Genomic DNA, 50,083 nt, shown 5'->3' on the forward strand with positions numbered 1-50,083 from the left:
AGGCGGATCATCGAGGCATGGCGGACGGACTACAACACCGTGCGTCCGCACAGCAGCCTCGGCGGCATGGCACCCGCCGAGTTCACCAACCGCCCTCGCCAGGGGCTTGAAGACACCGAAGCTAACTTATCAGCGGCCTGAAAATGGGGAGCACGTCACCCTGTCCTCGTGGCGCTCTCATGTAGAACCTAGCCCGTAATGCATCCCTCCGCTTGCTTGCAGATAATGCACCATCAATCACCGGGGCCGCGCTTCTGGCGCCGCATTCCAGCGGCCGAATGTCTGGACTGGGAAGGTCGAAGTAATAGCGTAGCGCATGCCGCGGCGAGCTGCGGTTCATCTCGACGATCGCGCGACGATGCGCTTCGCTCGGCGCGCTTACCCGTGGGCAGCGGCAGACCGGATGTCGAGATGGTGCTTTGCGATATCGATTTTGATGACGTGCGGGTGCAATGTTGTGGTGCCTGCCCCTGTGGTGAGAGGTCTGGTGTCACAGCCTCGTGCAACTGTTCAGCTATGTACCGACGCGGGCTGGGAAACCGAACCGAGCTGGCATCACGCTGCTAGGCGGCTAACAGTCTCCCGCCCGCCATCCTCAGCGAACATCTGCGACAGACGACGGGAAATTGCCCGGCGACTAGAAAGCGAGTGCCTGCAGCGGGTGCCTCGAGAACAAGTCCGAGCGACGTCAGCGCAGGAGAGGGGGCAAGCTTACCGTACCCCCTCCGTCACGGCCTCGCCGTGCCCCTTGCCGTACAGCAATTAACCGGTCCCCGCGCCTTGATGCGCCGCGCCCAATCCAGCCGCTAGAGTCACAAGCCCACATCACGCCGCGCCCCGGTCACCGCCAGCCGGCATCCATCCAGTAATTGTGCGCCGTGCACATCTTCGCATCGTCCGACGCGAGGAACAGCACCAGCGCCGCGATGTCGACCGGCTCGATCCGGCCGTCGAGGCATTGCGCCGCGACGATCTCGGCTTCGCCCTCGGGCGTGTACCATTTCTCCTGGCGCGGCGTCTTGACGTTGCCGGGCACCACCGTGTTGACGCGGATGTTGTCGCGGCCGAGGTCGCGCGCCATGCTGCGGGTCATCCCCTCGATCGCCGCCTTGGCGGTCTGGTAGAGGATCAGGTCCTCCAGCCCCAGATGCCAGCTGATCGATCCGAAGTTGATGATCGCGCCGCCGCCCGCCGCCTTCATCGCCGGGATCACCGCCTGCGCCGCGAAGAACTGGTGGCGCAGGTTGACGTTCATCCGCTCGTCCCAATAGGCCGGCGTCACCTCCGCGATCGTGTGGCGATCGTCGTTGGCGGCATTGTTGACCAGCACGTCGACCCCGCCCAGCTCCGCCTGCAACGCGGCGAACACCGTGGCGAGCGCGTCCAGATCGGTGAGGTCGAGGCGGCGGAACACCGGCCGGTGCTCGGCATCGCCCAGCCGCTCGACCAGCGCGTGGCTGTCCGCCTCGGCGACGTCGACGAAGGCGACCCTGGCGCCTTGGCGCGCGAACGCCTCGACCAGCCCTGCGCCGATCCCCGAACCGCCGCCGCTGATGATCACCCGCTTGCCGCGCAGCGAGGGATAGCGGGCGCGCTGGTCGTTCGTATCCACTGTCGTCTCCGTCGTGAGGGTCATGCGAGCAGGCCGCGGCCGGCGAGGTTGCGGATCAGCGCGGTCAGGCCGAAGCGCCACGCCGGCGCCGCCTTGGAGGTGCTGACGGTGTTGACCAGCCGCCCCAGCCGCGGCGTGGCGATCGCAACCGTGTCGCCGACCTTGTGGGTAAAGCCCTGGCCGGGCACGTCGCGGTCCTGCGTCGGCGCGAACAGCGTGCCGAGGAACAGCACGAGACCGTCGGGATAGTGATGCTCGCTCAGCGCCTGGCGCAGCAACTCCTCGGGATCGCGGCTGATCTGGTTCATCGAGCTGGCGCCGTCGAGCGTATAGCCGTCGGTGCCCTCGATGCGCAGCGTGATCTCCGCCTGACGCACGTCGTCCATCGTGAAGTCGGCGTCGAACAGCCGCACGAACGCGCCCAGCGAGCAGGAGGCATTATTGTCCTTCGCCTTGCCGAGCAGCAGCGCCGAGCGGCCCTCAAAATCGCGCAGGTTGACGTCATTGCCGAGCGTCGCACCGACCGCGCGGCCATCGGGGCCGGCGAGCAGCACCACCTCGGGCTCGGGGTTGTTCCAGGTCGAGTCCGATCGGATGCCGACATCGGCGCCCCAGCCCACTGTCGCCAGCACCGGCGCCTTGGTGAAAATCTCGGCATCGGGGCCGATCGCGACTTCGAGATATTGCGACCACAGGCCCTCGTCGATCAGCGCCTGCTTGAGCGCCGCCGCCTCGGGCGAGCCCGGCACCACCGCGCGCATGCTGCCGCCGATCCGGCCTTCCAGCCGCGCGCGTACGTCCGCTGCGGCGCCGGCATCGCCGCGCGCGCGCTCCTCGATGACGCGCTCCATCGCCGACACGGCGAAGGTGACGCCCGCCGCCTTGACGCATTGCAGGTCGATCGGGCTCAGCAGCCGCGGCAGGCCGTCGACCGACAGGCCGATTTGGTCGAGCGCGCCGATCTCTTCGCCCTGGCTGTGATCGCAGGTGCCGCCGGCGACCAGCTCGGCGACGGTGGGGGCGACGCGCGCCATGTCATAGGCGATGCCGCCGACGACGAGCACCGGGCTCGGCCCCGCGCCCAGATCGATGCGGCCGAGCCAGCGCGCCTCGCGCCAGTCGCTGCCGAGCGCGTCGGCGGGGTCGAAGGGTATCGGCATCAGGCTCTTCTCCGGATCGGACGCGCCCGTCGATCGATGCTCGGTCGGCAGGCGCGGCGGTGGCGCTGGCTCCGACGGCACGACGACCGGCCCGGCATGTGCAAGGCATCCGCGATGCGCTTGCCGTGCCGCGGCGTCCGCCGTCGTCCATCTCTCCCAGCTCGTTATCGCTACCATTAGCTTGCACAATGCGCGCCGCAAGCCGAAAGAGTGACCGGAATCACGCACCCGCCGGCCGCGCGGGGGCGCGCTGGCCGTGCGCGGGTTGCGCCGGAGGGCTTGCGCTGCTAGGGGCGGCGCTCACACGGCGCGGACCCTTGTCTGCGGCCGCATTCGCTATTGACCGGAGTGTTTCAGTTCCATGCAGATCGTCGTCCGCGACAATAATGTCGACCAGGCCCTTCGCGCGCTTAAGAAGAAGCTGCAGCGCGAGGGCGTGTACCGGGAGATGAAGCTGCGTCGTCACTTCGAAAAGCCGTCGGAGAAGCGCGCGCGCGAGCGTGCCGCCGCGGTCCGTCGCTCCCGCAAGCTCGAGCGCAAGCGCGCCGAGCGTGATGGTGCGCGCTAAGCCATTCTGATCGCTGCAAAGATACTGTCCTCCGGGCGGATCTTTGCGCGAAGTTAGAGACGTTAACCGGTGACGGCCGGCCCGGCACCACAACCTTAGGTGCCCCAGATGTCGACCGTCACCGCCGTTCCGCTGCGCCCCGTCAAGCGGAGCTATATCGTCTATCTCTGGGTGGGCGTCGTCCTCGCCTGTATCGCGGCCTTCCTGCTGGCGCGGCAGGGCGACGACTTCCTCACCCGCAACGCCCGCGCCGCCGGCGTGATGACGACGCCCTCGGGGCTGCAGTACAAGGTGTTGCAGCCCGGCGCCCCCGGCGCTCCGAAGCCGACCAACAGCGACGTCGCGCTCATCAATTACGAAGGCAAGCTGCTCAACGGCACCACCTTCGACAAGTCGCCGCAGCCGGTGCCGATGCCGGTCACCGGCGTCGTCCCCGGCTTCTCGGAAGCGCTCAAGCTGATGCCGAAGGGCGCCAGGTACCGCGTCTGGATCAAGCCGTCGCTTGCTTATGGTGCCGAGGCGAAGGGGCCGATTCCCGCCAATTCGGTCCTCGTCTTCGACATCGAGCTGATCGACTTCCTGCCTGAATCGGTGGTCCGCCAGATGCAGGCGCAGGCGCAAGCCCAGGGTGGGGGCCTCCCCGGGGGCATGCCGCGCGGTGCGATGCCGCCGATGCCGGGCGCCCCCGGCGGTCGCTGATCGCTCCGATCCGACGAATACGAGCCGGCGCTGGACCATCCAGCGCCGGCTTTTTCATGTCCGCGATCGATCTGCGCCGGGCAAAAAAATAGCGGCCCGAAGGCCGCTATTCCTTAGCCGAGGCTAACGGTCAGCTTAGTTGCTGTCCGAGTTGTCGTCGCTGTCGGCGACGACGACGATACCGGCGACAACGGCGGCAGCCGCGAGCACCGCGATGATGATCCCGCCGCCGGCGAGCTCGTTCTTCTTCGCCGAGGTCGAACCGGTGCGCACCGACTTCGACACCGACAGGCTGGCAGCGGGGTTCGCCGGAGCGGCAACCGCCGGAGCAACGGCCATGGTGGCGGCCGCAGCGGCCATGACATACTTACCGAAACGCATGATAAAACTCCCTCTTGTGCTCGTCACCCGCACGCATGGCAGAAGTATATAAACGGGACAACAATTTAACCCGACGAAATCGGAAAGTCCGATAGCGTTGCGGCGATGCAACATGTCGCGTCGGCAGGTCAGCCGTCGCGGCGCGCCTGCACCGTCCAGCGTATCGTGCCTTCCAGACCGAGTGCGGTCAGCACACCCGTCTCGTAAGCTCCGGTATCCACTCCGATTCGATGGACCTGCTCGTCGAGGCCGTCGCTGATCGTATGGCCGTGGACGACCATCTTCTCGAGCGGGCGGTCATGGTCGAGGAAGGGATTGCGGATCCAGCGCAGGTCGGCGCCGCGCTGCGCGGCCAGTTCGGTGCCCGGCCGCACGCCGGCATGGACGAACGCATAGTCGCCGATCGTCACCATATCCTCGAATCGCTCGAGGAACGCCTGATGCGCCGCCGGGACGTGTGCCCGCATCGCCGCATGCAGTTCCTCGTAGTCCATCCGGTCGTATTCGGCGGCATCGACGCCATAGCTCATGATCGTCTCGCGCCCACCGATCCGGCAGAACATGCGCAACGCCTTGGGCTCGCCCTTGAGCGCTTCGAGAAAAACCTCCTCGTGGTTGCCGAGCAGGAAGCGGGTCTCGGGCCGTTCGTCGGCAAGGACGCGCAGCCGCTCGATCACCGCTGCCGAGGCCGGGCCGCGATCGACCAGATCGCCGAGGAAGATGATCGTGGTGCGCGCCGGCCCGCGGGCATGGTCGTCCGCCTCGATCATGGCGAGCAGTTGGTCGACGAGATCGGCGCAGCCATGCACGTCGCCGACCGCATAGACGCGCTCGCCCTCTGGAATGGCGGTCGGCGGCGTTGCCGTGGAACGGCCTACCTTGAGCAGCTTTTTGAGCATGGAATCCTGTCGATCGTGCCGAATGGCAGGTATAACCACGCGAGTCTGGCTGCAACAGCCTGAACCCCGCGTGAAAGCGGTTAGCCGACCAGCCTTAGCACATCCTGCCCCAGTGACGCGACCGGTGGTTGATCCGGCCAGATGCCCCGCGTGTCGAGCACCGCCTTGTCGCGGCGTTCCTCGATCGGGACCGAGCGGAACACGTCATGGTCGACCAGCACGATCATGATCGGGCAGCGTTCGATCGCGCGGTCGATGTCGATCAGCGTCGCGCCGGTGCCATCGAAGGCGTCGGGCAGCGTGCTGGCATAGGGCTCGACGATGCGCACCCGCTCGCCGAACCGACGGGCGAGCGCCTGCGCCACCTTGAGCGCCGGGCTTTCGCGGAAGTCGTCGATGTTCGCCTTGAACGCCAGGCCCAGGCAGGCGACCGGCGCGCCCGGACGCGCCTCGATCAGCGCCGCGGCCTGCGCGACGACGTGATCGGTCTTGCCGTCGTTGACCAGCCGTGCGGTACGGATCAGCGGCGTGTTGGCGGGATCGGCATGGACCAGGAACCAGGGGTCGACCGCGATGCAATGGCCGCCGACGCCGGGGCCGGGTTGCAGGATGTTGACGCGCGGATGGCGGTTGGCGAGGCGGATCACCTCCCATACGTCGACGCCCATCGTGTCGGCGATCAGGCTGAGCTCGTTGGCGAAGGCGATATTGACGTCGCGGAACGCATTCTCGGTCAGCTTGGTCATTTCCGCCGCACGCGCGGTGGTGGTGACGCAGGCGCCGCGGACGAAGCGGCGGTAGAAGGTCAACGCCTTGCGCGCGCAGCGCGGCGTGATGCCGCCGATGACGCGGTCGTTGTCGATCAGCTCAACGAGGATGCGGCCGGGCAGCACGCGTTCCGGGCAATAGGCGATGGCGATGTCGGTCGCCTCGCCCGCCCGGCCGGGAACGCGCAGGTCGGGGCGCAGCTCGGCGAGCAGGTCGCGCACCCGCTCGGTGGTGCCGACCGGCGAGGTCGATTCGAGGATGATCGTGTCGCCCGCCTTGAGCACCGTTGCGATCGTGGTCGCCGCCTGCAGCACATAGGCGATGTCGGGGGCGTGATCGTCGCCGAACGGGGTGGGCACAGCGATGACGAAAACGTCCGCCGCCTCGATCTGTGTCGCCGCGCGCAGCGAGCCGCGCGCGACCACGCCCGAAACGAGGCCGTCGAGATCGACCTCCTCGATATGCACGCGCCCCGAATTGACCGTCTCGACCACCGAAGCGGTGACGTCGACGCCGAGAACCTTCGCCCCCGTCCGTGCGATCACCGCTGCGGTCGGCAGGCCGATATAGCCGAGGCCGAGGACGACGACCTTGAGTTCAGAGTCCGACATCATCGGCGATGATCCTTGCGATCCGGGTGCTGGCCTGGCCGTCGCCGAACGGATTGTGGGCGCGCGCCATGGCGGAATAGGCAGCTTTGTCATCGAGAAGCGTGAAGACTTCGGAAACGATGCGCGCTTCGTCGGTGCCGATCAACCGCGCAGTCCCGGCGGCGACCCCCTCCGGACGCTCGGTGGTGTCGCGCATCACCAGCACCGGCTTGCCGAGCGCCGGCGCCTCTTCCTGCACCCCGCCCGAGTCGGTCAGCGCGAGGTCGCACAGTTCGAGCGCCCGGATGAAATGCGGATAATCCAGCGGCGCGATCCGCGCGACATTGTCGGGTGTGCCGAGCCACTGATCCATCACCGCGCCGACATTGGGGTTTGGATGCATGGGAAAGATCACCGCGACATCGTCGCGCGCCGCGATTCGTGCGATCGCCCGCGCGATCGCCGCCATGCCGTCGCCGAAATTCTCGCGGCGATGGGTGGTGACGAGGACGATCCGCCGCCCGGCGAACCGCGCCGCCAGCGGATCAAGGTCGGCGGCGAGCGTCGGTGTCGCGGCGATCCGTCCGCGCGTCCAGTGCAGCGCGTCGATCACCGTATTGCCGGTGACATGGACGCCCGCGGTCACGTTCTCGCGTGCCAGCGCCGCAGCGGCGGTATCCGTCGGTGCGAAATGGAGGGCTGCGATCGGCGCGACGATCCGCCGGTTCACCTCTTCGGGCCAGGGCTGGTAGATGTCGCCCGAGCGCAGCCCCGCCTCGACGTGCGCGACAGGGATCTTGCGATAATAAGCGGCGAGCGCGCCGACCATCGCGGTCGCGGTGTCGCCCTGGACGATGACGCGATCCGGCCGCACCCGGTCCATCACCTCGCCCAGCCCGATCAGCAGCCGCGCGGTCAACCGGTCGAGCGACTGGCCCGGTTCCATCAGGTCGAGGTCGATGTCGGGCGTCAGCCCGGCGATGGCGAGCACCTGATCGAGCAGCCCGCGATGCTGCGCGGTGACGCAGGTCACCGTTTCCATGCCGCCCGCCGCCTGCAACGCGCGGACGACGGGGAACAGCTTGATCGCCTCGGGACGGGTGCCGAAGATGGTCAGGACGATGGGGCGGCGGGCGCTGGTCATGCCGGCTAACTAGCCGCCGTCGCTTAATTTCGGGCTAAGCCGCAGGTCGGGCAGCCCGGGTCCTTGGGCAGCGTCAGCGTGCGGAAGCGTAGGCCCAGCGTATCGGCGAGCAGCAGCTTGCCGGCGCTGTCGTCGCCGAAGGGGTGGATCGCGCGCAGCACTTCGAGCGCGGCGAGGCTGCCGATCGCCCCGGCCATCGGCCCGAGCACGCCATCCTCCGCGCAACTGACGCCCGGCCGATCGGGATCGTTGCCGACGAAGCAGCGATAGCAGGGCTTGTCCGCCTCCCAGCCGCGGAACACGCTCAATTGCCCGTCGAATTGCCCGATCGCCGCCGACACGAGCGGCACCCGTGCGGCATAGGCCGCATCGGCGACGACGAGCCGCGTCGCGAAATTGTCGCAGCCGTCGAGCACCACGTCCGCGCCCGCGAGCAGCGCGGCGACGTTGTCGGCATCGACCCGCATCGCCCGGGCCTCGGCGACGACGTGCGGGTTGAGCCGCTGCGCCGCCGCGGCCGCGGTCACCGCCTTGCCGGCGCCGATGTCGGCGGTCGTGTAGATCGTCTGGCGTTGCAGGTTGGACAGATCGACGTGATCGTCGTCGACGATCGTCAGCCGCCCGATGCCGGCGGCAGCGAGGTAGGGAATCGCCGGCGATCCGATTCCGCCTGCGCCGATCACCACGACATGCGCGGCGGCGAAGCGCTGCTGGCCGTCGCCGCCGACCTCCTTCAGCACGATGTGCCTCGCGTAGCGGGTCAGTTCCTCGTCGGAGAGCGTCACGCCGGCCAGGAGAAGGTGAGGCTGGTCCGATACCAGGTGTCGCTGTCGATCGCGCCGGATGCGATATTGCCGCGCGCCATGCTGGAGACGAGGCCGGCGGCATATTGCTCGACCGAAGGGCAGGCGATGGCGCGCGGCACCACCCGCTTGGGCTGGCCGCCGGGGCCGACCAGCACCGCAAGATCGACCTTGAGCACATAGCCCTGCGGTGACTGGGTCGCGGCATTGCACCGCCCAGCCTTCACCTCGGCGCGGACGAAGCTCGACAGATTGGCACCATCATCGGGATCGCGGCTGTAGGGCAATGGACGCAGCATGCTCCAGTCCTGCGGCGGCATCGGCATGGGCGACGCGCCGGCAAGCTGGGCTGCCAGTAGGATTGCTGTGATCATCGGCCGGTCGATCCGAACCCTCCGCTTCCACGGTCGGTATCGTCGAGCGTCTCGACGATAGCCAGCGTCGCGCGCTGAACCGGGGCGGGGACGAGTTGAGCGATCCGGTCGCCGCGCGCGATCGGGAAGGGCGCATCGCCGAGGTTGACGAGGATCACCTTCACCTCGCCGCGATAGTCCGAGTCGATCGTGCCGGGCGTGTTGAGGCAGGTGACGCCATGCTTGAGCGCCAGCCCCGAGCGCGGACGCACCTGCACCTCATAGCCGTCGGGGATCGCGATCGCGAAGCCGGTCGCCACCGCGGCGCGCGCGCCCGGTGCCAGCGTCAGCGCCTCGGCCGCCACGACGTCCATGCCCGCCGCGCCGGCGGTCGCATAGGCGGGCGGCGGCAGGCCCTCGCCATGCGGCAGGCGGCGGAGTTGGATGGCGATCGTGTGGCTCATGGCGCAGGGCTAGCGGGCTTGCGCGAACAGATCAAGAACCGGCCAGTTCGATGGCGATCCGCTGCGCCAGCCGCCGCGCGACCTCCTCCTTGGGCAGCCGTTCCCAATGTTCGACGCCGTCGGCGGTGGCGAGATGCACGGTGTTGGCCTCGCCGCCGAACACGTCGCCCGACACGTCGTTGGCGACGATCCAGTCGGCGTTCTTGCGCAGCCGCTTGGCGACGGCATGTTCGACCACCCGCTCGGTTTCGGCGGCAAAGCCGACCACCAGCCGCGGCCGCCGCGGCCCGTGCGCGAGCGTGGCGAGGATATCCTCGTTCTCGGCGAGCACCAGCGCCGGCGGCGTCTCGCCCTTCTTCACCTTCTGCGGCGCGGCGGCGACCCGCCAGTCGGCGACCGCGGCGACCATCACCGCGGCATCGACGGGCAGCGCCCGCTGGACGGTGGCCGCCATCTCGGCGGCGGTGACCACGTCGAGCCGTTGCACCCCCACCGGCGTCGCCAGCGCCACCGGCCCGGCGACCAGCGTCACCTCCGCGCCGAGCGCGGCGAGCGCCTCCGCGATCGCGAAACCCTGCCGCCCCGACGAGCGGTTGGCGATATAGCGGACGGGGTCGATCGGTTCGTGCGTCGGTCCGGCAGTGACCAGCACGTGCCGTCCCGCCAGCGGGCGTTCGCGCGGCGTCAGCATATGATCGACCGCGGCGGCGATCGCCTCCGGCTCGGGCAGCCGGCCGGGGCCGAACTCGCCGCATGCCATCGCGCCCTCGTCGGGCGCCAGGATGGTGATGCCGTCGGCGCGGAGCTGCGCGACGTTGCGGACGGTCGCCGCATGCTGCCACATCCGCACGTTCATCGCCGGCGCGGCGAGCACCGGCGTGTCGGTGGCGAGCAGCAGCGTCGTCGCCAGGTCGTCGGCCATGCCCCCCGCCATCCGCGCCAGCAGGTCGGCGGTCGCGGGCGCGATGACGATCAGGTCCGCCTGGCGGCTGAGCTGGATATGCCCCATCTCCGCCTCGTCCTTGAGGTCCCACAGGCTCGTATACACCTGGTCCTCGCTGAGCGCGGCGAGCGTCATCGGCGTGACGAAATGGCTCGCGCCCTCGGTCATCACGCAGCGCACTGCATAGCCGCGGCGGCGTAGCAGCCGGATCAGCTCGCACGCCTTGTAGGCGGCGATGCCGCCGCCGACGATCAGCAGGATACGGGTCATCGTACGATCCTCTTCACCGTGATCCGCCGCCGGTCGCGCACCGCCGCGATCAGGTCGCGCAGGCCATCGGGCACGAAGGCGAGGCCGATCAGCAGCAACGGCGCCACCAGCAGCCCCCAATAGAAAGTATCGACGCGCCCGAACACGCTCAGCACCGCGGCATAGGCGACGAGCACGACCAGCACGCGCAGGCCCAGCATGTCGCGCCACGCCGCCCAGCCGAACAGCGCCAGTCCGACCAGCGGGGCGGCGAGCCACAGCGGCACGATCATCAGCGCGGTCGACAGCGTCATCGTCCGCACGAAGAAACCGAAGCCGAGTCGCCCCGACCAACCCGGCGACACCGGATCGAGCGGCCCGACGACCGCGGACACCGCATGCGCATGCGCCGCCAGCACGAGCGCGAGGATCGCACCGGCGACGATCCATGCCGCGCCTTCTCGCCGTGCGCCGTCCGCGAACGCCAGCACCGCCATCACCAGGAGGTACAGCCCCGCCGTCTCGCGGATCAGCGCCGCCGACAGGCCGAAGGCGACGGACGGCAGCCACTGCCCCGGCCGGTGCAGCCCGAGCGACAGCGCGATCAGCAGCCCCGCCCAAATTTCGTGGAAGGCGAGGAGCTCGCGCTGGACGAAGGCCATCAGCCCGGCGGCGAGCAGCGCCGTCGCGACGATCCGCGGCGGCGTGCGGGCGAAGGCGGGCGCCAGCCGCTTGTACCAGGCGAGCGCCACCGCCGCGCCGAGCAGATACAGCAGCAGCACGACGATCGCATGCGGCACTGCCGCCTGCACCATCGCCAGCGTCGGCAGGCGGAAGGTGACGAAGGGTTTGAGCGGATAATTGCCCGCGCGCATCGCATCCGCCGCGGTCGCATAATAGGCGCTGCCGTGGCGGACGTTGGCGACGATCGTTTCGTACAGCACGACATCGGCCTGATCGTCGCCGCGCTGTGCCGCATCGCCGCTGACCGCAGCCGGCGTCGGTGCCGCGAAGACGAGCAGCGTCGCGATCAGGAGAAGCGCGAGCGCCGCCAGCACCGCCGCGGCGTTGCGCGGCGCCAGCCCGGCGAACCGCGACGGCTGCGCCAGCCACAACGGGGCGGGAAGGCGCCGCATCATCGCCTCAGTGGACGACCAGCCAGGTCGCCGCGACGCTTGCCGCCGCCGTGATCGCGGCGACCGCGGCATAGCGCCAGCCGCCGCCGATGCGCACCACCTCGATCTCACGCAGCGGCGGGGCAGGGGGTTCGCCACCCGGCGCGGGATAGCGCGCCTCGATCCGTCGGATCAGCTCGGGCAGGCCGGCGATCGTCTTGACGTCGGCGATCAGCCGGTCGGCGATCGCGGCCTCCGGCCCCAGTTCGGTGCGGATCCACTCGCGCACGAACGGCGCCGCCGCCTCCCACAGGTTGATGTCGGGATCGAGCCGCGTCGCGACCCCCTCGACCATCACCATCGTCTTCTGCAACAGCAGCAGATGCGGCTGTGTCACCATGTCGAAGTCGCGGGTGATCGAGAACAGTCCGTCGAGCATCATCCCGATCGACATGTCCTTGACCGGCAATCCGCGCATCGGCTCGCCGACCGCGCGCAGCGCCGTCGCGAATTCGGCAACATTGTGATGGCTCGGCACATAGCCCGCTTCAAAATGGATTTCGGCGACGCGCCGGTAATTGCCGGTGATCAGGCCGTAGAGGATCTCCGCCAGCCACACGCGCGCGCGCCGGTCGATCCGCCCCATAATGCCGAAGTCGATCGCCGCGATGCGGTTGCCCGGCAGCGCGAACAGATTGCCTTGATGCATGTCTGCGTGAAAGAACCCCTCCGCGATCGCCTGCCGCAGGAAGGCCTGGACCAGGGTATTGGCGAGGCGGGGCAGGTCATAGCCCGCGGCGACCAGCGCGGCGCGATCGGACAGTTTGATCCCGTCGATCCATTCGACGGTGAGCACGCGCGCGGTCGAACGCTGCCAGTCGATCGCCGGCACGACGAAATCGGGCTCGGCGGTCATCGACTCGGCGAGTTCCGAGGCGGACGCCGCCTCGCGCCGGAAGTTCAGTTCGCGCGCGGTCCAGCGCTTGAAATTCTCGACCGTCAGCCGCGGCCGCAGCCGCCGCGCTTCGACGCTCATCCCCTCGAGCTGCGCCGCCGCCCATTCATAGGTGGCGATCGCGCGGGTGAAGTCCGCCTCGACGCCCGGCCGCAGCACCTTGACCGCGACGGTGCGCCCGTCGGTGGTCACCGCGCGATGCACCTGCGCGATCGACGCGGCGCCGACCGGCACCTCCTCGATATGCCGGAACAGGTCGGACGGCGGCCGGCCGAGGCTGCCCTCCATCGCCGCGGCGATCGTCGCATAAGGGACGGGCGGCAACTGGTCCTGCAAACGCAGCAGATCCTGCGTCGCCTCCTCGCCGACGAGGTCGGGGCGGGTGGCGAGCGTCTGGCCGAGCTTGATCGCCGCCGGGCCGATCGCCTGGAAGGCATCGGCATAGCGCGGCACCTTCGGCACGCGCGCGCCCAGCCGCGCCACGCGCGCCAGCCGCCGCACCGGTGCGGGCGTATTGGGATCGCGCTCGATCCCGCGCAGCGCGCCATGCCGCGCCAGGATGCGACCCCATTTCAGGAGTCGCCAGACATGGACGACCGAGGCGGTCATGAGAAAAGCCCCTCCCCTTCAGGGGAGGGGTTGGGGTGGGGGACACGGGCGATCGTCTCGGTGAGACATCCCCCACCCCCAACCCCTCCCCTGAAGGGGAGGGGCTTGATCGTGCGCCCCATCAAATCTTCCACCCGGAATGGATCGCGACCAGTCCGCCCAGGATCGGCTCCGCCTTGGTCCGCACGAAGCCGGCGTCGGCGATCATCCCCTTGAACGTCGGCATGTCCGGAAAGCGGCGGATCGACTCGATCAGATAGCGATAGCTGTCGGCATCCTGCGCGAGCAGCTGGCCGAGCTTCGGCACCATCTTGTGCGAATAGCCGTCATAGACTTCCTTGAACCCCGGCCAGGTCGTCGTCGAGAATTCGAGGCAGAAGAAGCGCCCGCCGCGGCGCAGCACGCGATGCGCCTCGCGCAGGGCCTTGGGAATGTCGGTCACGTTGCGGATGCCGAAGGCGATCGTATAGGCGTCGAAGAAGCGGTCCGGGAAGGTCAGCGTCTCGGCATTGGCCTCGGTCCACACCAGCCCGTCGATGCCGCGCTTGGCGGCGCGTTCCATGCCGACCGCCAGCATCGCCGGGTTGATGTCGGCCACCGTCACCGATGCGCCCGACGCGGCGAGGCGGAAGGCGATGTCGCCGGTGCCGCCCGCCATGTCGAGGATCTGCTGCCCCTCCTGCGGCTGGACGCGCCGGACGAAGCGGTCCTTCCACAAACGGTGCATGCCGCCCGACATAGCGTCGTTCATCAGGTCGTAGTTCTTGGCGACGCTGGAAAAGACGCCGCCGACGCGGGCGGTCTTCTCTTCGGGGGCGACGTCCTCGTAGCCGAAGGATACGGTTCCGGTGGTGGCGGTGTCGGTCATGGCACTGCCCTAGCCGCCGCTTGTGGCGGGGGCAAACGCAACCTAGCTGTTTGAGGTGCCAGAACTCCCCGAAGTCGAAACCACCGTCCGCGGCCTTACGCCCGTGCTCGCCGGTCAGCGCCTCACATTGGTCGAGCCGCGCCGCGCCGACCTGCGCAAGGCGATCCCGGTCGACCTGCGCCAGCGCCTTACCGGTGCCACCGTCACCGCGCTCGGCCGCCGTGCCAAATATGGCATGATTGACACCGATCGCGGCGATACGCTGATCTTCCACCTTGGCATGTCCGGCCGCTGGCGGGTCGACCCCGCCGAGTCCCTTGCCCACGACCATCTGCTGATCGAGACGGGCGAGGGGCGCAGCCTCGCGCTCAACGATCCCCGCCGCTTCGGCTTCCTCGACCTGGTCGAGACCGCGGCGCTCGCCGCCTATCCGCCCTTCGCCGCGATGGGGCCAGAGCCGCTGGGCGAGGCCTTCACCGGCGCCTATCTCGGCGAGGCGCTGGCCGCGCGCGCCGCGCCGATCAAGGCGATGCTGCTCGACCAGCGGATCGTCGCCGGTCTCGGCAACATCTACGTCTGCGAAGCGCTCCACGTCGCGCGTATCGCGCCGACCCGCGCCGCCGGCCAGATCGCGCTGCCGCGACTCGAACGGCTCGCGGTCGCGGTGCGTGAGGTGCTGCTCGCCGCGATCGAGGCGGGCGGATCGACGTTGCGCGACTATGCCCGGCCCGACGGCGAGCTCGGCTATTTCTCGAAGCAGTTCCTCGTCTATGGCCGTGAGGGTGAGCCTTGCCATTGCGGCGGCACCGTCAAGCGCCGGGTGGATAGCGGCCGCTCGACCTTCTACTGCCCGAAATGCCAGAAGAGTTGATGTGCGTTGCCCCAACCTCGTCGTCCCGGTCTCCGCCGGGAAGACGAAAAAGGGATGAGGCGCGGATGGGCAAATCACCTGCCGACGGTTGACCCGGACCCCCGCCTTCGCTAAGGGCGCTGCCTTCGAGAGGGCGTAGGGTGATCCGGCGCCTCTTCTGACATCGACCAATTTACTCGCAAGGACGTACCGAATGGCGAATACGCCGCAAGCCAAGAAGCGCATCCGTCGCAACGATCGCCGCGCCGAAATCAACGGTAACCGCGTCGGCCGCATCCGTACCTTCATCAAGAAGGTCGAAGCGGCGCTCGCGTCGGGCGACAAGGCTGCGGCGAGCACGGCGCTGGCAGCGGTGCAGCCCGAGCTGCAGCGTGGCGTCGCCAAGGGCGTGCTGCACAAGAACACCGCGAGCCGCAAGTTCTCGCGCCTGACCAAGGCGGTCAGCACGCTCGCGTAACTCTTACTTTTCAGTAAGTTTTGACCCGTCGGGACCCGCGTCCCGGCGGGTTTTTTGATGTCCGAAACGGGCGCACAGGGAACGAATGGGGAAAGCGAGGAAACACCGCGATTCGTGCCGACCCGCCACCGGGGCAGGGGGCCATAAACCGGCACTTTATCGTGTGTTTTCAAGCATTTATAAGATTTCCGAACGCGTTTCTGCGGGCTTCGGGCTGTCAATCCCGTTTATTTCATCAATGTGACCCGGGCGGGGGTTGATCGACTCGGCCCAGGCTTCATAACTCGACTCCACCGCAGCGATGTTCATCGCCGGCGGGGACCTGAACAGCGTGGGCATGCCGAACGGCCGTTGGCCGTAAGGGGGATTTGTCTGTCTTGAATACGGCCGCCGGGCGACATGTCGTCGCTTTCGGCAACGAAGGGGTATGCGTTGAACGATCGACAGGCAGCGGCAGTGACGCAGAGTGAGGCGCAGCGCGCCTGGGCTCGCGTCCGCAGCAACCTGCGCGAATCCGCCGGCGCGCGGCTCTTCGAGCAATGGCTGAAGCCGATGGAGCTGATCGAGGACGGCGACCCCGAATCGATCCGCCTCGGCCTGCCCTCGGCGTTCATGACCAACTGGGTCCGCAATCATTATGCCGACCGCCTGCTGCTTGAATTCCGCGCGCTGATGCCCGGCGTACGCGGCGTGTCGATCGAGACGCGCATGGCTGCCCCGGCGGCGATCAAGCTCGTCGCCGAGACCGCCGAGCCGGCCGCCGCCGCGCCCGCGCCGGCACCCGCTCCGCTTGCCGCACCGGCCCCGGTGCCGCTCGCGGTCGTGACGCCGCTGCGTCCCGCTGCCGAACGCCCGCCGCTCGATCCGCGCTTCACCTTCGACCGGTTCGTCGTCGATGCCGCCAACCGCGTCGCCTTCAACGCCGCGCGCCTGCTCGCCGAGCCCGGCGTGCCGCGCTTCAGCCCGCTGTTCCTCCATTCGGGGACGGGGCAGGGCAAGACCCACCTGATGCACGCGATCGGCCATGCCTTCCTCGCCGCGCATCCCGACGCGATCGTGCTGTGCATGTCGGCCGAGCGCTTCATGTTCGATTTCGTCGCGGCGATGCGCGCGCGCGACACGCACAGCTTCAAGCAGCGCCTGCGCGGCGCCGACCTGCTGCTGATCGACGACCTGCAGTTCATCGCCGGCAAGGACGCGACGCAGGAGGAGTTCTTCCACACGGTCAACGAGATCATGAGCGCCGGCAAGCGCCTCGTCATCTCCGCCGACCGCTGTCCGCAGGCGCTCGACGGCGTCGAGGCGCGGATCGTCAGCCGCATGTCGGTCGGCCTCGTCGCCGACATCAAGGCGCCCGATCTCACGTTGCGCCGGACTATACTGGACAGGAAACTTGCAGACCTGCCCGAGGCGAAGGTCCCCAATGAGGTGCTCGACCTGCTCGCGGCGCGCATCCACGCCAACATCCGCGAGCTGGAGGGCGCGCTCAACCGCGTCGTCGCTTATGCGCAGCTCACCGGCGACCGCATCGACCTCGACTTCGCGGTGGCGACGCTCGGCGACGTGCTGCGCGGGGCGCAGCGCCGGGTGACGATCGACGAGATCCAGAAGCTGGTCAGCCAGCATTTCGAACTGAAGCCGCTGGAGCTGATCTCCGCACGCCGCAGCCGCGCGGTCGCCCGCCCGCGTCAGATCGCCATGTATCTGGCCAAGCGCCTGACCACCCGCTCGCTGCCCGAGATCGGCCGCAAGTTCGGCGGCCGCGATCATTCGACCGTGATCCACGCCGTCCGCAAGATCGAGGAACTCCGCGACCAGGACCGCGACATCGACGCCGCCGTCCGCACGCTGATGCGCGAACTCGAGGCGTAGCCGCGCATCCCGTGTCCCGGCCGGCAACCGGCGGATGTCACGGCGAAGCAGGGCAGCTGTCATATTTCCATCATAGACGGAAACGCGTCCCGTCATGGAATGGCGCGAGCCACCTGCCGACCGGATGACGTCTGCGCGCCAGCCGATTGCATCACGGCTCGACGGGATCGACATCCACTCCAATTCCTCCCCGCCAGGGGGAGGTGGCGCGGCGCAGCCGTGACGGAGGGGGAGGTAAACGATGTCTGAGGTAGCGTGTACTCCCCGCCATGCCTTCGGCATGCCGCAGTGCCGGGTCGCACATGCCCCCGGCATGTGCTCGGCATGTGCTCGGATTGCCGGGGCCAAATCCAACCCGGCACTCCCCTGCGGGGGAGGAATCGGCCTGGATGTATATCCCGCCTAGGACCTATCGAAACGCCGCCGCGCGAGAGAACCGGCCGGCCGCGCTGATCGGCGGCGTCCCGTCAGAGCACCAGCCCCATCGCCTCCTGCGCCTTCCGCAGCACCGGCACCGCGAGCGCGCGCGCCTTGTCCGCGCCCTTCTCCAGGATCGCGTCGATCGCGCTGCGATCGTCGAGCAGCCGCACCATCTCGTCGCGGATCGGCCCGAGGGTCGCGACCGCCAGATCGGCGAGGTCCGGCTTGAACGCCCCGAACCCCTTGCCGGCATAGTCCGCCAGCACGTCGGCAGGCGTCCGATCGGCCAGCGCTGCGAAGATCGTCAGCAGATTGCGCGCCTCCGGCCGCTCCGCCAGTTCCTCGATGCTCGCCGGCAGCACGTCGGGATCGGTCTTCGCCTTGCGGAACTTGTCGGCGATCACCTCGTCCGAATCGATCAGCTTGACCACCGATTGCTCCGACGGGTTCGACTTGGACATCTTCGCCGACGCATCGCGCAGCGACATGATCCGCGGCGCCGCCGCGCTCACCAGCGGTTCGGGCAGGGTGAACAGGTCGGTCGCGTAATCGCCGTTGAACTTGGTCGCGATATCGCGCGCCAGCTCCAGATGCTGCTTCTGGTCCTCGCCGACCGGCACGTGCGTCGTGTTGTAGAGCAGGACGTCCGCCGCCATCAGCACCGGATAGTCGTACAGCCCGACGCTGGCGCCCTCGCGGTTCTTGCCCGCCTTGTCCTTGAACTGCGTCATGCGGTTCAGCCAGCCGACCCGCGCGACATTGTTGAGCAGCCACGCCATCTCGCTATGCGCGGGGACGCGCGCCTGGTTGAACAGGATCGAACGGTCGGGATCGATCCCCGCCGCCACCAGCGTCGCGGTCATCTCGATCGTATGCGCGCGCAGGTCGGCGGGCGCGATCCATTCGGTCAGCCCGTGCAAATCGGCGATGAAATAGAGCGTCTCGCCGCCCTCCGCCTGGATCGCATTCTGCTGCGCGACCCATTGCTTCACCGCGCCGAGGTAATTGCCGAGGTGGAGGTTGCCGGTAGGCTTGATCCCGGAGACGACGCGCTTTGCCATGATGGGCCTTATCTGGAACGGATGAGCTGACGAACGTCCGCGGGGCGCAGCGCGCCGGTCGCGAACACGGCGAGCGCATAGACCAAGGTGCCGGTCCCGACCAGCACCGCCATCGCCCCCCAGCGCGCAAGGTTGCTACCCGACACATAGGGCGCGAACAGGTCGTTGAGGAAGAACATCACCCCGCCCATCACCAGCGCGGCGACCAGCAGCCGGGGCGCCCGCCGGACCAGTTGCGCGTCGGGCACGAACTGCCCCCGCCGGCGCAACGTCCGGTAGAGGAGCGCGACGTTGACCGTGCTCGCGATCGCGGTGGCGAGCGGCGGCCCCATATGCTGGAGCGGCACGATCAGCAGCAGGTTGAGCACGAGGTTCACCACCATCGAGATCGTCGCATAGCGCACCGGCGTCCGCGTGTCGGCGCGGGCGTAATAGCCCGGCGTCAGCACCTTGACGAGGATGTAGGACGGCAGCCCGATCGAGAAGGCGGCGAGCGCCTGCGCGGTGGCATGCGCCGCGGTTGCGGTGAAATGGCCGTGCTGGAACAGGGCGGCGACGATCGGCACGCCGCAGACGATCAGCGCCACCGTCGCCGGCAGCGTCAGGAACAGCGCCAGCTCCATGCCGCGGTTCTGCGTCGCCATCGCCGCCGCTTCGTCGCCCTTGCCGAGCTGGCGCGAGATCGTCGGCAGCAGCACCGTGCCGAGGCCGATGCCGACCAGTCCGAGCGGCAACTGGTTCAGCCGGTCGGCCATATAGATATAGGTCACCGAGCCGTGGCTGAGCAGCGAGGCGGCGAGCGCGGTCGATACCACCAGGTTGATCTGCACCGCGCCCGCACCCGCCGCCGCGGGCCAGATCAGCGCGAGCAGCGCCTTGACATCCGGCCCCAGCCGCGGCGCCTTGACGCGCAGATGCACCCCCGCCTTGCGGCAGGCGAAATAGAGCCAGGCGAGCTGCAACGCTCCCGAAACCGTCACCGCAATCGCCTGGTTGCGGGCGGTGACCAGCGGCAGGGTGCTGTGGAAGACGAGCAGCGCGACGATCAGCGTCAGGTTGAGCAGGATCGGCGCCGCCGCCGCCACCCAGAAGCGATGCAGCGAATTGAGGATGCCGCCGAGCAGCGAGACGAGGCTGATCAGCAGCAGATAGGGAAAGGTGAGGCGGCAGAGATGGACGACATAGGCGAACTGTTCGTGCGAGGCGTCATTGAAGCCCCAGGTCAGCAGCCAGGTCACCGGCCATGCCGCGATCTCGATGAGCACCGTCATGCCGATCAGGATCGGCAGCAGCACCGACAGCGCATCCTCGGCGAAACGCACCCCGGTCGGCAGGCCGTCACCCTCGGCTTCGGCCACCTTGCGGTTGAACATCGGGATGAACGCCGCCGAGAACGCCCCTTCCGCGAACAGCGCGCGGAACAGATTGGGCAGGCGGAAGGCGATGAGGAAGGCATCGGAGGCGAACCCCGCGCCGACGAAGCGCGCGAACAGCGCGTCGCGCACCAGCCCCAGCACCCGGCTGGCGAGCGTCAGCCCGCCGACCGAGCCCAGGGCCTTGGTCAGATTCACGTGATTGCGCCCCCGGGCCGTGGATCAGGCGTGGCCGACGTCGCCGACCGAGAAGGCGCCGTTCTGCTCGGCCTGCTGCAGGTAGAGCTGCGCGAAGTCGATCGGCTCGAGCAGCAGCGGCGGGAAGCCGCCGTCGCGCACGCAGTCGGCGAGCACGCGGCGCGCGAAGGGGAAGAGCAGCCGCGGCGCTTCGCCGAGCAGGAACGGCTGCACCGCATCGGCGGGGACGTTGCGCAGCCCGAACAGGCCGGCATAGGTCAGGTCGACGATGAACGCGGTCTGGCCCTCGGCCTCCGCTTTGACGTCGATCTTCAGCAGCACCTCGTGCACCTCCTCGCCGACCTGCGCGGTGCCGATGTTGAACTGCACGTCGATCGCGGGCGGGTTGGGGTTCTGGAAGATCGCCGGCGCGTTCGGATTCTCGAATGAGAGATCCTTGACGTATTGCGAGATCAGCCCGGCGGCGGGGGCGCTGTCCGCACCGTTGGTCGCCGACTGCATGTCGATCGAAGTGCCGTTGTCCTGGTCGGCCATGGGAATGATCCTCGAATGAAGCGGAAAAAGCGGGGACCGAAGCCGCAACTCGGGCGTTCGGTGCCGATGGCGCCCGCGCCTAGCAGCGCCCGAACCCGGTTTCAACGGCCTGGGTTCAAAAGCCTGCGGGCCGAAACCCCAGGTTTGAATTGCAGGGGTTTTCGGCCTATGTATCGGTCAAGATCGGAGGCACGGTGTTTTACGTAGTTCTACTCGCGATGGTGGCGGCGTTTCTGGCGCTGCGCCTGTACAGCGTGCTCGGCAAACGCACCGGCCACGAACAGCAGCCGCTGCCGCGCGCGGCCGACGACCGTCCCGCCGCGATCGCGCTCGCGCCGCGCCCCATCGACGCGTCGGTCGAGGCGCGCGAGCCGGTCAACCGCAACATCGAACCGCGTGCCGAGGCCGGCCTGCGGGCGATCATCGCCGGTGAGCAGGGCTTCGACGTCAACCAGTTCCTGTCCGGCGCGCAGGCGGCCTATCGCATGACGCTGGAGGCCTTCTGGGCCGGCGACGAGGCGGCGCTCGCCGATCTCGCCGAACCCGATGTGGTTCGCGCCTTCGGTGAGGCGATCGCCGCCCGCCGCGAGGCGGGCGAGACGCTGGAGAACCGCCTGGTCTCGATCGAGCGCGCGGTGATCTCCGATGCCTCGCTGGAGGGCCGCGACGCGCGGATCACCGTGCGCTTCGATGCGGACATCGCCGCCGTGACCCGCGACGCCGAGGGCAACGTGATCGCCGGGTCGCTGACCGACGCGGTCGAGACCCACGACGTCTGGACCTTCGCGCGCACGCTCAAGAGCCGCGACCCCAATTGGAAGCTCGCCGACACCGACGAGGCGTAAGACTGCTCGGCGGGTGGCGGATGGTTGAAGTGTCAGCCGCAACACGGGCGCTTATGGGTCCGCTGCGTCCCACCAAGCCCCCACGTCACCCCGGACTTGTTCCGGGTTCCACCGCGCCGCAAGTGAACGGCAGGAGGCTCAAGCCTTTCTCCTCGCCGCAGGGTGGACCCCGGAACAAGTCCGGGGTGACGGGGTGGGCTTGGCAAGACGACGGACCCGCGCAAACGCTTCTGTGCAATTGCCTTGCCTAGCGACTGCGCGCGGCCGGGTGGTGGAGAGGACGTTGGCCGGAACGCTGAGCGTACTGTTGCCGCGCGGATGGGGCGCAAGGCGTCCGTCACTTCCACGTTTGACATACCGGACCGATGCGACCTTGGCCGAACCTGAACGATCATCGCCGTCGGCAGGACAATCAGTCCCGCGCGGGCGCGGAGATGGACTGCCCAAGGCCGCGTAGGCTTCGCCCCCGGTGCTGGCGGAAGCAACTACCGCGGCCGACGAAACGCCTCCGCACCTCCGTGAGAAGACCGCTTCTCAGAAAGCCACGCCGCCACTCACGGCACCATCACCGAGCCCCGCGCTATCCTACACCCACCCCCCGCTGTTATACCGCGTCCATGCCGGTCGCCACCCTCCACCCTCGGCGATGATCGCAGAAACGGAGCCGACCTTCGCGATCGTTTCGGAAGGTGTCCATGCCACCAACCCGCCGCCCGTCCGCATTTGTCCGCGCAACGATCGCTTAACCCTTGTCGCCACCAGCCGCGTTCGGCACAGCCGCACCATGCCGCAAGATGTTAGGCGGCCCTACGGGGACTTGGATGACCGGTAATCGTGCACTCGCCAGCATTGCGCTGGCTCTCGCCCTCAGCGCCTGCGGCGGTCGCGTCGTGCCGCTCGCCACCGGCAATGCGCCGCCGCGCCAGCCCGGGCGGCAGCCGAGCACCCAGCCGGACCGCCAGCCAAGCCGCCCCGCGGCCCGCCCCGGCACCGCCGGCCAGCCGATCGCGAGCGGCCGCAGCTTCGATGGCCGCATCCAGCCCGCCACGCCGCTGCCCGCGGCCCCGGTCGTCGCCAATCCCGGCGCGACCACCGCTGCGGCCGCCGGTATCGCCCCCGGTCCCGCGCTCGACACGCTGCCGATCACCGAGGCGCAGGCGGAGGCGGCACGGCAGGCGTTCCTCACCAGCTGCCCCGGCCTGATGCGCCGCACCGATGCGTCGGGCCTGACCCGCGGCACCGACTGGCAGGCCGCCTGCACCGCCGCCGCCAGCGTGCCACGCGGCGGTGCACGCAGCTTCTTCACCAGCTATTTCGAGGCGGTCCAGGTCGGCGATGGCAAGGCTTTCGCCACCGGCTATTACGAGCCGGAGATCGCCGCCTCGCGCGAGCGCCGCGCCGGCTACACCGTGCCGATCTACGCGCGGCCCAACGACCTGATCGACGTGGACCTCGGCAAATTCAGCGACGCGCTCAAGGGCAAGAAGATCCGCGGCCGCGTTCAGGGCAGCAATCTCGTGCCCTATTACGATCGCGCCGCGATCGACACCGGCGTGCTCGACGGCAAGGCGCCGGTGCTCGCCTGGGGCGCCGACGAGGCGTCGGTCTTCTTCCTCCAGATCCAGGGATCGGGCCGCCTGCGCCTGCCCAGTGGCGAGATCATGCGCGTCGGCTACGATACGCAGAACGGCCGCGATTACACCGGCATCGGCGCGCTGATGAAGGCGCGCGGGCTGCTCCAGCCCGGTCAGACCTCGATGCAGGGCATCGTCGCCTGGCTGCGCGCCCATCCCGAAGAGGGGCGGGCGATCATGGCCGAGAACAAGAGCTTCGTCTTCTTCCGCTTGCTCGACACGCCGCCGGTCGGCGCGATGGGCTATGTCGTCAACGGCGGGGTCAGCGCCGCGGCCGACGTGAAATACGTGCCGCTCGGTGCGCCGGTGTTCCTGTCGATGGACCGTCAGGACGCGAGCGGCCTGTGGGTGGCGCAGGACACCGGCGGCGCGATCAAGGGCGCCAACCGCTTCGACACCTTCTGGGGCGCGGGCGCGGTGGCGGAGGCGACCGCGGGCGGGATGGCGGCGCGTGGCACCGCCTTCCTGCTGCTGCCGGTCGGCACGCTCGCGCGGGTCCGGCCCGACCGCTACACGCCGTCCGCGGCCGATTACGGGGCAGGGGCCGGTGCGCCAGCTCAACCCTGACGAGGCCGATCTGTGGGCGCGCGTGATGGCGACGGTGAAGCCGCTGCGCGCGGTCGCGGCGCCGACGCGTCCCGCGCCCGCTCCGGCGCCGCCCAAGGCGACCAAGCCTTCCAAGGCGCTGACCCGCGCGATGGCCACGCGCCCGCCGCTCGCCAAGGCCGTCGCCGCGCCCCCGCCACCCCGCCAGAACACGCTCGACGGCAGTTGGGACAAGCGCCTGACCCGCGGCATCGTCAGCCCCGACAGTTCGATCGACCTCCACGGCCACACGTTGAGTTCGGCGCATGCGATGCTCGACGACGGCCTGTCGCGCGCCATCGCGCGCGGCGACCGCGTGCTGCTGCTGGTGACGGGCAAGCCGCCGCGGCCGGAGAGCGAACGCCCGCATGCGCGCGGCGCGATCCGTGCCGCGATCGCCGATTGGCTGGCGGCGTCGCGTCATGCCGATGCGATCGCTGCGGTAAGGGGCGCACACCCGCGCCACGGCGGGCAGGGGGCGCTCTATATCGTGCTGCGGCGGGGGAAGGCGTAACACTTCTCCCGTCAGGGGGTGGGACAGCGCGCTGCGCTGACGCAGCGGAGGACGGGCGGCGTTACACGCGATAAGCCACCGCGTCCGCCTCTCCACCACCCGGCTACGCGGGACAATCTCCCTCTGGCGGGGGAGGATTCAAAGTTGCGCCACCCGCCCGATCACATCCGCATAGACCGCCGCCAGCGTTTCCAGATCGGCCACGGCGACCGCCTCGTCGACCTGATGCATCGTCGCATTGACCAGCCCGAACTCCACCGTCGGGCACAGCCGCGACAGGAAGCGCGCGTCGGACGTCCCGCCCGAGGTCGACAGTTCGGCGACCAGACCGGTCTGCGCCTCGATCGCCGCGCTGAGCACGGCGGTCCACGGCCCCGGCGCGGTGAGGAACGCCTCGCCGGACACCTTGCCGGTCACCGCCGCGCCGGGGGCATGTTCCTGCACCAGCGCGGTGACCCGCTCGACCAGCGCGGCGCCGCTCTGCTCGTCGTTGAACCGGATATTGACCCGCGCCTCGGCGCGCGCCGGGATGACGTTGTGCGCGGGATTGCCGACCGCAATGTCGGTGATCTCGAGGTTCGACGGCTGGAACCACGCGTTGCCATGGTCGAGCCCCATCGTCTGCAACGCGGCCAGCGCCTTGGCGAGCTTGCCCGCGGGATTGTCCGCGAGATGCGGATAAGCGACGTGCCCCTGCCGCCCCGGCACGACGATCCAGATATTGACCGAGCCGCGCCGCCCGATCTTCACCATGTCGCCGAGCTGCCGCACCGAGGTCGGCTCACCGACGAGGCACAGATCGGGCGCGATGCCGCGCACCGCCATCCGCTCGATCAGTGCCGGCGTGCCGAACGTCGCCGGCCCTTCCTCGTCGCCGGTGATCAGCAGACTCAGCGTCGGTCCCTCCGCCCGCGCCGCCGCGGCGACGAAGGCGGCGACCGCCCCCTTCATGTCGACCGCACCGCGACCATAGAGCAGGTCGCCGCGCACCTCGCCCGACCACGGCGAGCCGGTCCAGCCCGCCCCCGGCGGCACGACGTCGACATGCCCGGCGAACGCGAGATGCTGGCCCGTCCCCGCGCGGACCGCGATCAGATTCTCGACCGGCCCATCCGGAGCCTCGCCGATGACGAAGCGATCGACGGCGAACCCGATCGGCTCAAGCGCCGCCTCCAGCACGTCGAACACCGGTCCACGCGCCGGCGTGACGCTCTCTGCACGCAGCAGTGCCTGCGCGAGCGCGACGACATCGGTCACGCAGGTTGCTGCTCATATTGCTGGATCACCCAATCCTCTTCCTGCGCGCCGGCGATCCAGTCCTGCATCCACGGATGATGCACCACCGCATCGATATAGCCGAGCGCGAACCGGGCGACAGGCAGTTGATAGGTGATGATCCGCGTCACCACGGGCGCGAACATGATGTCCGCCGCGCCGAACTGCCCGAACAGGAAGTCGCCGCCGCCACCGAAGCGTGCCCGTGCCTGCGCCCATAATTCCATGATCCGCGCCAGATCGGCGAGCACGTCGTCATCCGGGCGCCTGGCGGGGAACACCTGCCGGATGTTCATCGCATGCTTGCGCCGCAGCGCGGTGAAGCTCGAATGCATCTCCGCCGCCATCGACCGCGCCATCGCGCGCGCCGCCTCGTCGGCCGGCCAGAACCGCTCGCGCCCGACCTTGTCGGCGAGATAGTCGACGATCGCAAGACTGTCCCACACCACCGCTTCGCCGTCCCACAGGATCGGCACCTTGCCCGAGGAAGGCGCGAATTCAGCCCCCTCGCGGCGGCGGTCCCATTCGGCGTCGTAGAGCGGCACCACGACCTCCTCGAACGGGAGGCCGGATTGCTTGCACGCCAGCCAGCCGCGGAGCGACCAGCTGGAATAGGCCTTGTTGCCGATGATGAGCTTCATGCTCAACGGACTAGCCGCGCGGGGAGGGTAGGTCCAGCATGCTCGGCTGGGGATCGAACTCCGCCACGCCCACCCGTCACCCCGGACTCGTTCCGGGGTCCACGGGGCCTCGGGCGTATGCCCGCGCCTCAAGCCGTACGTCCTGTCGCGGAGTGGACCCCGGAACGGGTCCGGGGTGACGGTATATGTGTGGCCGCCGCCCGACTTGAGGGACCGGGTCAGCGCGTCGGGATCAGCCCACCGCCTCGAGCACCGCCGCGCGCAGCTCGGCAATGCCCATGCCGCCCTCGCTCGACGTGGCCAGGATATCGGGATGGGCCGCCGGCCGCTTGCGCGCTTCCGCCGCGACGCTGTCCATGACGTCGGCCAGTTCAGTCGCCTTGACCTTGTCCGCCTTGGTGAGGACGAGGCGGTAGCTCACCGCGGCCTTGTCGAGCATCTCGAGGATCTCGCGGTCGACATCCTTGATGCCGTGCCGCGAATCGATCAGCACCAGCGCCCGCTTGAGCGTGTCACGTCCGCGCAGGAAGTCGTTGACCAGAAAGCGCCATTTCTTGACGACGTCCTTGGGCGCCTTGGCGAAGCCATAGCCCGGCATGTCGACCAGCCGGAACGCCAGCGGCGCGCCGACGTCGAAGAAGTTGAGCTCCTGCGTCCGGCCCGGCGTGTTCGAGGTGCGCGCCAGCCCGTTGCGCCCGGTCAGCGCGTTGAGCAGCGACGATTTGCCGACGTTCGACCGGCCCGCGAACGCCACCTCGGGCACCACCGGCGCGGGCAGATGCTCCAGCGCCGGCGCCGACTTGAGGAAGCTCACCGGACCCGCGAAGGTCTTGCGCGCCTGCTCGATCAGCTCGTCCGAGAAGCCCTCGTCCTCGGGAATGGCGACATCCTCGCTCACTTGGCGGCCGCAATCTTGAGGTCGGGGTGACGCGCATAGAGCACGCGCTGCTGGAGGATCGCGAGGAAGTTCGAGGCGATCCAGTAGACCTGCAGGCCGACCGGATAGCTCGCCATCACGAACATCAGCACCCAGGGGATGATCGCGAACACCTGCTTCTGCGTATCGTCCATCGGTGCCGGGTTCAGCTTGAACTGGAAGTACATCGAGATGCCGAGGATGATCGGCACGACACCGATCGCGATCATGTGCGGCGGAGTGAAGTGCAGATAGCCGAACAGGTTGAGCGGCGTCAGCGGATCGGGCGCGGACAGATCCTTGATCCACGCGACGAACGGCTGGTGACGCATCTCGATCGTCAGCATCAGCACCTTGTACAGCGCGTAGAAGATCGGAATCTGGAGCAGCGTCGGCAGGCAGCCGGCGACGGGGTTGACCTTCTCCGTCTTGTAGAGCGCCATCACCTCCTGCTGCATGCGCGGCTTGTCGTCCTTGTAGCGCTCCTGGATCGCCTTCATCTTCGGCTGGATCGCGCGCATCTTCGCCATGCTGGCGAACTGCCGCTGGGCGATCGGGAACATCAGGCCGCGGATCGTCACCGTCAGCAGGATGATCGCGACGCCGAAATTGCCGACCATGCGGAACAGCCAGTCGAGATAGGTGAAGATCGGCTTTTCGACGATCTCGAACCAGCCCCAGTCGATCGCCTTGTCGAGCTTGGTGACGCCGGCGTCATTCTCGTAATGCTGGAGCGCCTTCACCTCCTTGGCGCCGGCGAAGAAGCGGCTGGTCTGGGTCAGCACGCGGCCGGCGGGGAGCAGCTTGGGCGCGAAGGCATAATCGGCCTGATAGGCGGTGTTGGCGCCGGCGCGGAACTGGCCGTCGAACTGCGCGGCCTGATCGGGCACGAGCGCGGTCAGCCAATATTTGTCGGTGAAGCCGAGCCAGCCGCCGGTCGTCGTGAACTTCTCGGGCGCCTTGTCGAGGTCCTTGAACTTGGTGCCGTAATCGGCGCCGCCGCCATGCACCGACATCGGGCCGGTGTGGATCTGCCACGTGCCGGGGTCCTTCGACACGCCGACTCGGTTGACGTAGCCATAAGGCGCGACCGGCACCGGTGCGCCGCCGCCATTCTGCACCGTCTGCTTAACGGTGAACATATATTGATCGTCGACCGACAGTTCGATCGCGAAGCGCTGGCCGGTCGCATTGGCGGCGGTCAGCGTCACCGGCCGGCCCGGCGCGAGCACCTGCGACGATGCGGTCCAGACGGTGTCCGCGGCGGGGGGCTTCAGCCCGTCGTCACGCCAGCCGAAACCGGCGAAATAGGCCTCGGGCGCGCCAGCGGGGGACAGCAGCCGGATCGGCGGCGAATCCTTGGCGATCGTTTCCTTGTACTTGACCAGCACGAGGTCATCGATGCGCGCACCCTTGAGGTTGATCGAGCCTTGCAGCGTCGGCGTCTGGATGCGCACGCGCGGCGATTCGGCCAGCACCACCTGGCGGCTGCGCGTCACGGCGGGGGCGTCGGCGGTCGGATCGGCGGTCTTGGTCGTCACCGGCACCGACTTGCCGTTGACGATCTTCGTCACCGGCGGATTGGCCACGGGGAAGAACTTGCCCTGGATCAGCGGCCAGGCAAACAGGATCACCGCCGCGAAGACCGCGAACAGGATGAAATTCTGGCGTTCTTTGTTCAAAATACAGCCCCGTAGCTCAAGGGACGGGATCGGGTCCGTACCCGCCCCAGGGATGGCAACGCGCAATCCGCTTCGCCGCCAGCCATCCGCCCTTGGCGGCGCCATAGCGGCGAAGCGCGGTGATTGCATAGGCCGAACAAGAGGGTTGATAGCGGCACGACGACGGCAGGATCACCGACGGGCCCAATTGCCAGCCGCGCGCTATCCAGATGAGAATCTGGGCGATCATCGACGTGGCTTGCGCGGACCGCGGGGCCGGGACGGTGAGTCCTCGCCGCGGGCGATCTTGCCCAGCGCCTTGCCGAATTCGGCCTTGAGCAGGGCATGGTCGCGTTCGATGCCGCCATCGCGACCGATCAGCACGTGATCCGCACCGCGGATGCCGCCCGCGGGCAATAGCTCGCGCGCCAACGCCCGCAACCGCCGTTTCATGCGGTTCCGAACGACGGCGTTGCCAATTTTCTTCGTAACCGTAAAGCCGACCCGAATCGCCGGATCACCGTCCTTGCGATCGTGCACCAGCAAGACGAACCCCGGCATCGGCGCTCGCTTGCCGGCATTGGCCGCGAGGAAATCGCGGCGCAGCGTCATCGTGCGTATCTCGGCTCCGCCGGTCGTCACCGATATGTCGGCTCCACCGACGGGGCCCCGGACGTCGGCAGGACCGACGTCCGGCACCTGAATTACGCCGACAGCTTCTTGCGGCCACGCGCGCGGCGCGCGTGGATCACCGCACGGCCGCCGACCGTCGCCATCCGGGCGCGGAAGCCGTGGCGACGTGCACGCACCAGATTGCTCGGCTGAAAGGTCCGCTTCATGATTCATTCCCTGATCGTCTGAATAGAAAAGGGCCGCCACGCGGACGGCCTTGATGGGGCGCGCTTACCGAGGCGGGACGCGGAAGTCAACGGAAGGGCAGGGGTTCGATACGCCATCGGGGGCGACATAGGTGCCGTGTATTACCTGTGCAAGACGCTGCCGATTGCGGCGTGCGCGACGGTCGCGGCGGCGATGCCGCTATGGTGGAGCCACGGGGGTGACAGATGGCAGCGATCGTCCAGACGGTGGCGTATCTCGGGCTGGAGGCGCGCGGGGTCGAAGTGCAGGTGCAACTCATCCCCGGCGTCCCCGCCTTCTATGTCGTCGGTCTCGGTGACAAGGCGGTGGCGGAAAGCCGCGAGCGGGTCCGCGCCGCCATCTCGGCGCTCGGGCTCGCGCTGCCGCCCAAGCGGATCGTCGTCAATTTGTCGCCCGCCGATCTCCCCAAGGAAGGGTCGCACTTCGACCTGCCCATCGCGCTTGCCCTGCTCGGCGCGATGGCGGTGATCGATGTCGAGCAACTCGCCGACTATGTCGTGGTCGGCGAACTCGGCCTCGACGGCCGGATCGCGCCGTCGCCGGGCGTGCTGCTCGCCGCGATGCATGCCAGTGCCGAGGGGAAGGGGCTGGTCTGTCCGGCGCCGCAAGGCTCGGAGGCGGCCTGGGCCGGCGCGATCGAGGTGCTCGCTGCGCCCGACCTGCTCGCGCTCATCAACCATTTCAAGGGCCACGGCCTGCTCGCCGCACCGCCGCCGGGCGACGTGGAGCCGGTGGGGCATGGGCCCGACCTGCGTCAGGTCAGGGGGCAGGAGGTCGCCAAGCGTGCGCTGGAGATCGCCGCCGCCGGTGGTCACAACCTGCTGATGGTCGGGCCGCCCGGCGCGGGCAAGTCGCTGATGGCGTCCTGCCTGCCCGGTATCCTGCCGCCGCTCGATGCCGCCGAGGCGCTCGAGGTTTCGATGGTCCAGTCGGTCGCGGGGACGCTCGCGGGCGGGCGGCTGACCCGCAACCGGCCGTTCCGCAGCCCGCATCACAGCGCCTCGATGGCGGCATTGACCGGCGGTGGCCTCAAGGTGAAGCCGGGGGAAGTCAGCTTGGCGCATCTCGGCGTGCTATTCCTCGACGAGCTGCCGGAGTTCCAGCGCGCGGTGCTCGATTCGCTCCGCCAGCCGCTGGAAGCGGGGGTGGTCAGCGTCGCCCGCGCCAATGCCCATGTGACCTTCCCGGCGCGGGTGCAGCTGATTGCGGCGATGAACCCGTGCCGCTGCGGCCATCTCGGCGACGCCAGCCTCGCCTGTGCCCGCGCGCCGCGCTGCGCCGCGGACTATCAGGCCAAGGTGTCCGGGCCGCTGATCGACCGCATCGACCTTCACGTCGAGGTCGCTGCCGTCACCGCCGCGGAGCTTATCCTGCCGCCGCCGTCCGAAGGATCGGCCGAGGTCGCGGCGCGTGTCGCGGCGGCGCGGCATATCCAGCGCGAACGCTATGCGGATACGTCCGTGCGCACCAACGCCGAGGCTGATGGCGACCTGCTGGAGCAAAACGCGGTGCTCGATCCGCCTGCCCGCGCCCTGCTCGCGCAGGCGGCGGAGGCGATGCGGCTTTCGGCGCGCGGGTTCCATCGTGTGCTGCGCGTGTCCCGCACGATCGCCGATCTTGCGGGAACGGAGACGATCGGCCGTGTGCACGTGGCGGAGGCATTGAGCTATCGCCGCCGTGCCCCGGCGAGCTGACGGTATGCTTCAGTCGCGGGCCGGCTCGCGGCTGTGAATCAGTTCGAGGCATTGGCTGAGCAGCGCCGCGATCAGACAGTCGCCGATGGCGTCCGCCTGCTGCAACGCACGCGCGACCTGCTGCTCCAGAATATTCTGTTCGACCATCATGTTAGTCGCACCGTTCATCAGCGAATGCGTCAATCCAGCACGGCGCGCGATGCGTCGCAACGACATGGATTAGCATGGCTTGGGCGCGCATTTCGCCGTCAACACGCTTGCGATCCGGCTGGCGACGGGCTACCGGCGGGTCCCTCATCACGCGATGGCGGTCGGCGGACACGGTCCGGGGCGCGCTTCGGGTGACGGGCAGGGCGGCAAGATGGCCCGTCGGTTGCGATTCCCTCGGTCTCGCAAGCGTCGGCTGCGCAGCGGCCCTCGTGCGGGTGTGGTGAAATTGGTAGACGCGCGGGACTCAAAATCCCGTTCCGAAAGGAGTGTCGGTTCGAGCCCGACCACCCGCACCATCGATGATCGGAGCCGATACGGATTGGCTGGCGTATTCACGACGCCGGCCGGCGTCGTCGTGCCGGAAGACGCGGCGAGAGGAGCCGTCCCGCAAGCATTCCCCTCATGCAAATATTTTTGCAGAAGTAGAAGTGATGCGTTTTCATGCGGATGAACTAAGCGGACCAGCAGTTCTGATGGTAAAAGCCGCAGTTTTGATCTGCAAGTCATTCTCAATATAACTATCGTCATCCGTGTGTCACGTCCGACTGATTAGGGCGCCGGCATCGGCCGGGGGGCCGTGGTCGGATCAACAGCGACCGTCCTGCGCGCCATTTCGACGGCGACGGCGGCGATGTCCGGCAAAGCGCCGCAGGCGGCACGGAGGATTATGATGACGATACGGGGTGTTTCTTCGCTGAGGACGATCGCTTTGGCGCTGCTGCTGAGTTCGTGCTCGTCGGATTCGCAGGACGCGTCGGTGCCCGTCGTCACGGCGATGCCGACGCCCAGCGCCTCGTCCTCGCCGACCGCCCAGTCCGAACAGAACCTCCTGCCGACGGCCACGCCGATCAAGCATCTCGTCGTGATCTTCGGTGAGAACCAGTCCTTCGATCACTATTTCGGCACCTATCCGCAGGCGAGCAATCCTGCCGGTGAGCCGGTGTTCACCGCGACCGTCGACACGCCCTTCGTGAACGGTTACCTCAGCAATACGACGCTGCTGACCAACAACCCGAACACGACCAACGCTGACAATATCTCGACCGGCATTGCGCCTTCGCTGATGAACCCCTTCCGCCTCGACCGTGCGCAGTTCGATACCGCGAGCCAGAACCACGGCTATACGGCAGAACAGCGGGCCACCAACAATGGTCGCATGGATGCCTTCGTCAAATACACCGGGCGCGGGAGCAAGGGTGGTGCGGGTGCCTTCGGCACGGCGGCACAGGTGATGGGCTATTTCGATGGCAACACGGTCACTGCGCTGTGGAACTATGCCCAGAACTTCGCGATGAGCGACAACGCCTTCACCGATACGTTCGGACCGTCGACGCCGGGTGCGTTGAACGTCGTCGGCGGCACCACCGCCGGCTCTACGCAGGGCAACGGCACGGTGGCAGACGGCCAAGGCGGTTGGACGGTCATTGGCGACCCCGATCCCAAAGGCGATGTCTGCACCAAAGGCGGCGACCCGGTATCCCTCAGCGGCAAGAATATCGGTGACCTGCTCAATGCGGCGGGCATCACCTGGGGCGGCTTCATGGGCGGTTTCAGCGTGAAGACGACCAATCCCAATGGTTCGACCGGTTGCAAGCGGACGACGGTATCGCCCAACACGAACCGGACGGTGACCGACTACATCCCGCACCACGCTTGGTTCCAATATTACGCTTCGACCGCCAACCTGCAGCACACGCCGCCCAGTTCGGTGGCGATGATCGGTCGGACGGACCCGGTACTCGACGCGCCGGGGGCGACCGCGCCCGTGCATCACCAATATGACTTCGACGACTTCGTCACTGCGGTGAAGGCGGGCAACTATCCGTCAGTCAACTACATCAAGGCCCCGGCCTATCAGGATGGCCATCCCGGCAATTCCAACCCGCTCGACGAACAGGCGTTCATCGCCAACACGCTCAATTTCCTCCAGCAGCAGCCCGACTGGAAGAGCACTGCGGTCATCATCCTCTATGACGACTCCGATGGCTGGTACGACCATCAGTCGCCCAACATCGTCACCTCGTCGTTCGATGCCGACGCCGATCAGGTCACCGCGAAGGGCAAGTGCGACGGCTTCGGTGCGCGGCAGGCGGTCGGCCTGGACGGCAAGCTGGTGAACGGCCGCTGCGGGCCGGGATCGCGCATCCCGTTCCTGATCGTCTCGCCTTACGCGAAGGTCAATTACGTCGACAAAACCCCGATCACCCAGTCGTCGGTGATTCGTTTCATCGAGGACAATTGGCTGAAGGGCGCGCGGATCGGCGGCGGTTCGAACGACTCGATCGCCGGCAGCATCCTCAACATGTTCGACTTCAACCGTGCGCCGCGGCTGACGCCGTTCTACGTCGATCCGAAGACCGGCACCAAATTGTCCTCGGCCCCTGCGGCCTGAATGCGGATCGGTCCCGCGCCCCATAGGACGCGCGGGGCCGACCATGTGAGCGTCGATGCCTGACCCCATGACCGATCGACCGGCTGCGGCCCCGTCGACGCCGTCGCGGCTGCTGTGGAGCGGCCGCATCGTCTTCCTGCTTGCCGCGGCGGTGCTGCTCGTGTCGCTGCTCGGCACCGCCGGCGTCTTCGTCGCGCGGCCGGAGCGCGCGCCGGCGATGTTCGGCGACCTGTTGCAGGACGTGACCGGCTTCAACCCGCATCCTGTCGCGCTCATCCGGCCGCCGGTGCAGCCGCTCAGCGCACTGGCGCAGATCGGCCGCCAGATCTTCTACGACCGGTCGCTGTCCGCCTCGGGCCAGCAATCCTGCGCATCGTGTCACAGCCCGGCGCGCAGCTATGGTCCGCCCAACGGCGGCCTGCTCCAGCCGGGCGGTGTCGGCCTCGCTCCGCAGGGCCTGCGGCCGCCGCCGTCGCTCGCCTATCTCTACCGTCAGGAGCCGTTCGGTATCGGCCCGGCGCTCGACGACGATGCACCGCCGTCGCTCGATCAGGCGGCGCAGCAGGCACAGGCCGGCGCGCGCGCAACCAAGGTTGCGGGCGGCGCCAGCGCGGCGCCCGCGCTCGTGCCGCGGGGCGGTCTGTTCTGGGACGGGCGTGCCGATACGCTGATGGACCAGGCGTCGGGGCCGCTGATGAACCCCGACGAGATGGCCAATACCGATCTTCACGCGGTGGTCCGCAAACTGGCGCTGACCAAATATCGCGATGCATTCAAGCCGCTGTTCGGCGAGGCGATTCTCACCAACCCCGACCTGCTGTTCGCGGAGGCGATGTCGGCGGTGGCGCGCTACCAGATCGAGGATCCGAGCTTCCACCGCTTCGACAGCAAGTACGACCATTGGCTGGAGGGCAAGGTGCGGCTGACTCGGGCGGAGATGCGCGGGCTGAGGCTGTTCAACGATCCCGCGAAGGGCAATTGCGCCGCCTGCCATGTCAGCCAGCCCGGGCGCGATGGCCTGCCGCCGCTGTTCACCGACACCGAATATGAGGCGCTTGCCGTGCCGCGCAATCCCGCCGTGCCGGCCAATCGCGATCCCCGCTTCGTCGACATGGGGCTTTGCGGGCCGGTGCGCCGCGACCTCATGCGCCAGACGCAATATTGCGGCATGTTCCTGACGCCGACGCTGCGCAACGCCGCCCGCCGCGGCGTCTATTTCCACAATGGCGTCTACCACACGCTGCGGCAGGTGCTCGACTTCTACAATCTGCGCGACGTCGCGCCAGCCCGTATCTATCCCCATGGCGTACCCGATGACCTGCCGCGGCGCTATCGCGGCAACATCGACATGGCAGACGCGCCGTTCGGCCGACGCGCCGGCGAGCGCCCGCCGCTCAACGATGCGGAGATCGCCGACATCATCGCCTTCCTCGCCACGCTCGACGACGGTTATGGCGCGCCTCACAAGTTCTTGCGCGGCAGCAGCCCGCCATAACGGCGGTCGTCGCGCGGTACGAAGCGGACGGTGCCGGCAAAGTGCCCGGTGCCAGGAAGCTGGCATAGGACGTGTCGGTGATGGTCTTGACATAGGCACGCAGCTGCCAGCCGTCGCCGGGCCGCACCAGCGCGACGTTGGCGTTCCAGATCGCATAGGCCGGCTGAACATTTGCGGTGCGTGGCATGGCTATGGATAACAAAAAAAATCGCCAGCTTTCCGGCGCGGTGGCGGTTGCTCCATCGAGATGGTGCATCCGGAGTTCATCGGTTCGATCTAATCGACGAACCGCGGCCAAAAAATCGCACAGGATGCAGGCATGTGATATTGTAACGTACTGGACAGCCGCCTAGATGAGCGGTTGCGATGACGCATGGGACTCACTCTGCACGCCGTTTCGGCTGGGCTTGGCTCGATCGCGCCGCGATCGCGCTGTCGGGCCTGTGCGTGGTCCATTGCATTGCCAGCGCCGTTCTGTTGGCGATGCTGTCGGCGGCCGGCGGGCTGTTGCTCAACCCGATCTTCCACGAGATCGGCCTGACCATCGCGATCTTCCTTGGCGCCGTCGCGCTCGGCCGCGGCGTGATGCAGCACGGCTATGTCATGCCCGCGTCGATGGGGGCGTTCGGGCTCGGCATCATGGCCGGCGCCATGACGCTGCCGCATGAGGGCGGCGGCGGTGCGGAGACGCTGTGGACGGTGATCGGCGTCGGTCTGCTGGCGTTCGGCCACGACCTCAACCGCCGCGCGGTCATCTGACGCCGCTTGTGATCGCGTCGAGCGCCACCTAAATCCCCGTCATGGCAAGTCAGGCGCATCACGATCATCACGAGCCGCAGGGCGCCGACCTCACCAAGGCCGCGCGGGCGACGCTGGAGAAGTCCGGCGAGCAATGGACGCAGATGCGCGCCAACGTCTTCGCCGCACTGGTGGGCTTCACCAAGCCGGCCAGCGCCTATGACATCGCCGAGGCCATGTCGAAGAGCGAGGGCCGCCGCGTCGCCGCCAACAGCATCTACCGTATCCTCGACGTGTTCGTTGCTGCCAATCTGGCGCGGAAGGTCGAAAGCTCAAACGCTTACGTCGCCAACGCGCATCCCGATTGCCTGCATGATTGTATCTTTCTGGTATGCGATTCGTGTGGGCAAACCGTGCACCTCGACGACGACACGGTCACCCGCGGTGTCCGAAGTGCCGCGCAAGCCGTTGGTTTTGCACCAATTCGTCCGGTGATCGAGGTTCGCGGCAAGTGCGCCGACTGCGCCTGATCTTGCGCGCGCCGCCAATCGACACTCATCGCACAAGCGCGTAGACGGGTCCGATGGCCGAATTACCCGAAACGCCGCTGCTCGATACCGTCAACACACCGGAAGAGCTGCGAAAACTCCCGCCCGAGCAGTTGCGCCAGCTGGCCGACGAACTGCGGCAGGAGACGATCTCCGCGGTCGGATCGACCGGTGGGCATCTCGGATCGGGACTCGGCGTCGTCGAGCTGACCACCGCGATCCACTATGTCTTCGACACCCCGCGCGACCGGCTGGTGTGGGACGTCGGCCATCAATGCTATCCGCACAAGATCCTGACCGGCCGCCGCGATCGCATCCGTACGCTGCGCCAGGGTGGGGGGCTCAGCGGCTTCACCAAGCGCAGCGAGAGCGAATACGACCCGTTCGGTGCGGCGCACAGCTCGACCTCGATCTCGGCGGCGCTGGGCTTTGCGGTGGCGAACAAGCTGGCCGGCACGCCCGGCCGCGGCATCGCGGTGATCGGCGACGGTTCGATGTCGGCCGGCATGGCCTATGAGGCGATGAACAACGCCGAACAGGCGGGCAACCGGCTGGTCGTCATCCTCAACGACAACGACATGTCGATCGCACCCCCGGTCGGTGGCCTGTCGGCCTATCTGTCGCGGATCGTGTCGAGCCGCGAGTTCCTCGGCGTCCGCGACATCCTGCGCAAGTTCGCGCGCCGCCTGCCGCGGCCCTTCCACGCCGCCGCGCGCAAGACCGACGAATTCGCCCGCGGCATGACGATGGGCGGCACCTTGTTCGAGGAACTCGGCTTCTATTACGTCGGCCCGATCGACGGGCACAACCTCGACCATCTCATCCCGGTGCTCGAGAACGTCCGCGATGCGGAGGAGGGGCCGATCCTCGTCCACGTCGTCACCAAAAAGGGCAAGGGCTATGCCCCGGCGGAGGCGGCGGCGGACAAATATCACGGCGTCCAGAAGTTCGACGTCATCACCGGCGCGCAGGCGAAGGCGCCGCCCGGCCCGCCGCAATATCAGAACGTCTTCGGCGACGCGCTGGTCAAGGAGGGCGAGCGCGATCCGACGATCGTCGCGATCACCGCGGCGATGCCGTCGGGCACCGGCGTCGACCGGTTCGCCAAGGCTTTCCCCGACCGCGCCTTCGATGTCGGCATCGCCGAACAGCATGCGGTGACCTTTGCGGCGGGCCTCGCCGCGCAGGGCATGCGGCCGTTCTGCGCGATCTATTCGACCTTCCTCCAGCGCGCCTATGATCAGGTCGTGCACGATGTCGCGATCCAGAACCTGCCGGTGCGCTTCGCGATCGACCGCGCCGGGCTGGTCGGCGCCGACGGCGCGACGCATGCGGGCTCGTTCGACGTCACCTATCTCGCGACGCTGCCCAATTTCGTCGTGATGGCGGCCGCCGATGAGGCGGAGTTGGTCCATATGACGCATACCGCCGCGTGCCACGACAGCGGTCCGATCGCGGTCCGCTATCCCCGCGGCAACGGCGTCGGCGTCGATCTGCCCGCGGTGCCGCAGCGGCTGGAGATCGGCAAGGGCCGTATCGTCCGCGAGGGCAAGACGGTCGCAATCCTGTCGCTCGGCACCCGATTGGAAGAGGCGCTTAAGGCTGCCGACGTGCTCGAGGCCAAGGGGCTGTCGACCACGGTCGCCGATCTGCGCTTCGCCAAGCCGCTCGACGAGGCGCTGATCCGCCGCCTGCTGACCAGCCACGAGGTCGCGGTGACGATCGAGGAGAATGCGGTCGGCGGCTTTGGCGCGCACGTGCTGACGCTGGCGAGCGACGAGGGGCTGATCGACGGCGGGCTCAAGCTGCGCACGATGCGCCTGCCCGATACCTTCCAGGACCAGGACAAGCCCGAGAAGCAATATGCCGAGGCGGGTCTCGACGCCGACCACATCGTCCAGACGGTGCTCAAGACGCTGCGCCACAACAGCACCGAGGTGACGGAGGGGGCGCGCGCATGAAGGGGTGGACTGCGGTCATCGTCATCACCGGCCTTGCGCTGGTGATGCTGATCGGCCTCAACGTCCGCCTCTACCGCGCGATGAAGGCAGCGACCGCAAAGGGGCGCGAACAGCAGGACACGGCGTCCCGCACGGTCGACTGATACGGCAGATCGCTGCGTACGGCTGATCACCGTTCTGTTTGGCGTTAAGGTGAAGCAGGCAAGCTACTCCTAGCGATAAGTCGTATTAGGCGTGCCCGGCGGGCTCCAGTCCACAGCGTAAGGCGTCCTACGACGGTGCACCATTGCCTACTCGTCGACGGGCGCGTCCGGGTCGTTATTCCGTTCGCGCCCGCCTGAGCGGTCTTACCGGCCGAGATAATGCGCCTGCGCCGCCTCGGTGGCGTTGATCGCGAGGATCGAGCGGGCGTCGCTCGGCGGGCGGGCGCGTCCGTGGCTGTCGGTGCCGGCGGCGATTACCCGGTTGAGCAGTTCCTGCCCCTCTTCCCACCAGCCGATGCCGCTGGCGGCGTTGAGATGGCCCTGCGGACCGGCATCGATGAAATGGCTGCCCCATTGCGCGGCGAGGCTGTGCGCGCGGTCGATGCCGATCCAGGGATCGTCGCTCGATGCGACGAGGATCGACGGAAAGGGCAGGGGCGTACGCGGCGTCGGCGCGAAGCCGCGCAACTCCTCGGGCGCCCCCGGCCGGTCGACATCGGCCGGCGCCACCAGCAGCGCGCCGGCCACCGGCCAGCCATAAGGCTGCGGACTGAGCTCCGCCCACCAGGCCACCGCGAGGCAGCCGAGGCTGTGGGCGGCGAGGATGACGGGCGCTTCGGCGCGGGCGATCGCCTGGTCGAGCTTGGTCACCCAGGCGTTGCGATGCGGCGTGTTCCACATGCCGAGTTCGACGCGCATCGTGTCGGGACGCGAATCCTCCCACAGCGTCTGCCAGTGCGACGGCCCGGAGCCGCCGAGGCCCGGCACGGTCAGGATGGTCGGTTGCGCGCTTTCGAAACTGGAAAATCCGGTCATGGCTGCATCTCCCTCCGTGTGAAAGGGCGGATCGGGCCGGCGTTCGGACCCATCGTCCTGCACATCGTCCTCAACCCCGAAGTTAATCCTACCGTTCCACTAGGCAATCGCGGATGCGGCCAGTGGAAGGCGGCGAGCGCCGGAGTGAAAGCGGGCGCGGGCGGGGTGACGTGACGGGACGATCGGCGCTAGGGAGACGCATGGCAAAGACCCGTGTGGACCAGATGCTCGTCGACCGCGGCCTGGCGGAATCGCGTACCCGCGCGCAGGCGCTGATCATGGCGGGGCTGGTCTTCGCCGGCACCAGGAAGGTCGACAAGCCCGGGCAGACGCTGGCCGAGGATGTGGCGCTCGACGTGCGCGGGCGCGATCATCCGTGGGTGTCGCGTGGCGGTATCAAGCTGGCGCACGGATTGGATCATTTCGGCTGGGACGTCACCGATACGGTGGCAATCGACGTCGGCTCGTCGACCGGCGGCTTCACCGACGTGCTGTTGAGTCGCGGCGCGGCGCGCGTCTATGCGGTCGACAGCGGCACCAACCAGCTCGCCTGGAAGCTGCGCCAGGACCCGCGCGTCGTCGTCCACGAACAGACCAGCGCGCGTATCCTCACCGCCGCGCACATCCCCGAACCGGTCGACCTGATCGTCTGCGACGCCAGTTTCATCGGCCTTGCCAAGGTGTTGGAGCGGCCGATGAGCTTCGCGACGCCGGGCGCGCGGCTGCTGGCGCTGATCAAGCCGCAATTCGAGGCGGGCCGCAGCGAGGTGGGCAAGGGCGGCGTGGTGCGCGATCCCGAGGTGCGCACCCGGGTCTGCGATGCGGTGGTGGCGTGGCTGTCCGCGTCGGGCTGGCCGGTGAGCGGCGTGGTGGAGAGTCCGATCACCGGGCCGGAAGGCAATGTGGAATATCTGGTCGCTGCAATACGCGATTGATCTACAATGGGAACGATCGCCGATACGGGTGCTTTACGAAGGCCGGGCGGTGCGGCAAGCAGACGCAAACGCTGGTGAGGAGCATGGGGTGGGCGGCATCGCATCCAAGGGGCAGTTGCGGGTGTCGTTCCTGCGCTGGGCGGTCTTCACGGTCCCGCTGATCCTGTTGCTCGGCTTTGCATCCGGTCGGGCGGTGCCGGCAGGTGCCGACAACAGCTGGTATGTCGCGTTGCAGAAGCCGGCGCTGACCCCGCCGGGCTGGGTGTTCCCGGTCGCCTGGACCTCGCTCTACATCCTGCTCGGGCTCGCGGTGGCGATGATCCTCCATGCGCGCGGCGCGCGGGGCCGCGGGCTGGCGCTGGCGACCTTCGCGGTGCAGTTCCTGCTCAATCTCGCCTGGACGCCGCTGTTCTTCGGCATGCATCAGGTCGGCGCCGCGCTGCTGGTCATCATCGCGATCCTGGTCGTGTCGACGATCACCACCGTGCTGTTCGGGCGGATCCGGCCGCTCGCCGCGTGGCTGATGGTGCCCTATCTGGTGTGGATCAGCTTTGCCGGGGTGCTGACCTGGCGCATCGGCCAGCTCAACCCGGATGCCGAAACCCTTGTGCCGGCGGCGCATACGTCCCAGATGCTCTGACACTTCCGTTTCGCTTTCCGGGACCTTTGATATGCAATCCGACAACCGCCTGTTCGACGATCTGGTAAAGCTGGTGAACGGCGCCGCCGGCACCCTGGCGGGCGTCGGCCGCGAAGCCGAATCGGGCGCGCGGGCGCGGGCGCGCGAGTGGATCGGCGGTCTCGACTTCGTCAGCCGTGACGAGTTCGAGGTCGTGAAGGCGATGGCGGTCGCCGCGCGCGACGAGAACGACGCGCTCAAGGCCCGGATCGATGCGCTGGAGGCGCGGCTAGGTGCCACCGCCACGCCGGCTGCCGATCCGGTACCCACCGCCTGACCCGCTTTTCCACAGGTTTATCGACAGTGTTGTCCACGATGGGGTTGCCTTGGCGTTTTTGCCTCGGCAGCCTTGTCGTGCGATAGAGGCGTAACGATGCTCGACCACGCTGAACACGAATCCGAACCCGACGCCCCGATCGACATGCTCGAGGCCTATTATGCCGCGCACGGCTGGGATCACGAACGCCACGACGACGAGATCGTCGCGACGGTCAAGGGCAGCTGGACCAGCTACGAATTGCGCGCGCTCTGGCGCGAGGACGACAGCGTCCTGCAATTCCTCGCCTTTCCGGACATCAAGGTCACCGACGATCGCCGTGGTTCGGTGTATGAGGCGATCGGGCTGGTCAACGAACAATTGTGGATCGGCCATTTCGAGCTCTGGTCGTCCTCGGGCGTGCTGCTCTACCGCCACGCCGCGATGATCGATGGCGAGGAGGACGGCACGATGTCGCTCGGCGCCACCGAATTGCTCGTCGAATCGGCGATCGAGGAATGCGAGCGGTTCTACCCGGTATTCCAGTTCGTCCTGTGGGGCGGCAAGACTCCCAAGGAGGCGCTCGCCGCCGCGTTGATCGAGACGCAGGGCGAGGCCTGATGCGGCTGCTGATGGTCGGCGCCGGCAATATGGGCGGCGCGATGCTGCGCCGCTGGCTGGCCGCCGGACTGTCACCCGCCGATGTCACCGTGGTCAGCCCGAGCGGGCGGGCGATGCCCGAAGGCGTGCGGGTCGTGCCGGCCATCCCGGAAGCGGATGCGGGAGACGGCGGGTTCGACGTCATCCTGCTCGGTCTCAAGCCGCAGCAACTGGGCCAGCTTCGCGACGGCCCGTTGGCGGGGCATACGCCGCGTCTGCTGGTTTCGATCCTCGCCGGCGTCGAGGAAGCGACGCTTGCCACGCTGTGTGATGCTGGCGCGGTCGTGCGCGCGATGCCCAATCTGCCGGTCGCGATCGGGCAGGGCGTGGTGGCGCTCTTCTCCTCGGCGGCGGACGAAGCGACGCGAGGCGAACTGACCGAATGGATGGCGCCGCTCGGGCTGGTCGAGTGGATCGCTGACGAGGCGCAGTTCGATGACGTCACCGCGCTCGCCGGCTGCGGCCCCGGCTTCGTCTTCCGCTTCGCCGACGCGCTCGCACGGGCAGGTGCCGCATTGGGGCTGGCGCAGGATCAGGCGGCGCGGCTTGCGCTGGCGACGCTGCACGGCGCGGCGACGATGGCCGCCGATGCCGAGATGAGTCCTGCGATGCTCGCCGATCGCGTCGCGAGCCCCGGCGGCTCGACCCGTGAGGGCCTCAACGTGCTCGACCGGGACGACCGGCTGGTCACGCTCCTCGTCGACACGTTGGCCGCCTCTGCGGCGCGCAATCGCGAGATGGCAGCCGCCGCACGCCAGTAAGGCGGCGCTGCAAACGGGGAATATACCGGCTGCGACGCCGGCCGCTCGCGCGGCTCGCGATCGAGATGACGTGAAGGATAGGAACCTGGCTGGGGCGGCAGGATTCGAACCTGCGGATGGCGGCACCAAAAGCCGCTGCCTTACCACTTGGCGACGCCCCAACGAGGAGGCGGCCTTATAACCGCGTCGGCGGGGTTGGAAAGCCCTGCCGATGCCTGTTTTCACGGCCGCCCCAGAAAAGTCAGTCGAGCCGCTGCAACCAGCCGTGCGGGTCGGCCGCGCGACCGCGCTGGATCGCCGACAGCGAATCGAGCATGCGCTGCGTCACCTGACCGGTGCCGCCGCTGCCGATGGTGAAGCGGCCGTCGACGCCCGCCACCTCGCCGATCGGCGTCACCACCGCGGCGGTCCCGCAGGCGAAGGCCTCAGTCAGGCGACCGCTCGCCGCGTCGGCGCGCCACTGGTCGATGCCGTACAATTCCTCGCGGACCTCGATGCCCTGGTCGCGGGCGATGCGGATGATCGAATCGCGGGTGATGCCGGGCAGGATCGTACCGGTCAGCGGCGGCGTCACCATCGTCCCGTCGTCGAACACGAAGAAGACGTTCATCCCGCCGAGTTCCTCGACCCAGCGGCGTTCGACCGCGTCGAGGAAGACGACCTGGTCGCAGCCCTGGCGGATCGCCTCCGACTGGGCGAGCAGGCTGGCGGCGTAGTTGCCGCCGCACTTGGCCTCGCCGGTGCCGCCGGGCGCGGCGCGGGTGTAATCCTGGCTGACCCAGATCGAGACGGCACGTGCGCCGCCCTTCCAATAGGCGCCCACCGACGAGGCGATGACCATATAGAGGTATTCGGACGACGGCTTGACGCCGAGGAACGCCTCACTCGCGAACATGAACGGGCGCAGGTAGAGAGCGCCACCGTCGATCTGCGGGAACCAGTCGCGCTCGGTGGCGACGAGCTGGCGGCACGATTGCAGGAACAACGCCTCGGGCAGTTCGGGCATCGCCAGCCGGCGCGCGCTGTTGTTGAAGCGGCGGGCGTTCGCGTCGGGACGGAACAGCGCGGTGCCGCCGTCGTCGAGCCGATAGGCCTTAAGCCCCTCGAAGATCTCCTGCGCGTAATGGAGCACCGCGGTCGAGGGATCGACCGTGATCGGCACGCGCGCGGTGATCGCGGCATCGTGCCAGCCGTCGGCCTCATTGTAGCGGATCACCGCCATATGATCGGTGAAGACGCGGCCGAAGCCCGGATCGACGAGCCGCGCGGCGCGCTCATTGGCCTCGACCGGGGTCGCGCTGCGATCGAAACGGAAGGTCGGCGCGGCGGCCGGCGAAACACGGGTCATCGATTTCTCTCAGGCATCAGGGGTTGCGGACGCGTACGAGCGAGGGCTAAACTGGTCAACATGGCTGCCACAGCTCCCACCGCTTCCGCCCAGTTTCTCCGCGAGCCCGAATTGCGTCGCGGGATGGAACTTCTGTATTTTGGCCACAGCCATCTCACCCGCTCCGTCGATCAGGGCCTCGCAGCACAGGGACTGGGCCGCGCGCATCATCGTGCACTGTATTTCATCGCGCGCAAACCCGACCTGACGGTCAGCGAATTGCTGGGATTGCTCGCGATCACCAAACAGTCGCTGGGCCGCGTACTCAACGAACTCACCGATCGCAAGTTGGTCGAAACCCGACCCGGCGAACGCGACCGCCGCCAGCGTCTGCTCCGCCTGACCGAAGAGGGCGCGCGGATGGAGAACGATCTGTTCGAGGCGGTGCGGGTCAAGATGTCGCAGGCGTATCAGATTGCCGGACAGGATGCGGTGTCGGGCTATTGGGCGGTGCTGGAGGGGATGATACCCGACGTGGACCGGCCATTGGTCGAGGGCCTGCGGTCCTGACGACGGCACGGCCGCTCCGGCGACTGGCTGCGCGATGAGCGGCATCCGTTCGTCAGCTGGGCCATCGCGTCGATGACCCGGCGCTGCAGCGCCCTGATCCGCTGATCAGGCAATCGTCTCCACCGCGCAGACGGCCCGTCACAGGATCATCACGCTGCCGGCGGTATCTCGTGCCGTGTCACACCCCATCCGACAGGCCACCGCCGGCCAGCAGATGTCGTGCGAGCGCCTCTGCCTCCGCGGGCGTCGCGCGTGTCGCCTGCGGCGTGCCGAATGCCTTGACGAGGTTGGGGTATATCGCCTCCATCTCGGCACGGCGCGCCGCATCGGGTTCGATCACGATCACGGCGAGACACCGCGCGGCCAGCGCCTCCTTATTGTGCTTCAGCCATTGTCCCCGCGCGACGCGGTCGGCATGCGCCTCTTCGTGCCGGCGGGGCGGATAGATCAGCACGAACCGCGTATCGCGCGCCAGCAACTGGGCCATCTCGGCGCACCATCGTTGCGCATAACCCTCGGCCGCCTCGCCGACGAAGCGGACGAGCGGATAGTCGCTGATGTCGTGAAGCGTGAAGGGCGAGTCGGACATGTCGTCTTCTCCAACGAAGCGACACGATCATTTCATCTCCGCTCCTGCGAATCAATAGCAGGTCGCGGTACGTAGTCGGAGGGGTGGTGGCGCACCGAACCCCGAGGCTCGGTGCGCCCTCCGCCGATCAGAAGGTGATGCGCGCGACGCCCGCGATCTGACGATCGCTCATGATCGAATCGCGCGGCCGGGTGAGGATGCCGTAATAGGTCGACCGCACCGTGTTGGTGAGATTGGTGCCGTTGAGCGTCAGCGACAGATGCGGCGTCACGTTGGCGGTAATCGACGCATCGAGCTGGCCCGACGACTTCTGGAAGATCGGCAGGTTGCCGGTCCCGTTCGCGGCCGTTGTCACCAGGAACTTGTTGCGCCAGTTGTACGCGACCCGCGCCGAGATCAGCCCGTGCTCGTAGATGCCGATCAGATTGTAATTGTACTTGGACAATCCCTCCAGCGGCAGCTGCGTCACCGGCCCCTGGCTCGCTGGGCTCGGCGCCTCGGAGTCGACATAGGTGAAGTTGGCCTGCACGCCCAAGCCGCTCAGCGCGCCGGGCAGGAAGTCGAAGAACTGCTGATAGGCGACTTCCGCGCCCTTCACCTTGGCCTTGCTGGCATTGCCGTAGGTCGTCACGTCGTAGAGCGCCGAGACGCCATCGTTGAAGGTGACGGTGCGCGGCACGATGACGGTCTGGATGTAGTTGGAGATATTCTTGTAGAAGCCGGCGACGGTCAGCGACCCGGTACGCGCGAAATACCATTCCAGCGAGGCGTCGAAGTTGGTCGACTTCATCGGCTTGAGCTGTGGATTGCCGGTCGAGGTGGTGTGCTGCTGGTCGATCTGCGCCGCGCCGGGCTCGGTGATCGTCAGGCTGGGATTGAGCTGGTTGAAGTCGGGGCGCGCGATGTTCTTCGACGCGGCGAACCGCAGTTGCAGCCGCTCGGTGAGATGCCCGCGCAGGTTGAGGCTCGGCAGGACCGAGGTGTAGCTGTTGCTATCGCCATTCGGGGTGAACACCGGCGGGGCGCTCTGCTGGTCGCCGTTCGGCGCGGTGATCAGATCGACCCGCTGGTAGAAGCCGGTGACGGCAAGCTCGGTCCGGACCACGCGCACGCCGACGTTGCCGTCGATCGGCACCGGCAGCGCGTCCGCCTTGAAGAAGGCGGCGAGATAGCCGGTATAGGTCTTCTGCGCCTCGGTGTTGGTGCCGCTCGGCACATAGGCGGGCGTCGACGTGATGCCGAGCGTCGCGCGCGTCGCGTCATAGTCCAGCACCGTCGGCAGCGCGAACGCCTGGATATCGCCGAACAGATTGGCGTCGCCACGGAAGAAGTTGCTGAGATCGACGTAGCGCAGGTTGCCGGCCGGACCGGACAGGCCGGTGTAGCGATAGCCGGTGTCATTGGTGCGGTTGCGGCGGTCGGCGTAGCGGATGCCCGCCTTGATCGAGCTGAGGATGCCCCCGTCGAAGCGATATTCGCCGTCGAGGCGACCGACCTTGTCGGTGCCCTTCGAATTGTTGAGATTGTCGAGGTAGAAGCCGTTGCTGTAGGTCGCCGGGTTGGTGAGGCCCGCGGCAGAGGTGATCTGGAACGACGGAATGTCGCCGCGGATATCCTGCGCCAGCGTGGTCGCGGTGCCGCTCAGCCCGACGATCGAGTTGAGATTGTTCGTCTTCGAATCGACGTACTGGAAATCGGCGGTGACCGTTAGATTGGCGGTCGGCTTCCACTTGCCGTTCAACGAATAGTCGCTGGTCACCGAATGGCGGGCGCCGATCGAGGTGTTGTTGCCGATCGGCACGTCGGTGAAGGTGCCGCTCTGGAAGTCGCCGTTCGGCGCATAGGTGAAGGGCGCGCCGGCGAGCGGCGTGATCGCGACGCCGCTGGTATAGGCGAAATAGCTGTAGCCATAAGAGCGCAGCTTGTAATCGTTGCGGAAATATTCGCCCGTGAACTCCAGCGTGTCGGTCGGTCGCCATTGCAGCGACACGTCGACGCCGAAGCGGCGGCGGTCACCGGGCACTTCGCCGATGCCGGTGCCGTGCGGCAGCGTGGTCGTCTGGCCGGTGCGGCCGAGCGTCGCCAGCGTCGCGGCGTCGCCGGCGTTGGCGGGATCGAGCGTGTAGAAGGGCTCGGTGGAGATCGTGTCCTGGCGGAAGGCGGTCTTCTGGTATGAGGCGCTGGCGAGGATGCCGATCTCGCCGATGCCGGTGCTCCAGCGGTTGCTGAGCAGCAGCGACGCCGCCGGCTTGCTGCGGCGCGCGAGGTCGTAATAGGTGTTGGTCACCGACGCGGACGCCTTCGCGCCGTCGAAGTCGAACGGCTTGCGGGTGCGGAAGTTGATCGTGCCGCTGAGCTGGTCCTCGATGAGGTCGGACGACGGGTTCTTGTAGACGTCGATGCCGGCGAGCAGTTCGGACGGCACGTCCTCGAGGCTCAGCGAATTGCTCGATCCGCTCGCGGTGAAGATGTCACGGCCGTTGAGCTCGGTACGCACCTGGGTGAGGCCGCGGATCGCGACCCTGCTGCCCTCGCCGAACTGGCGCTGGATCTGCACGCCCGAGATGCGCTGCAGCGCCTCGGCGATGTTGCGGTCGGGCAGCTTGCCGATGTCTTCCGCGACGATCGAGTCGACGATCTGCGCCGAGTTGCGCTTGATGTTCTGCGCCGATTGCAGGCTGGCGCGGACGCCGGTGACAACGATGTCATCGTCGGCCGAAGGCGTGGTGGGGCTGGTGTCGACGGCCTGGCCCTGGTCACCGCTCGGCGCGATCGTGCCGCTGTTCTGCTGCGCCTCGGCGGCGGCGGCCGGCGGCGGCGCATCCTGGGGCGCGGCGGTCTGGGCGTGCGCGGCGGTGCCGGCGAGGGTGAGCGCGAGCAGCGATACCGTCGTGTGGAAGCCGCCGATCCGTGCCAAGCGAGTGAGCGCCATCGAACCCGTCATCATTCTCTCTCCAGCCGATCCGGCCGCGGCTGATACGCCCGCGCCTGACTTACGGACGTCGTGCTCGGCTCGTCGCGACCATCCGGAAGGGGCGCCTAATCCAACAGGTTACTGATTTACATGTCAAATTCGTATTCATCAGCAAATTCACTCTGGCATTGGTAAAAATGTCGCAATAGTCCCCGCGCGGACTGATCCAAGTGAGGACCACAATGGCGCGATGGGGCGCGGCGGAGCGGGCCGCGCTGACGGCGAGGCGATGCACCCGCTCCTATGGCTGGACCGTTGGTCGAGGCGAGGCGGCGTTGCCATGTCGCCACTCGTATCAAGGATCACCATCATGTCGGTTTCATCCCGCATCGCGATCATCGGCGCCGGCAATGTCGGCGCGACCGCCGCCTACGCGCTGATGCTGCGCGGCCTGTTCGCCGAGATCGTGCTGATCGACGTCGATCCGCGCCGGGCCGCCGCCGAGGCGACCGACATCGCCGACGCCAATGCCATCACCCAGCCGGCGCGGATCTGGGCGGGCGACTATGCCGATGTTGCCGCGGCGAGCATCCTCGTCGTCACCGCCGGTGCCGCCCCCAAGGCCGGCGAGCCGCGAACCGCCATCGCCGGCAAGAGCGCGGGTATCGTCAGGGACTGCGTCCGTCAGGCGATGGACGCCGGCTTCGACGGTATCCTGGTCGTCGCGTCCAATCCGGCCGATGCGATGACGCAGGTCGCACAACGTGCCTCGGGTCTGCCGGCGCAGCGGGTGATCGGCACCGGCACGCTGCTCGACAGCAACCGGTTCCGCAAGCGCATCGCCGATCAGCTCGGCATCGCCCCCGGCGCGGTCGAGGCGCTGGTGCTGGGGGAGCATGGCGACAGCGAGGTGATGGCCTATTCGACGGTGCGGGTCGGCGGCATGGCGCTCGACGCCTTTTTGGGCGAGTCGTCCTTCGACCGCGCGGGGGTCGCACATGAGGTGATGCGCGCCGGCTATACGATCAGCGAGGGGAAGGGCCATACCTCGTTCGGCGTCGCCACCGCGATCGCGCGGATCGCCGAGGCGATCCAGCGCGACGAGCGGGTGGTCCTGCCGGTGTCGACGCTGCTGACCGGCGAATATGGTATCGACGACCTGTACCTTAGCCTGCCTTGCCTGATCGGCGGCGCGGGTGTGCTCCGCGTCCTGACGCCCGCCCTCAGCCGCGACGAGGAAACCGCGCTGCTCGCCTCGGCAGAGGTGTTGCGGCGGACCCTGCGTGACGCTGGCTAGGGTCTCGCCGCCGCGTCATGCCGGGCGCTAGGTGCTGTCTGCATTCATCTTAGCCAGATCATGGCACATGCGAGATGGACGAAGCCCATGAAGGCGGAAATGGTCTTCTCGCATCGCAGGGC

52 protein-coding genes, 2 tRNA genes and 1 pseudogene are annotated in these 50,083 nt (G+C 67.9%); 25 read left to right on the forward strand and 30 right to left on the reverse strand.

Annotation, left to right across the window (positions count from 1 at the left end):
• Both HD841_RS21040 and HD841_RS19940 read left to right on the forward strand, forming a co-directional pair.
• The coding region (locus HD841_RS21040; RefSeq protein WP_179510656.1) for an integrase core domain-containing protein at positions 1 to 141 on the forward strand (141 nt) is incomplete at its 5' end.
• A gap of 176 nt (positions 142 to 317) precedes the next feature.
• A pseudogene (locus tag HD841_RS19940) lies at positions 318 to 404 on the forward strand (strawberry notch C-terminal domain-containing protein); the annotation flags it as partial.
• A 437-nt stretch (positions 405 to 841) separates the two neighbouring features.
• Here HD841_RS19940 and HD841_RS19945 read toward each other — a convergent pair.
• Positions 842 to 1,636 carry an SDR family NAD(P)-dependent oxidoreductase gene (locus HD841_RS19945; RefSeq protein ID WP_179510657.1) on the reverse strand — a complete coding sequence of 265 codons (795 nt, stop codon included), beginning with the start codon at positions 1,634 to 1,636 and terminating at the stop codon, positions 842 to 844.
• A complete protein-coding gene (locus HD841_RS19950) occupies positions 1,633 to 2,772 on the reverse strand; it encodes a fumarylacetoacetate hydrolase family protein (RefSeq protein ID WP_179510658.1) in 1,140 nt (379 codons plus the stop codon). The genes HD841_RS19945 and HD841_RS19950 overlap by 4 nt, the downstream gene beginning before the upstream one ends.
• A gap of 361 nt (positions 2,773 to 3,133) precedes the next feature.
• Here HD841_RS19950 and rpsU point away from each other — a divergent pair, with 361 nt between their 5' ends.
• Together rpsU and HD841_RS19960 are read left to right on the forward strand one after the other, a co-directional pair.
• Positions 3,134 to 3,340 carry a 30S ribosomal protein S21 gene (gene rpsU, locus HD841_RS19955; protein ID WP_179510659.1) on the forward strand — a complete coding sequence of 69 codons (207 nt, stop codon included), beginning with the start codon at positions 3,134 to 3,136 and terminating at the stop codon, positions 3,338 to 3,340.
• A gap of 108 nt (positions 3,341 to 3,448) precedes the next feature.
• Positions 3,449 to 4,039 carry an FKBP-type peptidyl-prolyl cis-trans isomerase gene (locus tag HD841_RS19960; protein WP_179510660.1) on the forward strand — a complete coding sequence of 197 codons (591 nt, stop codon included), beginning with the start codon at positions 3,449 to 3,451 and terminating at the stop codon, positions 4,037 to 4,039.
• A gap of 135 nt (positions 4,040 to 4,174) precedes the next feature.
• On the opposite strand, the gene HD841_RS19965 is transcribed toward HD841_RS19960, so the two are convergent.
• The 11 genes from HD841_RS19965 to HD841_RS20015 all read right to left on the reverse strand — a co-directional run bounded on the left by HD841_RS19965 (position 4,175) and on the right by HD841_RS20015 (position 14,180).
• On the reverse strand, positions 4,175 to 4,420 hold the full coding sequence (locus HD841_RS19965) for a hypothetical protein (RefSeq protein WP_257015844.1): 246 nt from the start codon (positions 4,418 to 4,420) through the stop codon (positions 4,175 to 4,177).
• Positions 4,421 to 4,548: 128 nt separating this feature from the next.
• Positions 4,549 to 5,319: a metallophosphoesterase gene (locus tag HD841_RS19970; RefSeq protein WP_179510661.1), complete on the reverse strand. Its 771-nt coding sequence runs from the start codon at positions 5,317 to 5,319 to the stop codon at positions 4,549 to 4,551.
• Between the two features lie 80 nt (positions 5,320 to 5,399).
• Positions 5,400 to 6,701: a UDP-N-acetyl-D-mannosamine dehydrogenase gene (gene wecC, locus HD841_RS19975; RefSeq protein WP_179510662.1), complete on the reverse strand. Its 1,302-nt coding sequence runs from the start codon at positions 6,699 to 6,701 to the stop codon at positions 5,400 to 5,402.
• The gene (gene wecB / locus HD841_RS19980; protein WP_179510663.1) at positions 6,685 to 7,821 is read right to left on the reverse strand and encodes a non-hydrolyzing UDP-N-acetylglucosamine 2-epimerase; all 1,137 of its coding nucleotides are present in this window, start codon (positions 7,819 to 7,821) and stop codon (positions 6,685 to 6,687) included. Before wecB ends, wecC begins: the two co-directional genes overlap by 17 nt.
• Before the next feature lie 23 nt (positions 7,822 to 7,844).
• A complete protein-coding gene (locus tag HD841_RS19985) occupies positions 7,845 to 8,606 on the reverse strand; it encodes a HesA/MoeB/ThiF family protein (protein WP_179510664.1) in 762 nt (253 codons plus the stop codon).
• On the reverse strand, positions 8,603 to 8,998 hold the full coding sequence (locus HD841_RS19990) for a hypothetical protein (RefSeq protein ID WP_179510665.1): 396 nt from the start codon (positions 8,996 to 8,998) through the stop codon (positions 8,603 to 8,605). Before HD841_RS19990 ends, HD841_RS19985 begins: the two co-directional genes overlap by 4 nt.
• A complete protein-coding gene (dut, locus tag HD841_RS19995; protein WP_179510666.1) occupies positions 8,995 to 9,441 on the reverse strand; it encodes a dUTP diphosphatase in 447 nt (148 codons plus the stop codon). The genes HD841_RS19990 and dut overlap by 4 nt, the downstream gene beginning before the upstream one ends.
• Positions 9,442 to 9,472: 31 nt before the next feature.
• Positions 9,473 to 10,654: a bifunctional phosphopantothenoylcysteine decarboxylase/phosphopantothenate--cysteine ligase CoaBC gene (coaBC, locus tag HD841_RS20000; RefSeq protein WP_179510667.1), complete on the reverse strand. Its 1,182-nt coding sequence runs from the start codon at positions 10,652 to 10,654 to the stop codon at positions 9,473 to 9,475.
• Positions 10,651 to 11,769 carry a hypothetical protein gene (locus tag HD841_RS20005; protein ID WP_257015849.1) on the reverse strand — a complete coding sequence of 373 codons (1,119 nt, stop codon included), beginning with the start codon at positions 11,767 to 11,769 and terminating at the stop codon, positions 10,651 to 10,653. The genes coaBC and HD841_RS20005 overlap by 4 nt, the downstream gene beginning before the upstream one ends.
• A 7-nt stretch (positions 11,770 to 11,776) precedes the next feature.
• Complete coding sequence (gene ubiB / locus HD841_RS20010) at positions 11,777 to 13,312, reverse strand: 2-polyprenylphenol 6-hydroxylase (protein ID WP_179510669.1); 1,536 nt, start codon at positions 13,310 to 13,312, stop codon at positions 11,777 to 11,779.
• Between the two features lie 121 nt (positions 13,313 to 13,433).
• Positions 13,434 to 14,180, reverse strand: a complete 747-nt coding sequence (locus tag HD841_RS20015) for a class I SAM-dependent methyltransferase (protein WP_179510670.1) — start codon at positions 14,178 to 14,180, stop codon at positions 13,434 to 13,436.
• A 55-nt stretch (positions 14,181 to 14,235) separates the two neighbouring features.
• On the opposite strand from HD841_RS20015, the gene mutM reads away from it, so the two are divergent.
• From mutM to dnaA, 3 genes are all read left to right on the forward strand, one after another.
• Positions 14,236 to 15,051, forward strand: coding sequence for a bifunctional DNA-formamidopyrimidine glycosylase/DNA-(apurinic or apyrimidinic site) lyase (gene mutM, locus HD841_RS20020; protein ID WP_179510671.1), 816 nt, complete (start codon positions 14,236 to 14,238; stop codon positions 15,049 to 15,051).
• 193 nt (positions 15,052 to 15,244) lie between these two features.
• A complete protein-coding gene (gene rpsT / locus HD841_RS20025) occupies positions 15,245 to 15,508 on the forward strand; it encodes a 30S ribosomal protein S20 (RefSeq protein WP_179510672.1) in 264 nt (87 codons plus the stop codon).
• Positions 15,509 to 15,940: 432 nt separating this feature from the next.
• Positions 15,941 to 17,380 carry a chromosomal replication initiator protein DnaA gene (dnaA, locus tag HD841_RS20030; RefSeq protein WP_179510673.1) on the forward strand — a complete coding sequence of 480 codons (1,440 nt, stop codon included), beginning with the start codon at positions 15,941 to 15,943 and terminating at the stop codon, positions 17,378 to 17,380.
• Positions 17,381 to 17,847: 467 nt separating this feature from the next.
• Here the strand turns inward: dnaA and trpS are convergent, their stop codons facing one another.
• The 3 genes from trpS to secB are packed head-to-tail and all read right to left on the reverse strand — an operon-like array spanning position 17,848 to position 20,966.
• Positions 17,848 to 18,861: a tryptophan--tRNA ligase gene (gene trpS, locus HD841_RS20035; protein ID WP_179510674.1), complete on the reverse strand. Its 1,014-nt coding sequence runs from the start codon at positions 18,859 to 18,861 to the stop codon at positions 17,848 to 17,850.
• Positions 18,862 to 18,869: 8 nt separating this feature from the next.
• Positions 18,870 to 20,432: a murein biosynthesis integral membrane protein MurJ gene (gene murJ / locus HD841_RS20040; protein ID WP_179510675.1), complete on the reverse strand. Its 1,563-nt coding sequence runs from the start codon at positions 20,430 to 20,432 to the stop codon at positions 18,870 to 18,872.
• A gap of 24 nt (positions 20,433 to 20,456) precedes the next feature.
• On the reverse strand, positions 20,457 to 20,966 hold the full coding sequence (gene secB / locus HD841_RS20045; protein WP_179510676.1) for a protein-export chaperone SecB: 510 nt from the start codon (positions 20,964 to 20,966) through the stop codon (positions 20,457 to 20,459).
• Positions 20,967 to 21,160: 194 nt separating this feature from the next.
• Here secB and HD841_RS20050 point away from each other — a divergent pair, with 194 nt between their 5' ends.
• The 3 genes from HD841_RS20050 (at position 21,161) to HD841_RS20060 (ending at position 24,544) form a co-directional block, all read left to right on the forward strand.
• Positions 21,161 to 21,811 carry a Tim44/TimA family putative adaptor protein gene (locus tag HD841_RS20050; protein ID WP_179510677.1) on the forward strand — a complete coding sequence of 217 codons (651 nt, stop codon included), beginning with the start codon at positions 21,161 to 21,163 and terminating at the stop codon, positions 21,809 to 21,811.
• Positions 21,812 to 22,632: 821 nt separating this feature from the next.
• The gene (gene mltA / locus HD841_RS20055) at positions 22,633 to 24,012 is read left to right on the forward strand and encodes a murein transglycosylase A (RefSeq protein ID WP_179510678.1); all 1,380 of its coding nucleotides are present in this window, start codon (positions 22,633 to 22,635) and stop codon (positions 24,010 to 24,012) included.
• Positions 24,013 to 24,037: 25 nt separating this feature from the next.
• Complete coding sequence (locus HD841_RS20060) at positions 24,038 to 24,544, forward strand: Smr/MutS family protein (protein WP_179510704.1); 507 nt, start codon at positions 24,038 to 24,040, stop codon at positions 24,542 to 24,544.
• A 138-nt stretch (positions 24,545 to 24,682) separates the two neighbouring features.
• On the opposite strand, the gene dapE is transcribed toward HD841_RS20060, so the two are convergent.
• The 7 genes from dapE to rpmH all read right to left on the reverse strand — a co-directional run bounded on the left by dapE (position 24,683) and on the right by rpmH (position 29,876).
• Complete coding sequence (gene dapE, locus HD841_RS20065; RefSeq protein WP_179510679.1) at positions 24,683 to 25,801, reverse strand: succinyl-diaminopimelate desuccinylase; 1,119 nt, start codon at positions 25,799 to 25,801, stop codon at positions 24,683 to 24,685.
• Positions 25,798 to 26,460 (reverse strand): glutathione S-transferase, encoded by a 663-nt coding sequence (locus HD841_RS20070; RefSeq protein ID WP_179510680.1) that lies wholly within the window; start codon positions 26,458 to 26,460, stop codon positions 25,798 to 25,800. Before HD841_RS20070 ends, dapE begins: the two co-directional genes overlap by 4 nt.
• Positions 26,461 to 26,692: 232 nt before the next feature.
• Positions 26,693 to 27,358, reverse strand: coding sequence for a ribosome biogenesis GTP-binding protein YihA/YsxC (gene yihA / locus HD841_RS20075; protein WP_179510681.1), 666 nt, complete (start codon positions 27,356 to 27,358; stop codon positions 26,693 to 26,695).
• Positions 27,355 to 29,058: a membrane protein insertase YidC gene (gene yidC, locus HD841_RS20080; protein ID WP_179510682.1), complete on the reverse strand. Its 1,704-nt coding sequence runs from the start codon at positions 29,056 to 29,058 to the stop codon at positions 27,355 to 27,357. The genes yihA and yidC overlap by 4 nt, the downstream gene beginning before the upstream one ends.
• Before the next feature lie 16 nt (positions 29,059 to 29,074).
• The gene (gene yidD / locus HD841_RS20085; protein WP_179510683.1) at positions 29,075 to 29,287 is read right to left on the reverse strand and encodes a membrane protein insertion efficiency factor YidD; all 213 of its coding nucleotides are present in this window, start codon (positions 29,285 to 29,287) and stop codon (positions 29,075 to 29,077) included.
• A complete protein-coding gene (rnpA, locus tag HD841_RS20090) occupies positions 29,284 to 29,649 on the reverse strand; it encodes a ribonuclease P protein component (RefSeq protein WP_179510684.1) in 366 nt (121 codons plus the stop codon). The genes yidD and rnpA overlap by 4 nt, the downstream gene beginning before the upstream one ends.
• 92 nt (positions 29,650 to 29,741) lie before the next feature.
• Positions 29,742 to 29,876 (reverse strand): 50S ribosomal protein L34, encoded by a 135-nt coding sequence (rpmH, locus tag HD841_RS20095; protein WP_031393806.1) that lies wholly within the window; start codon positions 29,874 to 29,876, stop codon positions 29,742 to 29,744.
• 225 nt (positions 29,877 to 30,101) lie between these two features.
• Between rpmH and HD841_RS20100 the strand changes: the two genes are divergently transcribed.
• Entirely contained in the window at positions 30,102 to 31,610 is a 1,509-nt protein-coding gene (locus HD841_RS20100) for a YifB family Mg chelatase-like AAA ATPase (RefSeq protein WP_179510685.1), read from the forward strand.
• A 9-nt stretch (positions 31,611 to 31,619) separates the two neighbouring features.
• On the opposite strand, the gene HD841_RS20105 is transcribed toward HD841_RS20100, so the two are convergent.
• On the reverse strand, positions 31,620 to 31,778 hold the full coding sequence (locus HD841_RS20105; RefSeq protein WP_179510686.1) for a hypothetical protein: 159 nt from the start codon (positions 31,776 to 31,778) through the stop codon (positions 31,620 to 31,622).
• A gap of 253 nt (positions 31,779 to 32,031) precedes the next feature.
• On the opposite strand from HD841_RS20105, the gene HD841_RS20110 reads away from it, so the two are divergent.
• Positions 32,032 to 32,116 (forward strand) — tRNA-Leu (locus tag HD841_RS20110).
• 253 nt (positions 32,117 to 32,369) lie between these two features.
• Here the strand turns inward: HD841_RS20110 and HD841_RS20115 are convergent.
• Entirely contained in the window at positions 32,370 to 32,591 is a 222-nt protein-coding gene (locus tag HD841_RS20115) for a hypothetical protein (RefSeq protein WP_179510655.1), read from the reverse strand.
• On the opposite strand from HD841_RS20115, the gene HD841_RS20120 reads away from it, so the two are divergent.
• The 6 genes from HD841_RS20120 (at position 32,578) to HD841_RS20145 (ending at position 39,097) form a co-directional block, all read left to right on the forward strand.
• On the forward strand, positions 32,578 to 34,212 hold the full coding sequence (locus tag HD841_RS20120; protein ID WP_218845672.1) for a phospholipase C: 1,635 nt from the start codon (positions 32,578 to 32,580) through the stop codon (positions 34,210 to 34,212). The genes HD841_RS20115 and HD841_RS20120 overlap by 14 nt on opposite strands.
• A gap of 67 nt (positions 34,213 to 34,279) precedes the next feature.
• Positions 34,280 to 35,707 (forward strand): cytochrome-c peroxidase, encoded by a 1,428-nt coding sequence (locus HD841_RS20125; protein WP_218845673.1) that lies wholly within the window; start codon positions 34,280 to 34,282, stop codon positions 35,705 to 35,707.
• Between the two features lie 366 nt (positions 35,708 to 36,073).
• Positions 36,074 to 36,466 (forward strand): MerC domain-containing protein, encoded by a 393-nt coding sequence (locus HD841_RS20130; RefSeq protein WP_179510689.1) that lies wholly within the window; start codon positions 36,074 to 36,076, stop codon positions 36,464 to 36,466.
• Between the two features lie 41 nt (positions 36,467 to 36,507).
• A complete protein-coding gene (locus HD841_RS20135) occupies positions 36,508 to 36,975 on the forward strand; it encodes a Fur family transcriptional regulator (RefSeq protein ID WP_179510690.1) in 468 nt (155 codons plus the stop codon).
• Positions 36,976 to 37,028: 53 nt separating this feature from the next.
• The gene (dxs, locus tag HD841_RS20140; RefSeq protein ID WP_179510691.1) at positions 37,029 to 38,954 is read left to right on the forward strand and encodes a 1-deoxy-D-xylulose-5-phosphate synthase; all 1,926 of its coding nucleotides are present in this window, start codon (positions 37,029 to 37,031) and stop codon (positions 38,952 to 38,954) included.
• Positions 38,951 to 39,097 carry a hypothetical protein gene (locus HD841_RS20145; protein ID WP_179510692.1) on the forward strand — a complete coding sequence of 49 codons (147 nt, stop codon included), beginning with the start codon at positions 38,951 to 38,953 and terminating at the stop codon, positions 39,095 to 39,097. Before dxs ends, HD841_RS20145 begins: the two co-directional genes overlap by 4 nt.
• 204 nt (positions 39,098 to 39,301) lie before the next feature.
• Here HD841_RS20145 and HD841_RS20150 read toward each other — a convergent pair whose 3' ends face one another.
• A complete protein-coding gene (locus HD841_RS20150; protein ID WP_179510693.1) occupies positions 39,302 to 39,973 on the reverse strand; it encodes an RBBP9/YdeN family alpha/beta hydrolase in 672 nt (223 codons plus the stop codon).
• 200 nt (positions 39,974 to 40,173) lie between these two features.
• Between HD841_RS20150 and HD841_RS20155 the strand changes: the two genes are divergently transcribed.
• The 5 genes from HD841_RS20155 to HD841_RS20175 all read left to right on the forward strand — a co-directional run bounded on the left by HD841_RS20155 (position 40,174) and on the right by HD841_RS20175 (position 43,264).
• Positions 40,174 to 40,908 carry a TlyA family RNA methyltransferase gene (locus HD841_RS20155; protein WP_179510694.1) on the forward strand — a complete coding sequence of 245 codons (735 nt, stop codon included), beginning with the start codon at positions 40,174 to 40,176 and terminating at the stop codon, positions 40,906 to 40,908.
• Positions 40,909 to 40,996: 88 nt separating this feature from the next.
• On the forward strand, positions 40,997 to 41,548 hold the full coding sequence (locus HD841_RS20160; RefSeq protein ID WP_179510695.1) for a TspO/MBR family protein: 552 nt from the start codon (positions 40,997 to 40,999) through the stop codon (positions 41,546 to 41,548).
• Positions 41,549 to 41,579: 31 nt separating this feature from the next.
• The gene (locus HD841_RS20165) at positions 41,580 to 41,864 is read left to right on the forward strand and encodes an accessory factor UbiK family protein (protein ID WP_179510696.1); all 285 of its coding nucleotides are present in this window, start codon (positions 41,580 to 41,582) and stop codon (positions 41,862 to 41,864) included.
• A gap of 96 nt (positions 41,865 to 41,960) precedes the next feature.
• The gene (locus HD841_RS20170; protein ID WP_179510697.1) at positions 41,961 to 42,464 is read left to right on the forward strand and encodes a YbjN domain-containing protein; all 504 of its coding nucleotides are present in this window, start codon (positions 41,961 to 41,963) and stop codon (positions 42,462 to 42,464) included.
• The gene (locus HD841_RS20175) at positions 42,464 to 43,264 is read left to right on the forward strand and encodes a pyrroline-5-carboxylate reductase family protein (protein WP_179510698.1); all 801 of its coding nucleotides are present in this window, start codon (positions 42,464 to 42,466) and stop codon (positions 43,262 to 43,264) included. Before HD841_RS20170 ends, HD841_RS20175 begins: the two co-directional genes overlap by 1 nt.
• 86 nt (positions 43,265 to 43,350) lie before the next feature.
• Here the strand turns inward: HD841_RS20175 and HD841_RS20180 are convergent.
• Positions 43,351 to 43,425, reverse strand: a tRNA-Gln gene (locus tag HD841_RS20180).
• An 80-nt stretch (positions 43,426 to 43,505) separates the two neighbouring features.
• Positions 43,506 to 44,612: a branched-chain amino acid aminotransferase gene (locus HD841_RS20185; RefSeq protein ID WP_179510699.1), complete on the reverse strand. Its 1,107-nt coding sequence runs from the start codon at positions 44,610 to 44,612 to the stop codon at positions 43,506 to 43,508.
• A 60-nt stretch (positions 44,613 to 44,672) separates the two neighbouring features.
• On the opposite strand from HD841_RS20185, the gene HD841_RS20190 reads away from it, so the two are divergent.
• Positions 44,673 to 45,161: a MarR family transcriptional regulator gene (locus HD841_RS20190; protein ID WP_179510700.1), complete on the forward strand. Its 489-nt coding sequence runs from the start codon at positions 44,673 to 44,675 to the stop codon at positions 45,159 to 45,161.
• A 178-nt stretch (positions 45,162 to 45,339) separates the two neighbouring features.
• Here the strand turns inward: HD841_RS20190 and HD841_RS20195 are convergent, their stop codons facing one another.
• Both HD841_RS20195 and HD841_RS20200 read right to left on the reverse strand, forming a co-directional pair.
• Positions 45,340 to 45,750, reverse strand: a complete 411-nt coding sequence (locus HD841_RS20195; RefSeq protein ID WP_179510701.1) for a GntR family transcriptional regulator — start codon at positions 45,748 to 45,750, stop codon at positions 45,340 to 45,342.
• A gap of 127 nt (positions 45,751 to 45,877) precedes the next feature.
• On the reverse strand, positions 45,878 to 48,682 hold the full coding sequence (locus HD841_RS20200) for a TonB-dependent receptor (RefSeq protein ID WP_257015861.1): 2,805 nt from the start codon (positions 48,680 to 48,682) through the stop codon (positions 45,878 to 45,880).
• A gap of 352 nt (positions 48,683 to 49,034) precedes the next feature.
• Here HD841_RS20200 and HD841_RS20205 point away from each other — a divergent pair, with 352 nt between their 5' ends.
• Positions 49,035 to 49,961: an L-lactate dehydrogenase gene (locus tag HD841_RS20205; RefSeq protein ID WP_179510702.1), complete on the forward strand. Its 927-nt coding sequence runs from the start codon at positions 49,035 to 49,037 to the stop codon at positions 49,959 to 49,961.
• The last annotated feature ends 122 nt before the right edge of the window (positions 49,962 to 50,083 follow it).

It is taken from the genome of Sphingomonas melonis (genome assembly GCF_013409985.1).
Taxonomy (GTDB): domain Bacteria; phylum Pseudomonadota; class Alphaproteobacteria; order Sphingomonadales; family Sphingomonadaceae; genus Sphingomonas; species Sphingomonas melonis_A.

What these genes read in the sequence shown, in the direction of transcription:
- dxs (WP_179510691.1), top strand. Translation starts at nt 37,029, where the DNA reads ATGGCCGAATTACCCGAAACGCCGCTGCTCGATACCGTCAACACACCG.
- rpmH (WP_031393806.1), bottom strand. Translation starts at nt 29,876, where the DNA reads ATGAAGCGGACCTTTCAGCCGAGCAATCTGGTGCGTGCACGTCGCCAC.
- HD841_RS20130 (WP_179510689.1), top strand. Translation starts at nt 36,074, where the DNA reads ATGACGCATGGGACTCACTCTGCACGCCGTTTCGGCTGGGCTTGGCTC.
- HD841_RS19990 (WP_179510665.1), bottom strand. Translation starts at nt 8,998, where the DNA reads ATGATCACAGCAATCCTACTGGCAGCCCAGCTTGCCGGCGCGTCGCCC.
- ubiB (WP_179510669.1), bottom strand. Translation starts at nt 13,312, where the DNA reads ATGACCGCCTCGGTCGTCCATGTCTGGCGACTCCTGAAATGGGGTCGC.
- HD841_RS20170 (WP_179510697.1), top strand. Translation starts at nt 41,961, where the DNA reads ATGCTCGACCACGCTGAACACGAATCCGAACCCGACGCCCCGATCGAC.
- HD841_RS20205 (WP_179510702.1), top strand. Translation starts at nt 49,035, where the DNA reads ATGTCGGTTTCATCCCGCATCGCGATCATCGGCGCCGGCAATGTCGGC.
- rnpA (WP_179510684.1), bottom strand. Translation starts at nt 29,649, where the DNA reads ATGACGCTGCGCCGCGATTTCCTCGCGGCCAATGCCGGCAAGCGAGCG.
- HD841_RS20185 (WP_179510699.1), bottom strand. Translation starts at nt 44,612, where the DNA reads ATGACCCGTGTTTCGCCGGCCGCCGCGCCGACCTTCCGTTTCGATCGC.
- HD841_RS20070 (WP_179510680.1), bottom strand. Translation starts at nt 26,460, where the DNA reads ATGAAGCTCATCATCGGCAACAAGGCCTATTCCAGCTGGTCGCTCCGC.
- coaBC (WP_179510667.1), bottom strand. Translation starts at nt 10,654, where the DNA reads ATGACCCGTATCCTGCTGATCGTCGGCGGCGGCATCGCCGCCTACAAG.
- HD841_RS20135 (WP_179510690.1), top strand. Translation starts at nt 36,508, where the DNA reads ATGGCAAGTCAGGCGCATCACGATCATCACGAGCCGCAGGGCGCCGAC.
- HD841_RS19970 (WP_179510661.1), bottom strand. Translation starts at nt 5,319, where the DNA reads ATGCTCAAAAAGCTGCTCAAGGTAGGCCGTTCCACGGCAACGCCGCCG.
- wecC (WP_179510662.1), bottom strand. Translation starts at nt 6,701, where the DNA reads ATGATGTCGGACTCTGAACTCAAGGTCGTCGTCCTCGGCCTCGGCTAT.
- HD841_RS19965 (WP_257015844.1), bottom strand. Translation starts at nt 4,420, where the DNA reads ATGCGTTTCGGTAAGTATGTCATGGCCGCTGCGGCCGCCACCATGGCC.
- HD841_RS20200 (WP_257015861.1), bottom strand. Translation starts at nt 48,682, where the DNA reads ATGGCGCTCACTCGCTTGGCACGGATCGGCGGCTTCCACACGACGGTA.
- HD841_RS20190 (WP_179510700.1), top strand. Translation starts at nt 44,673, where the DNA reads ATGGCTGCCACAGCTCCCACCGCTTCCGCCCAGTTTCTCCGCGAGCCC.
- secB (WP_179510676.1), bottom strand. Translation starts at nt 20,966, where the DNA reads ATGGCCGACCAGGACAACGGCACTTCGATCGACATGCAGTCGGCGACC.
- rpsT (WP_179510672.1), top strand. Translation starts at nt 15,245, where the DNA reads ATGGCGAATACGCCGCAAGCCAAGAAGCGCATCCGTCGCAACGATCGC.
- yidD (WP_179510683.1), bottom strand. Translation starts at nt 29,287, where the DNA reads ATGATCGCCCAGATTCTCATCTGGATAGCGCGCGGCTGGCAATTGGGC.
- HD841_RS20100 (WP_179510685.1), top strand. Translation starts at nt 30,102, where the DNA reads ATGGCAGCGATCGTCCAGACGGTGGCGTATCTCGGGCTGGAGGCGCGC.
- HD841_RS20165 (WP_179510696.1), top strand. Translation starts at nt 41,580, where the DNA reads ATGCAATCCGACAACCGCCTGTTCGACGATCTGGTAAAGCTGGTGAAC.
- HD841_RS20195 (WP_179510701.1), bottom strand. Translation starts at nt 45,750, where the DNA reads ATGTCCGACTCGCCCTTCACGCTTCACGACATCAGCGACTATCCGCTC.
- HD841_RS19960 (WP_179510660.1), top strand. Translation starts at nt 3,449, where the DNA reads ATGTCGACCGTCACCGCCGTTCCGCTGCGCCCCGTCAAGCGGAGCTAT.
- HD841_RS20125 (WP_218845673.1), top strand. Translation starts at nt 34,280, where the DNA reads ATGACCGATCGACCGGCTGCGGCCCCGTCGACGCCGTCGCGGCTGCTG.
- HD841_RS20155 (WP_179510694.1), top strand. Translation starts at nt 40,174, where the DNA reads ATGGCAAAGACCCGTGTGGACCAGATGCTCGTCGACCGCGGCCTGGCG.
- HD841_RS20060 (WP_179510704.1), top strand. Translation starts at nt 24,038, where the DNA reads ATGGCGACGGTGAAGCCGCTGCGCGCGGTCGCGGCGCCGACGCGTCCC.
- HD841_RS20105 (WP_179510686.1), bottom strand. Translation starts at nt 31,778, where the DNA reads ATGAACGGTGCGACTAACATGATGGTCGAACAGAATATTCTGGAGCAG.
- mltA (WP_179510678.1), top strand. Translation starts at nt 22,633, where the DNA reads ATGACCGGTAATCGTGCACTCGCCAGCATTGCGCTGGCTCTCGCCCTC.
- HD841_RS20175 (WP_179510698.1), top strand. Translation starts at nt 42,464, where the DNA reads ATGCGGCTGCTGATGGTCGGCGCCGGCAATATGGGCGGCGCGATGCTG.
- HD841_RS19950 (WP_179510658.1), bottom strand. Translation starts at nt 2,772, where the DNA reads ATGCCGATACCCTTCGACCCCGCCGACGCGCTCGGCAGCGACTGGCGC.
- rpsU (WP_179510659.1), top strand. Translation starts at nt 3,134, where the DNA reads ATGCAGATCGTCGTCCGCGACAATAATGTCGACCAGGCCCTTCGCGCG.
- HD841_RS20145 (WP_179510692.1), top strand. Translation starts at nt 38,951, where the DNA reads ATGAAGGGGTGGACTGCGGTCATCGTCATCACCGGCCTTGCGCTGGTG.
- HD841_RS20150 (WP_179510693.1), bottom strand. Translation starts at nt 39,973, where the DNA reads ATGACCGGATTTTCCAGTTTCGAAAGCGCGCAACCGACCATCCTGACC.
- wecB (WP_179510663.1), bottom strand. Translation starts at nt 7,821, where the DNA reads ATGACCAGCGCCCGCCGCCCCATCGTCCTGACCATCTTCGGCACCCGT.
- HD841_RS20005 (WP_257015849.1), bottom strand. Translation starts at nt 11,769, where the DNA reads ATGCGGCGCCTTCCCGCCCCGTTGTGGCTGGCGCAGCCGTCGCGGTTC.
- HD841_RS20015 (WP_179510670.1), bottom strand. Translation starts at nt 14,180, where the DNA reads ATGACCGACACCGCCACCACCGGAACCGTATCCTTCGGCTACGAGGAC.
- dut (WP_179510666.1), bottom strand. Translation starts at nt 9,441, where the DNA reads ATGAGCCACACGATCGCCATCCAACTCCGCCGCCTGCCGCATGGCGAG.
- HD841_RS19945 (WP_179510657.1), bottom strand. Translation starts at nt 1,636, where the DNA reads ATGACCCTCACGACGGAGACGACAGTGGATACGAACGACCAGCGCGCC.
- trpS (WP_179510674.1), bottom strand. Translation starts at nt 18,861, where the DNA reads ATGGCAAAGCGCGTCGTCTCCGGGATCAAGCCTACCGGCAACCTCCAC.